Origin of the sequence: Parapedomonas caeni, assembly GCF_041060555.1 — a bacterium.
GTDB lineage: Bacteria > Pseudomonadota > Alphaproteobacteria > Sphingomonadales > Sphingomonadaceae > CAUJIW01.
In genome coordinates this window covers 1-56977 of sequence record NZ_JBEUDS010000006.1, presented here as the reverse complement: position 1 = coordinate 56977, position 56977 = coordinate 1, and the positions used below count along the sequence as shown (strand labels likewise).

Sequence of the window (56977 nt, the reverse complement as noted above, 5' to 3'; positions counted from 1 at the left end):
AGCACCGACGGTTCGGTGCCCGGCGGGCAGCTGTTGATGGTGCCGCCGCAGCAGGTGCAGAGGAAGCCGTCGATGGCGCAGTAACGCCAGTAGGCGCAGTCCTGCGGATTGCGCGGATCACCACCGGCCTGCGGCGCGCCGGAGGCCTGGCCGCGGGCGATCGGCAGCAGCGGCACCGCCGCCGTTCCCAGCGCCAGCGTGCCGAGCTTGCCCAGCACATGACGGCGCGAGGTGGTGTGTGCGAGCCGCCGGGCGGCCTTTTCGGTCAGACGATCAAACCACATGAGGACGTTCCCCCTTTACTCGGCGGCGGCACGCGTGCCGGCCAGATAATCCTGCAGGGTCGCGACGCCGCGACTGCGAGCCTCGACCAGACTTTCGAGATGTTCACGCGAATTGACCAGCCCCTTGGCCGCCAGCTTGCCATCGGCGGTGATGATGACGGCATAGGGCAGCTTGCCGACCGCGTAGGCCTGACCGAGTTCGGTCGACAGCACCAGCGGCATTGCTTCCAGGCCATTGTCACGCACCATGCGCCGCTGCTCGGCGGCGTCGCCATCGCTGGCCAGAACCACATCAAGCTGGCGCCCCTCATCGCGGGCGAACGACTTGAGCGCCGGCAGCAACTCCTTGCAGACCGGACAGGTGGGCGACAGGAAAAACAGCAGCGTGTCACGCGCCGACCGGCCGCCGACCTTGACCAGCGAGCCGGAAAGCGAGGGCAGCTCAAAACCGGGTGCCACGGTGCCGACCGCCGGTCCGCCCGGCAGCGCCAGCGCCCCCATCGGCGCCAGGCGCTGGTGGATGACGCCGATCTGGCGCAGCACCGCCAGCAGCAGCGCCGCCAGACCGACGATGGCCACCCACTGGACGATCACGGCAATGATGAGCGCGGTCTGCATCAGGCATTCTCCGGGGCCGCACCATGCGGCGTATGGGCCAGCTGGGCCATGATGGCGTAGACAAAGGCAGCGGCGACGATGACACCCAGGATGGTCAGCCCGTCGAGCCACACCAGCGGCCGATCGCCGGGACCGGCAAGCAGCGCCAGTGCCACAAGCGCCAGCAGCAGGTTGCGCACCACCAGCGACACGCCGATGCCCTCGCCGGCGCTGCCGAGGCAGCCGCAGTCGATACGGGTCCGGCCACGCGCGAGATTGACGCCGATACCGGCGGCGTACAGCAGGCACAGCCCGGCCAGCGCCAGCGCCCCGACCCCGGCCACGACGGGTGAGGCAAACAGCGCGCCGGCCGCAGCGACCTCGACCAGGCCCAGCCCCAGCGCCGCCGGCCACAGCAGTGGCGATGGCAGCAGGCGATAGTCGGCCAGCGCCTGACGGAAGCGGGCGGGACGCGCCAGCTTGGCCGCACCCGCGGCGAGGAACAACCCCGCCAGGAACAGCTTCAACGCCAGGTCAAGCGCGGGATCGACCATCACGGCTTCGCCTGCTCCGGGGCGCGCACCGTCACCGGCTGGATCAAGGTGATGTACGGACCGACATCCGGGATCGCATGCACATGGGCGCCGGTCGCCGCGTCATAGACATGGGCGTTGGTGCTGACGCCGGGGCCGGTGAAGACCTGCGCCCTGGCATCCTGGCTCACCGCCAGCGTGATGGTGGGTTCGGTGAGTTTGATGGTCTGCACTTTCTGGCGCTTGGCAAGATCATAGACCCAGACCTCGCCCGCCGGATCCTTGCGATTATCACGGGTGCCCTGAAGCATCAGCACGTACAGCCGGTTGCCGGCCTCGTGCACGGCATAGGGCTGGAAGCCACCGGAGCGCCAGCCGGCCTTCGCCTCCTCGGCGGTGGTCAGCGACCACTGGTTGACCACCCTGGGCAGCGGCGCGCCAGCTTTGCGCGACTTGGGCTTGGGCGCCATCTCCACTTCATGGACCTTGCCGTCCATGCTGAAGAAGTACCACAGGCCACCGCGCCGCACCGCCTTGTCGACCACCGGATCCGCCTCGGTGAACAGCGGCTCGGTGCGCCCAACCACCTTGCCGGCACCGGCGTCATCGAGTTCCGCCACCAGCAGCGCGTTGTCGGCACACAGCATGGCGAAGCGCCGGGGCGCAAACGGAAACACCAGCGCACAACCGGGCGTCTCGATCTCGCCGACGAACTTGCGGGTCGTCAGATCGACCACGCCCACCGACTGGGCCGGCGTGAAGAAATAAAGCAGCGCGAACTTGCCGTCGTCGGACAGCGGCATCTGCGCCTCCAGCGACAGGCCGCCATAACGCTTGTTGGGGAGAATCACCTCGCCCACCGGCGCCAGGTTGACGCCATCGTAAATGCTCAGCACGTCGGTGCGCTCGCCGCGCGAGCCACGGGAATAATAGGTCTCCGGCACATAGATCTCGTGCCCGGACGGCGAGGTCTGCAGCAGCGCGTGACCGAAGCCGGCGCTGATCTGCCCCAGCATCTGGCCGGTATCGCCATCGAACAGATAGGCCCGGCCGTCGTTCATCCGGGTGAACGAAATGTCATTGGCCCAGAACCAGTGCGGCCCCGGCGCCGGCAAGGATCGAACCGTGAAGTCCTCCGGCTGCAAATCCTCGGCGAGAACGGGCATCGTCCCCAGTCCAAGCATCGCGATAGCGACAGCCAACAAACTCGCGCGCATTGCCTTCATCCCCCTCAGACCGCGTACCAGATGCTCTTGGGTTCGGTGTGGAGGTTGATCGCCTCCTCGCCATGTTCACGCCCGAGCCCGGACTGCTTGAAACCGCCAAACGGCACCGCCGGGTCGATCGCGTTATGACAATTGACCCAAACCGAGCCGGCCTGCAAGCGCGATGCGATGCGGTGCGCGGTCGACAGACCCTCGCTCCACACCGACGCCCCCAGACCATAGTCGCTGGTGTTGGCGAGCTTCACCGCCTCGTCGATGGTCGCGAACTTCTGCGCGACAACCACGGGGCCGAAAATTTCCTCGCGCACCACCCGCATCGCCGGATTGACGTTGGCGAGAATGGTCGGCTTGACGAAATAGCCCTCGTCGCCCTGGGCCTCGCCGCCCACCAGCAGCTCGCCACCTTCGGCCTTGCCGATCTCGATGTAGCTCAGCACACGCGCCTGCTGCTCGGCGGAGACCAGCGGCCCCATCTGGGTGTCCGGCGCCCAGCCGGGGCCGACCTTGATGCCGCTGGCGAACGCCGCGATGCCGGCCATGAACGGCTCGTAGATTTTGGCGTCGACGTAGAGCCGCGAGCCGGCGGTGCAGACCTGACCGGCATTGAAGAAGATCGCCATGGCGGCGCCGGGAATCGCCTTGTCGAGATCGGCGTCGGCGCACACGATGACCGGCGATTTGCCGCCCAGCTCCAGCGACACCCGCTTCATGGTGTCCATGCAGCCGCGCCCGATGATCTTGCCGACCTCGGTGGAGCCGGTGAAGGCGATTTTCGCCACGTCCGGGTGGGCGACCAGCGCCGCGCCCGCTTCGTGGCCCAGACCCGTGACGACGTTGACCACGCCGGCGGGAAAGCCCGCCTCGGCCACCAGTTCGGCAAGATAGAGCGCGGTCAGCGAGGTCTGCTCGGCGGGCTTCAGCACGCAGGTGCAGCCGGCCGCCAGCGCCGGCGCCAGCTTCCACACCGCCATCAGCAGCGGGAAATTCCACGGCACGATCTGACCGACGACGCCGACCGGATCGCGCACCGCGTTGACGGTGATTTCCGCCCCCGGCAAACCGGCGAACGACGGGTGGATGACACGGCCATGGATCTTGGTCGCCCAGCCGGCCATGTAGCGCAGATATTCGACCGCGCCGTTGACGTCGACCATGCGGGCCAAGCCCACCGGCTTGCCGTTGTCGAGCGATTCCAGCTCGGCGAGAATGTCGGCGTCGCGGGCCACCAGATCGGACAGCCGCCACAGCAGCGCCTCGCGGTCGGCCGGGCGCAGACCGCGCCAGGCCGCGCTCTCGAAGGCGGCCGAAGCAGCCGCCACCGCGCGATCGACATCGGCGGCGACGCCCGCCTGCACGCTGTCGATCTGCCTGCCGGTGGCTGGATCATAAACCTCGATGGCGCGGCCCGACACCGAGTCCACCCAGGTGCCGTCGATCCACAACTGCTTGGGGCGACGCAGAAAGGCCGCCACGGCCGCCGAGGGTTGATGGTTCGATTGCTGCTGCGTCACCGTCGACACTCCCACGGATAATTTCCTCGCCAAACTGGCATCGCGAGGCCGGGGCCGGCGACGCATCACCATCGCCGCGACCCTGATGTCGTCACTATGCTCACGCCGCCGCCCCGGCGTCTTGTCCAGACGTGCCGAGCCCTTGCGCCGGGGTGCCAGCGACGGCATTTCCCGATCAACGGGCTTGCATATCCATGCGCATCTGGCAGCCTGAACCCGGCGCCGGACGGCGACGACACGACTGCGGCGCGCCGGCCGCGCGCACGAGAAAAAACCGGAACGGAAAGAGCGAGACGGCGTTGAAGATGGACCTCCCGCCCGCCCGCGACAGCGGCCAGGACTCCCGGCGCGATTCCCCGCGCGCGAGCACGCCGGCGATTCCGCTCGCGACAGTCACCGACGGCTGGCTGGCAACCAAGTTCTTCCCGCCCGTCAGCATCGGCCAGCTCGTCGAGCGCTCACGCCTGATCGCGCGCCTGACCGCGCCCCAGACGCCGCGGATGATGATCGTCACCGCACCCGCCGGTTACGGCAAGACAACGGTACTCGCCCAGGCCGAGGCCATCCTGCGCGGCAGCGGACAGGCCACCGCCTGGCTATCGCTGGACGAGCGCGATCGCGAGCCCCGCAACCTGCTGCGGGCCTTGTGCGAATCGTTGCGCAGCCGGGGCGTGTTCGTCAGCGAGAAGGTCGACAACCTGCTCACCACGGTCACCGATATCCGTCTGATCGAGGTCATGCAGCAGTTGTGCCTGGACCTCGCGGCAACCAGTCCGTCACTGGTCTGCTTCTTCGACGACTATCACCTGGCCGACAGTACGGCTGCACGCGACCTGTTGCAGGCGCTGATGGTACTGGCACCCCCGACGCTGCGCCTGGTGGTTGCCGGCCGCACGCTTCCCGAACTGCCGCTGCCGCGGCTCAAGCTGCGCGGCGAGATGGCACACATCGGAATCGACGACCTCCAGTTCGACCAGCAGGAAGCCTCGTCCTTCCTGACCCAGCTGCGCGGCGTACAGCTGGATGACGCACAGATGGAGCTGCTGTTCAACCAGACGGAAGGGTGGATCGCCGGCCTGCAGCTGGCGGCGCTGGCGCTGGAGGGCAGCGACGATCACAGCCGCGTGCTGGCCTCGTTCAAGGGCGACATGCGGGATGTCGCCGACTATCTCGCCTCCGACGTGCTCGCCCGGCAAAACGACGAGCTGCAGATATTCCTGCTGAAAACCGCCGTGCTTGAGCGCCTGTGCGCCGGCGCGTGCGAGCATATCACCGGCATGACCGACGCCCAGGCGATGCTGCGGCACGTGGAGAGTCTGAACCTGTTCCTGGTTTCGCTCGATCTCAACGGCCAGTGGTATCGCTACCATCACATGTTCCGCGATTTCCTGCTGGCCCAACTCGACCGCCGCTGGCCCGATGCGCGCCGAGAACTCTACCGGCGCGCCAGCGACTGGTTCGCCGCCAGCGACCGCGCCGAGGAGGCCCTGCACTACGCACTGCTGGGAGAGGATTTCGATGCCGCGGCCGCCATCATCGAACGCCACGCCACCCAGCTGATGTTCGCCGGACGGATGCCGGAACTGGCGCAATGGACCCAGCGCATCCCCTCCTCCGTCGCGGTGCGCAGGCCCCGCCTGCCCATCTATCAGGGCTGGGCCTTGTTCCACATGCGTCAGCCGCGCGAGGCGACCGCCGCGCTGGAGCGCGCCGAGACCATTCTGGAAACGCACGTCGCCACCGGCTTTCTCAGCGACCCGGCCGAAGTGGGCGAGCTCACCGAGGCCCTCGACATCCTGCGTGCCGGTGTCGCGCTGATCTGCGACCAGCAGCAGCGGGCCTACGACATCACCCATCGCCTGCTCTCCACCGCCAGGCATCTGCGGGAGTTCAACCTCGGCACCGTCGCCAACATCCACGGCTACGCCGCTCACATGCTCGGCCGCAACGAGGAAGCCAAGGCGGCACTGCGACGCGCCCGCGCCCATCACGAAGCGTGCTCCAGCTATTTTGGCGCCGTTTACGCCACCGCCTTCATGGCACTGATCGAGATCGCCGCCGGCAACAGCCGCCGTGCCTACGACCTGCTGGAGCGCATCGAGCGCGACACGCTGGCGCGCGAGCAACGGCGCACCACCTCGTCGGCGGCACCGGCGGCATTGCGAGCCTCGATCCTCTATCGCTGGAACCGCATCGACGAGGCCGACGCGCTGCTGGAGGCCTATCTGCCCCTGCTCACGGACTGTGGCCACCCGGACTGCGCCGCCATCGGCTTCGAGACGGCGGCCTGGATCGCTTTTCACCGCGGCGACGACGCGCGGGTGGAATCACGCCTGGTGGAGGCTGCCAGCGACAGCGACAACGATGTTTCGGACCGGCTGTCGTTGCGGCTGGAATATCATCGCATCCGCTTCGCGCTGTTGCGCGACCGCCTGGATATCGCCGAGCGGCGCGCCGAGTGGCTGGGCATCACGGCGGGCGATGAAATGGACAGCCGCGATCGCGCGTTCGATCGCATCGCCTTCCGGCGCGACCTCATCCGCCTGCGTCTGGCCGCCTTCACCGGCGACATCGGCCGCGCCCGCGCCATCGCCGACAAGCTGGCCGATATCGCCGCGCGCGCCAATCACCTGCAACGCCAGATGGAAGTGGCGGCCATCATGGCCGGCGCGGAATGGCAGGCGGGCGAAACCGATCGGGCGATGGTGCACATGGCCGACGCCGTGCGACTGGCCAGCCGCGACGGCGCCATCCGCACCTTGCTCAACGAACCGGCATTGGAGAGCGTTCTCCAGCACCTTCAACGCGATCCGCTGCATGGCGGTGGCCTGACCGCCGAGGCGCAGGTGCATTTGCGTCACCTGCTGTCGGCCGCGGCGGAAACGCCGACACCGGCACCCGCCGCGCTCCCGACGCCCGCCGCGCCGGCACAACCTGTCGGCGATGGACACCACGATCTCAGCCCGCGCGAGGTCGACGTGCTGCGCCTGCTGGCCATCGGCCGCTCCAACCGCGCCATCGGGCATGAACTCAATGTCGCGGAAAATACCATCAAGTGGCACATCAAGAATATTTTCGACAAGCTGGGCGTGAAGAACCGCACGGAAGCCGTGATTCTGGTGAAGGATCGCGGCCTGATCTGACCGCGCGACCCCGCGATAGCCGCCCGCGACGCGCCCACCCACCCGAAAGTTGGGGTGAAAAAAATGGGCCCAGCCCTCCCTTCGGGTCGGGCGCTCGCTGACAATCCCCCCTAGTCTGGCCAACGATAAAACAAACAGGCAGGGGGTGGAGGCAGGGCGCCAGCAGGCGTTCTGACTGAACACCGCCACAGACGCATAACAAAGTTCAGTGGAGGGCTTCATGAAGCAGAGCAGCTTACGCAATCACTACAAGATGGCGACCGCCTCGTCGCTGGTCGTCCTGATGACAACGCTGGCGGCGCCGATGGCGTTTGCCCAGGCAGCCCCTGGGGCCGGCGACGAGTCGGTGGGCCTGGAGGAAATCGTCGTCACCGCGCAGAAGCGGTCGGAAAGCATCAACGACGTCGGCATCACCATCAACGCCTTCACCGCGCAGAGCCTGGAGAATTACGGCGTGCGCTCGATGGAGGACATGGCGGCGCTGACCCCGGGCCTCACCATCACCAGCACCGCCTCGACCGGCGTGCCGGTGTACACCATCCGCGGCGTCGGCTTCACCGACTACTCGACCGCCGCCTCGTCCACCGTGGGCATCTATTTCGACGAAGTGGCGATCCCCTACGCCGTGATGACCCGCGGCATCTTCTTCGACGTCGAGCGCGTCGAGGTGCTGAAAGGCCCGCAGGGCGACCTCTACGGCCGCAACACCACCGCCGGTCAGATCAACTTCATCTCCCGCAAGCCGACCACCGAGTTCGAGGCCGGCGTGTCGGGCGAATATTCCCGCTTCAGCACCTTCGACATCGAAGGCTATGTCAGCGGCCCGATTTCCGACACCGTGCGGGCCCGCCTGGCCGTGAAGGGCACCCAGTCGAGCAAGGGCTGGCAGCAGAGCCTGTCGCGCCCCGGCGACACGCTGGGCGAGAAGGACGTGTGGGCACTGCGCGCCATCGTCGACTGGGACATCACGCCGGACGCCACCCTGTCGGTGAAGGCGCACTGGATGAAGGACCAGTCGGACAACGTGGCGCCGACCGCCTATGACGGCACCATCATCGGCCTCGGCACGGCTGCTCGCCCCAGCGAAGGCACCCCGCCCTACTCGACCGGCGATAATCGCGCCGCCGACTGGTCGCCGGGCGAATACAAGCCGCAGCGCGACAACACCATGAAGGGCGTGTCCGCGCGCCTGAACTGGGATTTCGACACCGTCACGCTGACGTCGCTCACCGCCTACGACAAGTTCGACCGCACGGAGGCCAACGACTGGGACGGCTGGGCGCTCAACGACTCCAACAACATCAATGTCACCGACATCGAGTCGTTCAGCCAGGAACTGCGGCTGTCCTCGCGCGACGATGGCCCGCTGACCTGGATCGTCGGCGCCTATTATTCGTGGGACAAGATGCATGAAGAGTATAACTACTTCATGCAGGAGAGCTTCTTCTCGCTGGCGCTGGGCATCGACACCCTCGACACCCGCTACAAGCAGAAGACCGAGTCGCTGGCGGGCTTCGCCCACGTCGAGTGGAAATTCGCCGACGACTGGAAGCTGACGCTGGGCGCCCGCTACACCGAGGAAGACCGCAAGTGGTCGGGCTGCACCTATGACAGCGGCGATGGCACGCTGGCCAACGCGCTGAACAACATCATCGTGCCGGCGATGATCCTGCCCAACGGCCTGCCCAACCCGGGCCTCGCCGTCGCCGGTGGCTGCGGCACCTACGACGACATCGCGGGTTCGCCAACCTTCGGCACCTATGCCGGCCTCACCGACAAGATTTCCACCAACAAGTGGATGTGGAAGGCGGGCATCGATTACAAGGTCAACGAGGACACGCTGCTCTACCTCACCGTTTCCTCGGGCTTCAAGTCGGGCGGCTTCAACGGCGCCAACTCGAACACCTCGCAGCAGCTCCAGCCCTACGGACCGGAAAAGCTGCTGTCGGTGGAAGGCGGCATCAAGGCGACGCTGCTCGATGGCGCCATGCAGCTCAACCTGTCGACCTTCTGGTACGACTACAAGGACAAGCAGGAGCAGTCGCTGGCCGTCACCTTCGTCGGCAACATCGGCGGCCTGACCAACGTGCCGAAGTCGGAGATCAAGGGCGCCGAGCTCGAGATGCGCTGGCGCGCCACCAAGGAGCTGACGTTCGATTTCGGTGCCGCCTATCTCGACACCAAGATCAAGAAGTGGATGGCTGTCTCCGACACCAGCGACTACCCGACGATCGACTACGAGGACGCCTCCGGCGAATCGCTGTCGAACTCGCCGAAATGGCAGCTCAACGGCACCGCCACCTATGACCGGCCGATCACCGACACTCTGAACCTGCTGGTGGGCGTCGACGGCTCGTTCATGGATGACAAGCCGGACACGGTGTACCCCTACAAGGCGACCGAATCCTACTTCCTCGCCAATGCCCGCATCGGCATCCACGATGCCGACGACAAGTGGGCGGCGACGGTGTGGATGCGCAACGTCTTCGACAAGGACTACTACACCTCGGCGTTCCTCGGCGGTAACGGCCCGTATGTCCGGGTCAACGGCATGCCGCGCACCTGGGGCATCAAGCTCGACTACAAGTTCTAGTTGCCGTGCGTCTCGGGGCTCCCTCCACGGAGGGAGCCCCGCATTCTTCTCCTTTTCTTCCGGCTACCGACACAGGAATTTCGTGATGATTCGAGATCGCGCGCGCCTTGCCCGTTACCGCCTGACCGCCGCCGCCAGCCTTGGCGCGCTGGCCGGAACCCTGGCCATGACGACAGGTGCTGCCGCCGCGCCGGATCTCATCCTCACCAATGGCGCCATCTATACGCTCGACCCGGCAAAGCCCTGGGTCGAGGCGGTGGCGATCGAAAACGGCCACTATGTGGCGCTCGGCAGCAGTGCCGAAGTCGCCAGGCTGGCCGACAAGAATACCCGCGTCATCGATCTGGGCGGCCGCATGGCGATGCCCGGCATCAACGATGCCCACGCCCACCCGGTGCAAGGCGCGGTGGGCCAGCTCTACAGCTGCAATTTCCCGTTCACGGCGACGCCGGACGATATCGCCGCCACCATCGCCAAGTGTGTCGCCGACAACCCGCGGGCCGAGTGGATCATCGGCGGCCAGTGGGACAGCGGCTTCTTCGACCGCTTCAAGATCGACTCGCCACGCGCCTTCCTCGACAAGGTATCGGGCAACAAGGCCGTCTATCTGTCCGACGATTCCGGCCATAACGGCTGGGTGAACAGCCGGGCGCTGGAACTGGCGGGCATCACCGCCCAGACGCCGGACCCGGCCAGCGGCACCATTGTACGCCTGGCCGATGGCAGCCCCAACGGGGTGCTGCTGGAGGCCGCCAATCCGCTGGTGGAAAAAGTCATCCCGCCGCGCCCGCCGGAGCAGCTCGACGCCGCCGTGCGCGAGGCCGCACGGCTTGCCAACGGCTACGGCGTCACCGGCTTCAAGGACGCCATGGTGTCGGAGCCGGTGCTGGCGGCCTTCCAGCGGGTGGACAACAAGGGCCAGCTCACGGTCCATGCCGCCACCGCGCTGCTGACGCCCTACGAACACCGCACCACGCCGCTCGACGTGGCGACGTTCGTCAAGTTGCGCGACACCTACGCCGCGCCGCACGTCCACACCAATTTCGTCAAGGTGTTCATGGACGGCGTGCCGACCGCCTCGCGCACCGCCGCCATGCTGGAACCCTATGTCGATGCCGAGGGCTTCCCCAAGCATTATACCGGCATGCTGCATGTCGACCCCGATGTGCTGAAGCAGGACATGGTGGCGCTGGACAAGGCCGGTTTCACGGTCAAGATCCACACCGCCGGCGACCGCTCGGTGCGGGTGGCGCTGGATGCCATCGCGGCGGCGCGCGCGGCCAACGGCGCGTCCGACCGCCGCCATGAACTGTCCCACGCCGGCTATATTTCGGATGCCGACCTGCCGCGCTTCAAGAGCCTGAACGCGGTCGCCGACCTGTCGCCCTACATCTGGAGCCCGTCGCCGATCATCGATTCGGTGGTCGGCGCGGTGGGCGAGCGCGGCCGGCATTACTTCCCGGTGCGCACGCTGCTCGACATCGGCGCGCCCGTGCTCGCCGGTTCCGACTGGCCGTCGGCGGTGCCCACCATCAGCCCGTGGCCGGGAATCGAATCGATGGTCACCCGCGCCGACCCCACCGCGACAACGCCGGGCACCTTGTGGCCGGAGCAGGCGGTGACGCTGGCGCAAGCCCTGCACATCTTCACGCTCGACGGTGCGCGCGCCCTGCGGCTCGACGACCGCACCGGCTCGATCGTCAAGGGCAAGTCGGCCGATCTGATCGTGCTTGATCGCCATCTGTTCAGGATTTCACCCGCCGACATCAGCGAGACCCAGGTGGTGCTGACGCTTTTCGAAGGCAAGCCGGTGCATCAGGTCGCCGGCGTCCTGAAATAACCAGCGAGTAGGACAGTCATGCATATTGCCGAATATCTCGATCAGGACGCGACAGGCATCGCCGAGCTGGTGCGCAGCGGCGCCGTCAGTCCAACCGAGCCGGCCCAGTGCGCACTGGCGCTGGCGGAAAAACTCAATCCCGTCATCGGCGCCTTCGCCGAATTCTACCCCGAGCGAGCGACCGCCGACTTCATCAACCGCGCGAGCCACGGGCCGTTCTGGGGCGTGCCGTTCGCCATCAAGGACGCGGTCGCCCACGAGGACGGCCAGGTGATGGAAATGGGCAGCCGGCTGTGCGCCGGCTTGCGCGCGCCCGGCGACACCGACCTGGCGCTGCGCTTCAAGACCGCCGGGCTCATCAACCTCGGCCGCACCAAGGTGCCCGAGTTCGCCTTCAACATCTCCACCGAGGCCCTGCTCTATGGTCCGGCGCACAATCCGTGGCGCCAGGGCTATTCCACCGGCGGCTCCAGCGGTGGCGCGGCGGCGGCCGTGGCGGCGCGCATCCTGCCGATCGCCCATGCCAACGATGGCGGTGGCTCGATCCGCATTCCCGCCAGCTGCTGCGGCGTGGTCGGCCTGAAACCCACCCGGGGCCGGGTGCCGATCGGCCCGGAAGCCGGGGAAGGCCTCGGCGGACTGGGCATCGAACATGTGGTGACGCGCTCGGTGCGCGACACGGCGGCCGCGCTCGACTGGGTGGCCGGCCCCGGCGTTGGCGATCCCTACGAGATCGCCCAGCCGGAGGAGCGCTACGCCAACGTCATCACCCGGGATCCGGCACGGCTGAAGATCGCGCTGTGGCAGGTCGCGCCCAATGGCGACGCCATCGACCCGCGTGTCGCCGCCGCGCTGGCCAGGGTCGCGTCGCAGTGCGAGGCGCTGGGCCATGACGTCGAGGTGGTGACGCCGGACATCGGACTGAGCTGGGACGCCTTCATGCTGGCCAACGCGCAGATGTGGTGCGTCCACATCGCTCACTGGGTCGAGGCGCTGGAGGCGGTGACCGGCCGCAAGGCCACGCTCGATACCGTGGAGCGCACCAGCCTCGCCTGCGTCGACTATGGTCGTACCATGAGCGGGCTCGACGTGATGCACGCGGAGGACAGCTTCAACATCGTCAGCCGCGCCATCGGCCGGCTGATGACGGGCTACGACCTGATCCTGAGCCCGACCATGCCGTTCCTGCCGCACGCCCATGGCGTCTATGACGCCAACGCCGAGGGGCTGGACGGCCTGGGCTGGACCGCCAAGATCTTCAAGGGCAGCCCGTTCACGCCGCTGTTCAACGTCACCGGCCTGCCAGCAATCTCGCTGCCGCTGGGCCATGACGAGACGGAGGACCTGCCCATCGGCATCCAGTTCGGCGCCGGCTTCGGCCGCGAGGACCGGCTGCTCGGCATCGCCGCCCAGCTGGAGCGCGCGATGCCGTGGGCCGGGCGCCGCCCCACCCTTCCCTACGGCATCTGATCGAGGTCTTTTCCATGACGCGCAAAACCGGTTTCGTCTGGCACGAGCTTTACATGTGGCACAACACCGGCCGCCATGCCGGGGTGATGCCCGCCGGCCTCACGGTGCAGCCCTATGAGCACGCGGAGAACGCCGAGACCAAGCGGCGGTTCAAGAACCTGATGGACGTCGCCGACCTCACCCGCAAGCTGGTGGCCATCGACCCCCGGCCCGCGACCGAGGCGGACATCCTGCGCGTCCACACGCCGGAGTATCTGGCCCACGTCAAAAAGGTCAGCGAGACCGGCGGCGACGCCGGCCCGTTCACGCCGATGGGCGTCGGCTCCTACGAGATCGCGTTGCTGTCGGCCGGCGGCGTGATGGCGCTGACCGACGCGGTGATCGACGGGCAGGTGGACAACGGCTACGCGCTGGTGCGCCCGCCCGGCCACCACGCCATGCCGGACATGGGCATGGGCTTCTGCATCTTCTGCAACGGCGCCGTCGCCGGCCGCCACGCGCTGGATGCGCGCGGCCTGGACCGCATCGCCTATGTCGACTGGGACGTCCACCACGGCAACGGCACCGAGGCCGCCTTCTGGCGCGAGCCGCGCGCGCTGACCATCTCGATCCACCAGGACCGCTGCTTCCCGCCCGATACCGGCGGCATGGAGCAGATCGGCGAAGGCGCCGGCGAGGGCTACAACATCAACATCCCGCTGCCCCCCGGCTCGGGCTATGGCGCCTACGAGGCCACCTTCGACCGCGTGGTGCTGCCGGCGCTGCGGGCCTACAAGCCGGACATGATCTTCGTGCCGTCGGGCTTCGATGCGGGCGGCCACGATCCGCTGGGCCGGCAGATGATGCACAGCCGCGGCTATCGTGAACTCACCGCCAAGCTGATGGCGGTCGCCGACGAGCTGTGCGGCGGCCGGCTGGTGATGAGCCACGAGGGCGGCTACAACGCGCCGACGGTGCCCTATTACGGCCTGGCGGTGGTGGAACAGCTCTCCGGTATCAAAACCGCCATCGAGGATCCGTTCGGCCCGATGCTGGAGGCGCTGGGTGGCCAGGAACTGCAACCGCACCAGGACGCGCTGATCGCGCGGGCGGAAAAGCTGGTCGACCGCCTGGGATGAGGCGCCTGCCCTGAACGTCCCGGCGGGCACGCTCCGCTCCACACACGCATCACGCACACAAAAAAGCGGCGGGAACCGAAGTTCCCGCCGTCTTTTTTGCTGGCGTCGGTTGCGCTACGCTTAGAAGCGCACGCGCAGACCGCCGATCACCGCATGGGCGGTCTCGCCCTTGCGCAGCTGGGCATCGTAGTCGACGTAGAGGTCCACGTTCTCCGTCGTGTCGATGCTCAGGCCGGCGCCGAGGCTGGCCGCGTCACGCCCCGGATTGGCGCTGACCACGCCGAGGCTGGCGCCGGCAAGCACCGGGGTCAGCATGTCGTTGGCCTTGTTGAAGTCGTGCAGCCAGAAGGCGCGCGCCTCCGCCGTGATCGCCACCGACTTCAGCGCATAGACATGCTGGGCGCGCACGCCCGCCTTGCCCTGCAGCGCGGTGAGCGTCTCCTTGTCGAAGGTGAGGCCGGTGACGGCCGAACCGCCCTCGGTCAGTGCCTTACGGTTGCCGCGGTCCCAGCGCAGGCCGGCCGTCGGCTCGACGGTCAGGCTGCCCAGCGACAGGCGGGCACCGGCCGACAGGTCGGCCGCCCAGCTGTGACCCTTGGCGCTGCTGTCGTTGGCGACGGCGCCATCCGCCAGCACCACGGAACGGCTGGTGGTATAGCGGTCCGAACCGTAGGCGACCACGGCGTCGACGAAGTAGCCCGACTGCGCCCAGCTGGCGTAGGCGAAGAGCTGCGTGCTCTTGGCGTTGCCATGGCCGAGGTCCATCGAGCGGGCATCAACGTCGCCGCTGATCGCCGCCAGACCGGCGCCCAGGCGCCAGCCGCCGCCGAGGGCGACATCGAGACCGGCGGCCACGCCGGCGACGTCGTACTTGTAGCCGAACGCCATCGCGTCGCCGCTGACATGGCCGGTGCGGCCGATGCCCTGCACCCACAGCACTTCACCCGGCTCGACGTTCTCCACCATCGCGGCGGCGTCGCCGGCCTTGCGGCTGCCGGTCGCCTCGCGGGTGGCATCCGAGATCGGCGTCACCGACTTGCGGCCCGAACGCAGGTTGGCCAGATGCTGACCGACGGCGCCACGGGCAAGACGACGACCCTCCAGGCCCGCCGCCAGCAGGTCGGCGTGGATTTCGCCGCCCAGCTGCTGCATCGAGGTGCGCAGTCCGCCCGTGTCAAGGCCGGCGAGGTTGAAACGCAGGCTGGCGCCGGCGTCATCGTCGCGCAGACCGTCGATGGTGGTGGCGACGGCCCCGGCGTTGCCCTTCAGGCCAGCGACATTGGCGAAGGACTCCGGAGTGATCGCCAGCACGATGGTGTTGGCGTTGTAGAAGATGTCGAAGCGGGTGCCATCAGCCAGACCCTCGTCCGGCTGCACCAGCGTATCGAAGCTGCCCTCGACGCCACCATCGGCGGCGACGACGATAAAGGTGTCGCCCACTTCCGGCGTGAAGTCGTTGTTGGCGTCCCCGGTGATGCCGCGCAGCAGCGGTTCGATGCTGCCATCGGCGGTGAAGGTGCCGGAGGCGAGCACGCGGGAATAATTGCCCGCGCCGGTGCCGGTGCCCAGGCCGTCGATGTCGATCTGCAGCGTACCGCTGGCCAGCATGGCGACGTCGCCATCGACCGTCATGGTGCCCGGCGAATTACCCGGCGCGAACCTGCCGGCGACCTCGACGTTGCCGCCGATGAGGCCGGTGCCCCGCAGGGTGCCTGGCTCATAGACCCAGACATTGCCGGTGAACACGGCGTTCTGCGACAGCGTGCCTTCCTCGACACAGGCGCCGATGTCGTTGCTGGCGTCCGCTGCCAGCACCAGGCGGCCGCTGCCCTGCTTGAGCAGGCAGGACGGGCCGGAGGCGCCGCCGGTCAGCGTGACCGTGCTGGCGCCGGTGTCGATGGCGCCGCCGTTGAAGGTCAGCGCGCCGGTGAAGGTGTAGTCACCGTCGGTGGTCAGGGTGCCGCCGCTCAGGCCGATCGGGCCGGTGGCGTCGCCGCCAGCTTCGGTGACAATGGTCAGCGTGCCAGCGGTCAGGTTGATGGCGCCCGTCGCCACGCTGGTCAGCGCAACGTCGTTGCCGCCAACGATGGAGAGGATGCCAGTGCCGCCGAGGCCACCGCCCAGCGTCAGGTTGCCGCCCGAGGTGTCGAGCGTGCCGCTGGTGACGTTCAGCGCGCCGGTGAAGGTGTAGTCGCCGTCGGTGGTCAGGGTGCCGCCGCTCAGGCCGATCGGGCCGGTGGCGTCGCCGCCAGCTTCGGTGACAATGGTCAGCGTGCCAGCGGTCAGGTTGATGGCGCCCGTCGCCACGCTGGTCAGCGCAACGTCGTTGCCGCCAACGATGGAGAGGATGCCAGTGCCGCCGAGGCCGCCACCGATGGTGACGTCGCCACCCGAGGTGTCGAGCGTGCCGTTGGTCGCTTCGACCACCAGACCCTGGTTCAGCGTCACGCCATCGCCGGCGCCCTGGCCGAGCGTCAGGGTGCCGCCGGCAAAGGTGATGTCACCACTGCCCAGCGACGACGCATCGTCGATCTCGATGTCGCCTTCCTCGATGCGGGTGCCGCCCGAGTAGGTGTTGGCCCCCGTGAGGACCAGCGTGCCCGCACCGGTTTTGGTGAACTGGCCGCCGCCGTCGATCACGCCGGTCAGCGTCAGGTCAAAGCCATCCGTGTCGACAGTGCCGCCCGCGCCACCCACGGTGAAGCCGTTGCCGATTTCCTGCGAGGAGGTCACCAGCAGCGTACCGCCGGCGAATGTCGGGTTGACCTCCGAGTTGGCAAGCTCGTCGGTGGTGTAGGCTTCCTGGTCGGTGTCGATGTCCGGCGTCGTGTCGCCGACAGTAACCACGGAAAGGCCCGCCGGCACGCTGTTGAGCTGCACCGTGGAGAAGGTCAGGTAAGCGCCGGCGCCAAAATACTCGCCACGACCATTGGCGATCAGCGTCACCGAGCTGAAGGAGTTGCGGTCGTCGATCGCCGCGACGAAGTGCTCCTCGCCCGCAATCGAGGTGCTGATGCCGCCCACCAGCAGCGGCGTGCCGCCGTTGAACAGCATATAGACTTCCGAGGCGTTGACGGTGCCGCCGTCAGGCGTCGGATTGTTCAGCGTGCAGCAGGTGCCCCAGTTGGTGACGTAGAGGCCGACCGCATTCATCAGATAGGGCGTGGTGTAGCCCGCGTCGGCGAAGAATTCGACGGTGTAACCCAACGCCACCGCGCCGGCCCAGGTGCCGTCGTGGGAGTTGCCCCAGCCGGTGAAGCCGTCGCTCTGTTCGTCGCCGTCGACCGAGTTCATGAACCCGGCGTTCTGCGACTGGCTGGTGCGCACATAGACCGTCTCGGCGCCGCTGGTGACCGTGAAGCTGGCACCGGTATTGTTCATGATGTCGTAGGTGAAGATATTCGACGTCTGGGTGTCGTTGTTCGCCAGATTATAGGCCGCGTCGGCGGCAGTAATGGCGTTGACGAAGGTCGTCTCGCCCGCCACCAGGTCTTCGTTGAAGAAGACAGTGGGAACGGCCTGCGCCGTACCGGCGAGGCTCGCCAGGCCGGCGGCGAGGGCAACGACCGAGGCCGAGCGGTTCAGTGTGGCAAGGGCGGGAAACTTCCGCATGATAGTGCTCCTGTTGCTTGAGCGGGATTCGAGTGATCGCGGATAAACCGATGGCACAGCACTCCGTCTGGCCTCGGGGAACTGCCCGGGCGCCAGCGTGAGAAATGTGTTCGGAGGAGAAGCGGCCTAGCCGGTCGGCGGGTGTCGATGACCGGACGCGGTGCCGACGCACCTTGGCGTCGATACGGGATCGGCGTGGCGTGATGTACTCATGGCTACCTGCGACAATGACGATGCGTCCGGTATGACGAACCAGCCATTAAGCATCCGTTACTGCGGAGGAATATCTCGCGGCGACGGCGAAATTACCCGCAACTTTTCACATTCTGGCGGCCATGATGTGCCATATCCGCCTCGACACCGGGCCGAATCGTCCGATTTGGCGGCAGGATCGCCGCGCGGACGCAAATCAGAAGCGGACACGAATCAGACGCGGGCACGAATTGGACAAGGCTGCGGCATCGGCGCTTGCGGGCCGAGCCCCGCGCCACCACGATCAGATGTAAAGCTGGACGCTCTCGTGCATGGCGTCGCAGTTGACCAGATCGACGCGCTTCTGGCGGATCTTGAACATCGCGCCGTCCCACAGCAGATCGTGGCTGACCTTGCCGCCGAACACGGTCTGCTGGTCGCGGCGATAATAGAGCATCAGCAACCGCGAACTGACGGTGAGCGCGCCGCTGCTGGCGTCCCACGCCCGCAGCATCACGTTGGAGACCAGATGCGAGCTGCGCGGCGGCGGCTGCAACGAGTAGGCCTCCGGGTTGGTGAAGCGGGCGATGCGCACCGCCCGCAGCAGCCGGTTCTCGTGGATGTGCGAGATGTGGTTGACCGCGTCCGGCTGATTGACCGCCGCCGGCAGCCAGTAGACGCCATCGTCGGTGAACAGCGCGTCCCACGCCGCCCATTGCTGGGCATCGAGCAGTTCGGCCTCGTGGTAGAGGAAAGCCTCCAGCTGGTGCTGGGTCGGCGCGTCAAAAGTGGTGGTGTTCACGCTCAATCCTCCGCGCTCATATACTGCGCCCACGCCGCGTACTGGTTGCGGAAGGCAAGGTCGCTCGACCCGATGGCGGTCCGGCCGCCGTGATCCGCCGGCGTCTCCTGCCCCAGGTAGCGGTGCATGCTCACCCAGTCGTTGGCCTCGGTCATCAGGCCGAGCTGCTGCCGGCGATAGGCCTCGGCATCGTCCGGCCCCACCAGGTTGAACGAGGAATTGATCAGGTTGCAGTAGAGGATCGAGCGCTGCAGCAGTTCCTCCGGCGCGCCTTTCAGCCGCAGCACCCAGGATTCCACCAGCGTCTTGTCGACCGCGATCGGCCGCACCACCCGGATGGTCTGGATCGCGCCTTTGAGCGTCAGGCTGGGATAGACCACCGTGTTGTGGCGGTTGACCGAATAAATCTCCTTCATCCGCTCCTCGCCGTAGGCCTCGGTCATCAGCGCGTCGTAGGCGGGGATGCCGGAATAGGCGGAGTGGATGCTCACCTGGCCGCCGGAATAACCGTGACCATAGGGATAGGCATGCAGGCCCATCTCGTCGAAGAAGGAATAGCTGTTGGTGAACGGCGACAGGATTTCGATGGCGGACGGCATCCTGGCATCCTTGCCCAGCGCCTTGTCGGCAACGCGGCGCGCGGTCAGGCTGGAGGAATTATGCGTCACCATCGGGTGCATCATGTCGTTGAGGTTCTCGACGAAGAATTTCCAGTTGGAGTCGTGCAGATAGCGGAACACGCCGCCGGTGACTTCCAGCGCGCCCTCGGGTGAGCGGTCGACCATGTTGTCGATCGACGAGGCGACGCCGCCCAGCCACGCCTCCAGCGCCGGGCCATCCTTGGCCAGGCTGGCGAACACGAAGCCGCGGTAATTGCCCACCCGCGCCACCGCGTCCATGTCGGCACACGGCTTGCCCTTGCCGATGGGCGAGCCGTCATAGCCCTTTTCCAGCGGAATGACCTTGTTGCGCCCTTCGGTGTCGAACACCCAGCCGTGATAGAGGCAGCGGAAGTGGCGGGCGTTGCCGCTGGTGTCGCCCACCAGCTGCGCGCCCTTGTGCGGGCAGCGGTTGTACAGCACCCGCACCTGGCCGTCGGCGCCGCGCACCATGATCACCGACTGCCGGCCGATCGTGGTGTGATAATAATCCCCCGCTTCCGGCACCTGGCTGTCATGGCCGACAAAGATCCAGGCGCGCTCGAAGATGCGCTGCATTTCCAGATCAAAGATCGCCGGATCGGTGTATAGGCGACGGTGCACGCTGTCAGGGCGCACCAAGCTGGCGACGTCGAGGGGTTCGGTCATGACGGGCCTTTCACTGTGTGGCGTCGAGCATAGCGCTATTATTTGAAGTTTCAAGTATTGGATTGGGGAGAGCGGATGGCAAAATCGGGCAAGTCGACCGCCTACCGGGCGCTCAGCGACCCGGCCAGCAGCGCCTTCCGGCTGGCCGACTACCCCTTCTACCTGCTCTACCGGGTGGCCGAGGTGTACAGCGACGTGCTGGAGCGGCTGCTCAAGCCCATCGGCATGGACCGGCCGCGCTGGCGGGTGCTGATGTCGCTGGCCGAGCATAATCCGGCCTCGCTCAGCCTGATCGCCGACATGGCGGCGATGAAGCTGCCCACCTTGCAGAAGGTGGTGCAGCGTATGGCCGCCGACGGGCTGGTGGCGACGGCGCCGCGCGCCACCGATGCCCGGGTGACCGAAGTGACGATGACCGCCGCCGGCCGCCGGGCGCTGGCGGAAATCCGCCAGCAGGCCTCGCGCGCCTTCGCGCTGGGCACCGGCAACCTGTCGGACGCCGAGCTGATGCAGTTCAACGTGCTGCTGCGGCGGATCGAGGCCGATCTGGTGGAGGCCTACAGCGCCAGGGAACCGACGCTGGTGCCGCCGCAGACGAACAAGGTCTGCCCGGTGACGAAGCCGGCGTCGGCGCCAAGGAAGAAGCGCACCGCGCGCGCCACGTCGTCGGGCTGACCCAGCCGGCCGACGGGAATGGATTTGGCCAGCTGATCCTTCTTCGGGCTGTCGGCCGGCACGATCTCGTGGAACATGTCGGAGACGATCGGGCCCGGCGCCACGCAGTTGACGGTGATGCCCAGCGGCCCCAGCTCCAATGCCCAGGTGCGGGTCATGCCCATCATGCCGGCCTTGGTGGCCGAGTAGGCGGTGCGGGTGGCCAGCCCGAGTGCCGCGCGCGAGGCGATCAGCACGATGCGGCCGAAGCCCGCGTCCTTCATCGTCGGCAGCGCCGCCTGCGCCAGCGTGATCGCCGCCGCCAGATGCAGGTTGGCAAGATAGTCGAGGTCGGCCAGCTGCACATCGGGCAGCAGCGCCGGGCGAATGACGCCGGCGTTATGGACGATGCCGGTGACCTGGTGGCGGGCGGTGACATCGCGGGCGGCCTCGGCGGTCGCCGCACGGTCGGCGAGATCGACCTCCACCGTCTCGAAGCACGGATGCGAGATGGCGCCCGACCGGCGGGCCAGCGACACCACCCGGTGGCCGGTCGCCAGCAGGTCGCGGCAGATCGCTTCACCAATGCCGGTGCTGCCGCCGGTGACAACGATGGTTCCGTGGGTCATGGCTGTTCCTGTCCTGTCTGGGCCTGCATCAGGCTGTCGAGATGGGCATCCGCCGGCAGCGCCGCGCCCGGCGTCCAGGCCAGCAGCACGCGCCGGCCGCTGGCGTCGGCCACGGCATGGACGTCAACCGCAGCCCCGGTCGCGCACAGCCGCGCGGGCAGGTGCACCAGCGCGCGCGGTCCGGCGTCGAGCTGCACCATGCCCACCGTCCACGGCAGGCGGCTGTGGAAATAACCCAGCGCGGACGCATGACCGCGCGTCCAGCTCAGCACCCGCCCGCCGGTCGCTACCGGCTGCCAGGCAAGGTCACCGCCGAGGCAAGACGAACAGACCTCGCGCGGCGGATATTGGGTGGCGCCACAGGATGCGCACACCTGCAGGCGCAGCCGGCCATCGGCGCACGCCTCGCTCATCGCCGCACCGGGGCCGGAGCGGGCAAAGGGGGGAAGCTCACTCATCGCCAGCCGGCCTCCAGAATGGTCGCCGCCGTGCACAGGCAGCGGTCGTGGATCACCATGCCGTAACCCGACACCAGCGCCCGGCGTGCGCCAGCCACCGGATTGCCCAGCGCCTGGCCGGTGAGCTGGCGCAGCGCCTCCACCAGCCCGAGGAAGCCGCCGGCGGCACCGGCCTGACCGGCGGACAACTGCCCGCCGCTGGTGTTGTGCGGCAGGCCGCCGCCATCCCAGGTGGTCGGCCGCTCGGCGATCAGCCGCGCCGCCTCGCCCTTGGCGCAGAAGCCGAGGTCCTCCAGCTGCAGGAAGGCAATTACCGGATAGTCGTCATAGGTCTCGACGAGATCGACATCCGCCGGGCCGACGCCGGCCTGGGCATAGAGCTGATCGGCATCCATCGCCCAGCCGCCGCGCCAGGCGACCGGATCGTCGGCGTAGGCGTTGTGGCGCTCGATGGCGCCGGCGACCGTTGCATAGGGCAGGCCGAGGTGGCGGGCGCGGTCCTCGCTCATCACCAGAAAAGCGTCGGCGCCGGCGCACGGCATCACGCAGTCGAACAGGTGGATCGGCTCGGCGACCGGGCGGGCGGCGAGATAATCCTCCAGGTTCAGCGGCTTTTTCAGCAAGGCGTGCGCGAAGTTGCTGGCGTTGTGGCGCTGGGCGACGCACAGGCGGCCGAAATCCGCCCGCGTGGCGCCGAAGCGTTCCATATAGTGGCGGGTAATCATGGCGAACACGCCATTGGGGCCGAGTCCGCCATAGGGATAGACCGCGTCCATCGAGGCGTTGCTGAACCGCTCGATCAGCGCCGTGAAGGCGCCCGGCTGGTTGGTGTCACCGGCGATGCAGGCGATAACTTCGGCATCGCCGCACTGGATGGCGCGTGCCGCCCGGCGCAGCGCCATCACGCCGCTGGCGCCACCGGTGGGCAGCCACTCCAGCCAGCGCGGGCTCATCCCGAACTGTTCGGTCAGCGCGACGCTGGTATCCGGCGCCAGCGTGAAACTGGAAACGGCCAGCCCGTCGATGTCCGCCTTGGCGATGCCGGCGCCCTCGATCAGCCGGGCCAGCGCCTGACCGATGAACCAGGCCGCCCCGTGCGGGCTGGTCTTCTGGTAGGGCACTGTCACCGGCACGGCGACGGCAACGCCCTCATAGCCGCGCGGCAACCCGGCAGCAGGGGTGCTCAATGCCCGGCTCCCGGCGTTTTCGGCCGCTTTTTCAGCGCGCACAGATCGATCATGTCGCGGGCCTCCAGCCGGTCGAGCGCCAGCTTCTTGATGGCGCCGCGCGCCAGCTTCTGCGAGGCGGTCTGCGGCAGGGTCTCGACAAAGGCGATATAGCCCGGCGCCTTGAAGTAGACGAGCTTTTCCATCGCCGCGTCGAAGATCGCCCGCGCCGTCGCCGCGTCCGCCGCGTGGTCCGGCCTGACCACGACGCAGGCGAACACCTCCTCGCCGCGGATTTCGTCGGGCACCGGCACCACCGCGCACGCCGCCACCGCCGGGTGCTGCATCAGGATGCTCTCCACCTCCACCGCGGCGATGTTCTCGCCGCTGCGCCGCACCACGTTCTTCAGCCGGTCAACGAAGTAGAAGCTGCCCGCGTCGTCCACCTTCACCACGTCGCCGGTGTGGAACCAGCCGCCCTCCCAGGCGGTCGCGGTGGCCTCGGGGTCCTTGTAGTAGGCGGTGAAGAAGCCGGCGCGCGGGTCGCCCTCGGCGCGGCGCACCAGCAGCTCGCCCGGCGTGCCCACCGGCGCGTCGGCGCCAGCCTCGTCGACGATGCGCCAGGCCAGCCCCGCCGGCGCCTTGCCGAAGCAGCGCTGGCCGCGATGGCGCGGCTCGACGTTGGCGGTGATCCAGGCGGCACCGCCGGTTTCGGTCATCGCCCAGGCCTCGACCAGCGGGAAGCCGAAGCGATCCTCGAAGCGGACATGGTGGCGCGGGTCGACGCCGGCGCCGAAGCCGAAGCGGATCTGACCGCTCATGTCGTCCTCCGGGCTTTCCGGCGCGCCCAGCAGCATCGCCGGCATGACGCCGAGATAGTGCAGGCAGGTCGCCCGGCTCTCGCGCACCGAGCGCCACCAGGACGAGGGGTGGAAGCGGTCAAGCTGGATGACGCAGCCGCCGACCATCATCATCGCCATGAACGAGCAGGCCAGCGCGTTCATGTGCGTTACCGGCAGCGGCGTGATCAGCCGCTCGACGCCGGGGCGGAAAGCGCAGTAGCCGCCGAGGCTGACATACAGTCCGCCGGCGGCGAGGAAATAGGCGTTGGAGAGAATGCAGCCCTTGGGGCTGCCGGTGGTGCCCGAGGTGTAGAGCAGTGCGGCCTCGCGCGCCGGCGCGTCGTCGGTCAGCGCCGCCGCCGGTGCACGGGCCGGCGTGGCGACAGCCGCCCCGACGGCGCAGACCGGCAGCGCAAGGCCCACCGCGTCGCGGGCGGCCTCCACCTTGCCGACATGGTCCGCCAGACAGACTGCGGCCGCGGCATCGGAGTGCTTGAGGATATAGCCCAGTTCGGCGGCGGCCATTTCAGCGTTGAGCGGCACGACGCTCGCGCCAAGCCCGTTGAGCGCCAGCACATGCAGGAAGAAATCCGCCCGGTTGTCCATCGCCAGCGCCACCCGGTGGCCGGCGACGAAGCCCGCCGCGCGGTAAGCCCCCGCCAGTGCCGCCACCGCCGCGTCCGCTTGCGTGTAGGTCCAGTCGACCGGCCCCTCGGCATAGCGCGCCGTTGCCTCGGGCGGGATATGGATGAAAGCGTGGGGGCCAAAACCGGCGACGGCCTGGCGGAAGGTCTCGAAAATCGTCTGGGCGCGCGACATGGCCGGGTCCGTCTCCAGAGCCGGGCCGTCGCGGATGGTCCCGGACAGGGACATGCATCGCCAACGGGCGCAGGCTCGCTTCAAGGTCTGGCGCCGGCGACAGCGCCGGTCATCGGTTCCGCAGGTTAGTCGCCATTACTTGATGTTTCAAATAATATCGCGACCCACCCGGTCGAATATGTCGATACTCACGCCGCCAGCGCGCCCGCCTGCTCCAGCGTCGCCAGTGCGTCGGCCAGCGCCCGGCCGTCCTCGTCCGCCAGCGCCGCCTCGCGCAGCCGGGCAACGATGCCGGCGGCATCAGCATGACCGGCCAGCCGGTCGAGAACGCCCAGCACCAGGCCGAAATTGCGCAGGCCGCGTTCGTGGGTGTCGCTGTAGCCCTTCACCAGCCGCTGGCAGCGGGCGATCTCCAGCGCCAGTGCCGGATCGCGCGGTGCGTGGGTGGCGATGAGGTCGAGCCAGGCGGTGATGCGCCCCTGCTCCAGCTCGTAGCGCAGCGTCGCGCGGCGGAAGCGGCGCAGCCGGCCGAGCAGCCACAGCATGACAAACCAGCCGGTGCGGCTGGTGGTGACATGACGGCCGGCGCGGAAATAGGGCTCCAGCCAGTTGACCAGCGACGGTGAATTGAGGATCCGCCGCCCCCACGCCGCCGGCAGCGTCTCGCACACCTCCACCAGACGCGGATGCATGAACTCGGTGACGTCGATGATCTGGTCGGCGGCCGCCTTCACTTCCTGACGGACGCGCGCGAAGCGGCTGTCGCGGGTCTTGAGGTCGGCGACCCGGATGGTGTCCTCATAGGCCATCCACAGCGCCAGGCCGCGCGCCGTCTCGCGGGTCAGCGCCCAATCCTGCTCCGCGCTGTCGAGCGCCGCCACCGCCTTCAGGCGATCGAGGTAGAGGTCGGCATAGGCCGCATCCTGATAGTCCATCAGCTTGCGCACGCCCTCGACCGCGAAATAGCGCGCCGGCGCCGGCAGCTCCGCCATCACCCGATCATACAACCGGCGACCTGCCGCACTGCTCGGCTGGGCCGGCGTCTCGTCCGGCGTCGCCGGTTGCGGCACGCAGGCCGTCTGGGCTTCCGTGAAGCCGGCGGCGAACCCCTTGAGGTTGGAGGCGACCGCGACACCGGCCTTGCGGATCGCATGCTCGAACGCCTCGCGCGGGAACGGCAGGGCGCCGCTGCCGGCCAGCGCGCCGAACATCACCGAACTGATCACCGAGCCGGAGCGGTCGGTCGCGGCCTCCATGTCGAAGGCCACCAGCTGGCGGGCCTTTTTCGCCGCCGCCTCGATGATCTTGTCGGCGTTGCCGAGCCCGTTGCCCATCGCCGCCTTTTCCGACACCGCATAGACACGGTGGGTGGAGGTGATCAGCAGCGTGCGCGCCGGGCTGACCAGCCCGCGCAGCACCGCGCGGCCGCCTTCCATCAGTTCCGAGGCAATGACCACGTCGACGTCGCCGGGCACCGGCATCATCGCCAGCACCGGCTCGCGGCTCTCCGGCGCGGCGGCCTCGGGGAAGAGTTCGAGATAATAGACGGTGGCGCCGGTGCGCTGGGCGACGCCCGGCACCGAGGTCGACTGCACGAAGTAGCCGTTGTCGGTCGCCAGATCGACGATCCAGTCGGCCAGCACGCCGCCGCCCTGACCGCCCAGCGCCAGCAGGGCCAGGGTGATCGGGCGCGGTGTGGTGGCGGGCGTCTCGGCGGACGGGGCGGCGGGCGTGAGGGCGGTGGTGTCGCTCATGGTCCGGTTCCCTCTCAATATGCCCGCGCCTGACGCGCGCGTGTTGCCCTGTTCTGCAGGAAGCCGATCACCACGTCGCGCACCCGCGCCTTGAAGCGGTCCCAGCCTGTCGGGTTGAACAGCAGTTGCGCCCGGTAGAAGGACGGGCAGAGCACCGCCGCGTGGGCGACCTCGCCGCACAGGCCGCAGCCGACGCAGCTGTTTTCCACATGCGCCACCGGGTCCTGGCGCAACGGATCGGGGTTCGGCTTCACCGTCAGCGACGGGCAGCCGGACAGGCGGATGCAGCTGTGGTCGCCGGTGCAGGTATCGGGATCGACGCCGAAGCGTTCGCGCACCAGCCGCTGGCCGTTCTTCACCGCCTTGTTGAACAGCGGTTTCACCCGGCGCTGCTTGTTCAGCATGCATTCCGACTGGGCGACGATCACCTTGGGCCCGGGCTCGCGGGTGGTCAGCGCCTCGCGCAGCACGTCACGCATGGCGGCGATGTTGTAGGTGCGCGTCAGCGTGCGCACCCAGTTGACGCCGACGCCGCGCACGGCGGCCTCGATCGGGTGCTTGGTCGAGCGGATCTCGTTTTCCGCGCCGGAGGAGAGAATATCCTGGCCGCCGGTGGCCGCCGAATAGCCGTTGTCGACGATCACCGTAACGTTGTCGTCCTGGTTGAACACCGCGTTGCCGATACCGCTGGTCAGGCCGTTGTGCCAGAAGCCGCCATCGCCCATCACCGCGATGGCCCGGCGCGAGCCGCTGTCCGGCCGCAGCGCCGAGGCACCGGCCAGACCGAGCCCGTAGCCCATGGTGGTGTTGCCGATGTTGAACGGCGGCAGAATCGAGAAGAGGTGGCAGCCGATGTCGCAGCTGACGTGCACCTGACCCAGCTCGCGCTGCACCAGCTTCATGGCGGTGAAGATCGGCCGCTCCGGGCAGCCGGTGCAGAAGCCGGCCGGGCGCGGCGGAATTTCCTTGGCGACCGTCGCCGGCAGCGTCTCGACCGGCGTCGCCTCCGGCATCACCAGATCCGGCGCCCAGGCCTGGAGGAACCTGGCCAGCCCCTCCCTCACCACCTGGCCGGTATATTCGCCGGCGCGCGGCAGCACATCCTTGCCGATGACGCGGGTCTGCAGGTCTGCCTTGCGCAGGATGGTGTTGAGCTCATGCTCGATGAATTCCGGCTGGCCTTCCTCGACCATCAGCACCGCCGACTTGCCGGCGCAGAAGTCCACCAGCTCGTCCGGGATCAGCGGGTAGGTGACATTGAGCACATAGATCGGCAGCCGGGCATCGCCGAACACATCCGACAGGCCGAGCAGCTCCAGCGCGCGATTGAGCGTGTTGTAGAGGCCGCCCTGGACGATGATGCCCACCGGGCCATCGCTGGCACCCAGCCGCTCGTTCAGCTTGTGCTCGCGGATGAAGTTGATCGCCGCCGGCCAGCGCTGCTCGATCTTCTCCACCTCATGCAGGAAGTTCGCCGGCGGCAGCACGATACGGCTGGTGTCGCGCACCGGATTGTTCAGCGCGTCGCGCACGGTGAAGGCCGGCCGCCGGTTGTCCTTGGCGACGAAGCGGCCGTGGACGTGGCAGGCGCGGATGCGCAGCTCCAGCATCACCGGCGTGTTGGAGGCCTCCGACAGCTCGAAGCCCTTCTCCACCATGTCGACGATGGTGGTGAGGTTGGGGCGCGGATCGATCAGCCACATCTGCGACTTCATGGCGAAGGCGTGGGTGCGCTCCTGCATGATCGAGGAGCCTTCGCCGTAATCCTCGCCGACGATCACCAGCGCGCCACCGGTGACGCCGCCGGAGGCGACGTTGGACAGCGCGTCGGAAGCGACATTGGTGCCGACCACCGACTTCCAGGCGACCGCGCCGCGCAGCGGGTAATTGACCGAGGCCGCCAGCATGGCGCCGGCGGCGGCTTCCGAGGCGCTCGACTCGAAATGCACGTCGAGTTCCGCCAGCAGATCGGCGGCGTCGGCGAACACGTCCATCAGGTGGGAGATGGGCGAGCCCTGGTAGCCGCCGATATAGGCGACGCCCGATTGCAGCAGCGCCTTGGTGACGGCGAGAATGCCTTCGCCATGGAACACCTCGCCGGCGCCCATCTTCAGCGTTTCGACCTCGGCCTTGAATGAACGTTCCGCCACGCCCGTCTCCCTGCCCGTCCCCGCGGCCGGCCGGCGCCCTTGTTGTGTGCGCTCCCGGCACTTGCCGCTTGAATTATCGCCCCCAACCGCCCCACAACGGCGGTCCATCACAGCTTATCGCCATTATTTGCAAATGCAAGTATCAACAAGGGACCACCATGGCGCAGGATACCTCCAGCCCGCCGACCGACCCCCGCCTGCGCGGCAACCCCGGCACGTCCGATTTCCAGGTCGACTACTACCCCTTCTACCTGCTCAACCGCACCGTCGGCCGCTACAACGGCATCATCGAAGCCGCCCTGCGCGCCATCGGCGTCGACCTGCCGAGCTGGCGGGTGCTGATGATTCTCGGTGAATCGAGCCCGCGCAGCATCGGCCAGGTGGCGGAGACCGCCGTCATCGCGATCTCGACCATGACCCGGATGATCCAGCGCATGGAAGCCGCCGGCCTGGTGCGCTGCCAGCCGCGCCCCAATGATAACCGGGTCACCGAGGTCTATCTGACCGACCAGGGCGCCGACATGCTGGCGCGCACCCGCGCCATCGCCGCGCCCGTGTTCGAGCAGGCGATCGACGGGTTCAGCGCCGGCGAGTTCCAGCAACTGGTCGACCTGCTGAACCGGCTGTACCGCAACCTCACCAAACCGGCGCGCTGACCCTTTATTCGGGCGGCAAATCTATTTAGACTTGAACGATCAACCAGAGCGAGAAGGTGCACAACCTTGAGCAATATATCCGCCCAGAGTCTGGCAGCCGCGCCGCCCCCCGTGGAGAAGCTGGGCGGCGGGCCGCACAGCAAGAACTCGCTGCGGGTCTGGCTCAAGCTGCTGAGCTGTACGGCGACACTGGAGAAGAGCCTGCGGTCGCGCTTCCAGACCCAGTTCGATACAACCCTGCCGCGATTTGATGTGATGTCCGCGCTCGACCGCCACCCCGACGGACTGACCATGAGCGAGCTATCGGCGATGCTGATGGTCTCCAACGGCAACTCCACCGGCATCGTCAAGCGGCTGGAGGAGGAAGGGCTGGTGCAGCGGGCGTCGCTGGAGCATGACCGCCGGACCTCGGTGGTGCGCCTGACCGACAAGGGCACCCAGGCCTTCCGCGACATGGCCAAGCATCATGAGAGCTGGATCGACGCGCTGTTCGGCGACCTGTCGACCGCGGAAATCGAGGCGCTGATGGCGCTGATCGACAAGGTTCGGGCCTCGGCCGCCCATCATCTGGACTGACGCCCCATCCGGCTGCCCTTGCCGGCATCTGATCGGTCCCCGCCGGCTTTTGCCGGCATCTTATTGTCCCTGCACCCAGGCGCCGCGTTTCCGGTCATCCTGTCGCCGGCCGACACGCCCTGTCCGCGCGCCGCCGGCAGCGTTATAGTCAGCGTGCCTCCGGCAGCCCCGGACTCAGCGTGCCTCCGGCAGCCGTGGACTCAGCGTGCCTCCGGCACGACGGCCGTCACTTCGATCTCGATCTTGGCTTCCAGCTCCATCAGCGCGCTGACCTCGACCACCGCCATCGCCGGGTAGTTGCGCCCCATCAGCCGGCGGTAGGCCGCGCCGATCTCGGCGAGGCTGTCGTGATATTCCTCACGGCTGGTGACGTACCAGGTCATCCGCACCACATGCTGCGGGCCGGCGCCGGCTTCCGCCAGAATGGCGAGAATGTTCTCCAGCGTCTTGGTGAACTGGCTGGCCATGTCCGCGCCGGCGAAGCGGCCGTGCTCGTCCCAGCCGACGATGCCGCCGGTCACCACCAGCCGGCCGGAGGCGGCGATGCCGTTGGCGTAGCCCTTGGGCCGCGGCCAGCCGGCCGGCAGCAGCGTCTGATGCGGCGACACCGGGGCGGCGACAGGGGTGGACTCACTCATACTCTTGACCTCTTCAACGTTCCGGCACGCAACGCACCAGTGACTTTTCCGTAACGCGACAACCGCCTCAGGCGCCTTTGGGCGCCGCCGCCTCGGCGAGCAGCTGCTTGGCGATGACGATTTTCTGCACCTCCGACGCGCCTTCGTAGATGCGCAGCGCGCGGATCTCGCGGTACAGCGTTTCCACCGGCACGCCGTGGACCACGCCCAGGCCGCCGAACATCTGCACCGCCTTGTCGATGACCTGCTGCGCGCTCTCGGTGGCGTGCAGCTTGGCCATCGCCGCCTCGCGGGTGTTGCGCCGGCCCAGCACGTCACGGGTCCAGGCGGCGCGGTAGATCAGCAGCGCGCTGGCGTCGATATCCAGCGCCATCTCGGCGAGTTTGCTCTGGGTGATGAGGTTGTCGGCCAGCGTGGCGCCGAACAGCCGGCGGGTGGTGGTGCGGTCGATCGCCTCATCCAGCGCCCTGCGGGCAAAGCCCAGCGAGGCCGCACCCACCGTCGAGCGGAAAATGTCCAGCGTCGCCATCGAGGCCTTGAAGCCCTCGCCCGCCTTGCCGAGCAGGCGGCGCTTGTCGACCTTCATGTTGTTGAACTTCAGCGTCGCCAGCGGATGCGGCGCGATCACCTCGATCCGCTCGGCGATCTCCAGCCCCGGCGTGTCGGCATCCACCACGAAAGCTGAGATGCCCCTGGCTCCCGGCGCCTCGCCGGTCCGCACGAACAGCACGTAATAGTCGGCGATGCCGCCGTTGGAGATGTAGGTCTTGGCGCCGTTGACGACATAATGGTCGCCCCGGTCCTCGGCGGTGGAGTCCATGTTGGCGACGTCCGACCCCGAGGCCAGCTCGGTGAGCGCGAAGGCGGCGGTCTTGGTGCCATTGCGCACGCCGGTGAGATATTCCTGCTTGATCGCGTCGGAACCGAACAGGGTGATAGTGCCCGAGCCCAGACCCTGCATGGCGAACACGAAGTCGGCGAGCCCGGAGGTACGGCCCAGCGTCTCGCGGATCAGGCACAGCGAGCGCACGTCCAGCTCGTCGAACTTGCCGCCATAGGCGCGCGGCACCGCGTAGTCGAGCCAGCCGCCCTGGGCGAGCTTGGTCAGGATCACCTTGCACTGGCCGTCGATGTCGTGCTCGCTGTGGCCCAGCGGCGCGATCTCGGCCGCCACCCAGGCGTCCAGCTCGGCGGCCAGCGTGCGGTGGTGGTCGTCGAAGAACGGCCAGTCGAGAAACGTCTTGTCGCTCATGATCTTCCCCGTCTTTTAATCTCAGTCGCCCTCGAACACCGGCTTCTGCTTGGCAACGAAGGCATGGTAGGCGCGCTCGAAATCGCGGGTCTGCATGCAGATCGCCTGCGCCTGGGCCTCCGCCTCGATGGCCATGTCGATGCTCATGCTCCATTCCATGTTCAGCTGGTTCTTGGTGAAGCCGTTGGCGAAGGTCGGCCCCGCCACCAGCCGTGCGGCCCAGTCGCGCGCTTCCACGTCCAGCGCCTCGGCGGCGACCAGCTTGTTGAAAAAGCCCCAGCGCTCGCCTTCCTCGGCACTCATCGAGCGGCCGTAGAACAGCAGTTCCGACGCGCGGCCCTGACCGATGATGCGCGGCAGGATGGCGCACGCGCCCATGTCGCAACCGGCCAGGCCGACGCGGTTGAACAGGAAGGCGGTCTTGGCCGCCGGCGTGGCCAGCCGGATGTCGGAGGCCATGGCGATGATGGCGCCGGCACCGGCGCACACACCGTCGACCGCCGCGATGATCGGCTGCGGGCAGCCACGCATCGCCTTGACCAGATCGCCGGTCATGCGGGTGAAATTGATCAGCCCCACCATGTCCATGCCGACCAGCGGACCGATGATCTCGTGCACGTCGCCGCCGGAGCAGAAGTTGCCACCGGCGCCGGTGACGATGACGGCATGAACGTCGCGGACATAGACGAGGTTGCGGAACATGTCGCGCAGCTCGGCATAGGACTCGAAGGTGAGCGGGTTCTTGCGCTCCGGCCGGTTGAGCGTCACCGTGGCAATGCCGTCGGCGAACGCCCACTTGAAATGCGTCGGCGAAAAGCTGGTCGGATCAAACATCGTGGCGTCCCCAAAGAATCACATGATTTCGCCGCCGGCCACCACCAGCGACTGGCCGGTGATGGAGCGGGCCTGTTCGGAACACAGGTACAACACCGCCGCGGCGACTTCCGCCGGGTCGATCAGCCGCGCTTGCGGGTTGTGCTTCACCAGCTCGGCCAGCGCCTCGTCGCGGCCGCGGCCGGTCTTGGCGACGATATTGTCGAGCGAGCGCTCCACCAGTTCGGTGTCGGTGAAGCCCGGGCACACCGCGTTGGCGGTGACGCCGGTGCGCGCCAGCTCCAGCGCCAGCGTGCGGGTGAGCCCGATGACGCCATGCTTCGAGGCGCAATAGGCGCCGGTATAGGCATAGCCCTTCAGCCCCGAGGTGCTGGCGACGGTGATGATGCGGCCATAGTCGCGCCTGGTCATCGCCGGCAGCACCGCGCGGGTGCACAGGAACGGCCCGAGCAGGTTGACATCCAGCATGGCGCGGAACTGGTCGAGGCTGGTTCTGGCGACCGGCGCCGTCACCGCGGCCCCGGCGTTGTTGACCAGAATATCGACCGGCGCCAGCGCCTCGGCTTCGGCGAACGCCTGGGCGACGCTGGCCTCGTCGGCGACGTCGACCGCGATGCCCGCCGCGCCCGGCAGGCTGTCGAGCACGCCCCGCAGCCGCTCCACCGAGCGGCCCATCAGGGTCACCCGGGCGCCGGCGTCATGGAGCGCACGGGCGATCGCTAGGCCGATGCCCGATCCGCCGCCCGTCACCACCGCGTGTCTGCCGTCAACACTCATGCGCCTCTCCCGTCCGCAATTCTTTTAATCTTAAAACAGTTGCCCGGTCAATCGGCACAGCTGCCAGGGCCGACCGCAACGGCAGGCGTCTGTCCGGGGGGTCAGGACCAGTCCCAGCCGCGCACGGCGTCGGCGTCATCCTCCGACTCGACGAACGGCAGCATCCGCGCCCGCACGGCCTCCGGCCACGGCAGGCTGCCCGGCGGCACCCGGCGCATGTCGGTATGCACCAGCGTCGGCGTCACCGAGAAGCGCAGCTCGTCGCCGCAGCGGGCGTGAATGCGCACCCGCACGCTGCTGTTGCCGAGGTCGGCGACGGTCAGCCAGAAGGTCAGCATGTCGCCGATCATCGACGGCCGCTTGAACAGCACTTCCAGATGGACGGTCGGCGTCCCCAGCTTCAGCTCGACATGGATATGATGAAAGTCATAGCCGAGCGCCTCGCGGAACCAGTCCTCGACGACGTCGTTCACCATCTCGAAGTAGCGGGGATAAAAGACGATTCCCGCCGGATCGCAGTCCCGGAACCGTACCAGCCGCTCCACCTTGAAACTCTTGGTCGTCATCAGGCCTGTCCTCGCCGTCGTTCGGGGTGCGACATCGCATCTCACCGGGGGCGTGTCAAAAGCTCTGGCATTTATTTTATGCTTAAAGTATATCGAGTGCCATAGCCTAGTGAGGGAGACGGTCGATGAAGATCACGGTGGTGGGCGGCGGACCCGGCGGACTCTATTTCGCGATCCTGACCAAGAAGGCACGCCCGGACTGGGAGATCGCGGTCTACGAGCAGAACCGGCCCGACGACACCTTCGGTTTCGGCGTGGTGTTCTCCGACGAGACGCTGGAGGAATTCCTCAGCCGCGACCCCGACTCCTACGAGATGATTCGCTCCTCCTTCGCCTACTGGGACGACATCCTGATTCGCTACAAGGGCCACGAGATGCGCTGCGGCGGCAACGGCTTCGCCGGCTGCTCGCGCATCCAGCTGCTGCAGATCCTGCATGAGCGCTGCCGCCAGGTCGGCGTCGAGCTGATCTTCTCCGAAGTCATCGACCCCGAGACGCTGGAAACCCGCTTCGCCGACTCCGACATGATTCTCGCCAGCGACGGCATCAACAGCCGCATCCGCGAGTACTACAAGGAGTCGTTCCAGCCGGAACTGACCATCAAGACCAACAAGTTCACCTGGATGGGCTCGACCCGCCAGCTGCCGGACTTCACCTACTTCTTCAAGGAAACCGCCCACGGCATCATCGTCGCCCATACCTACCAGTATGAGCCGGGCTATTCGACCTGGGTCATCGAGATGCCGGGCGAGTGCTGGGACGGCCATGGCTTCGCCGCCATGAGCGAGGCGGAAAGCGCCAAGTACCTCGAAGGCGTGTTCGCCGAGGAGCTGGAAGGCCATCCGCTGCTCATCAACCGCTCGGTGTGGCGCAACTTCCCGAAGATCTACTGCCGCAACTGGTGGCACAAGAACATCGTCATCCTCGGTGACGCCAAGGCCAGCGCCCACTATTCCATCGGCTCCGGCTCCAAGCTGGCGATGGAATGCGCCATCGCGCTCGCCGACGCCGTGCTGGCCCATGGCGAGACCTCCATCGAGACCGCCTTCCAGGCCTATTACGACGCCCGCAAGGACGCGGTGCAGATCACCCAGCACAATGCGGAAGTGTCGCTGAGCTGGTTCGAGCATGTGGCGCGCAGCTGGGACATGAAGCCCTGGCAGTTCGCCATGGTGGTGATGTCGCGCGCCAAGTCGATCACCTATGACAATCTGGTGCTGCGCGATCCGGGCTTCGTCGAGAAGGTCGAGACCGAGTTCTACGAGACACTGCTGGAGGAAACCGGCGTCGATTGCCGCGCCACCCGGCCAACGCCGATGTTCACCCCGGTGCAGCTGCGCGAGATGGTGGTGCCCAACCGCGTCGTCGTCTCGCCGATGGCGCAATATTGTGCCGTCGACGGCGTGCCGACCGACTGGCATCTGGTGCATTATGCCAGCCGCGCCATTGGCGGCGCCGGTCTGGTCTATACCGAGATGACCTGCCCGTCGGCGGACGCCCGCATCACCGAGGGCTGCCCCGGCCTGTGGAACGACGAGCAGGAAGCCGCGTGGCGGCGCATCGTCGAGTTCGCCCACGCCAATTCCGCCGCCAAGCTGTGCCTGCAGCTCGGCCATGCCGGCCGCAAGGGCTCGACCCAGCTCGGCTGGCAGAAGATGGACCGGCCGATCGCCGAGGCCAGCCACAACTGGCCACTGGTCTCCGCCTCCCCCCTGCCCTACCTCGACGGCATCTCGCAGACGCCGGCCGAGCTGGACGAGGCGGGCATGGCGCGCATCACCGCCGACTTCGTGGCGGCGACCCAGCGGGCCAACCGCGCCGGCTTCGACATGCTGGAGCTGCACTGCGCGCACGGCTATCTGCTGGCGAGCTTCCTGTCGCCGCTGACCAACCAGCGCACCGACGCCTACGGCGGCTCGGTGGAAAACCGCATGCGCTTCCCGCTGGCGGTGTTCACCGCGATGCGCGCCGCCTGGCCGGCGGCCAAGCCGATGTCGATGCGTATTTCCGCCGAGGACTGGGCGGAAGGCGGCATTTCGGAAGAGGATGTGCTGGCCATCGCGCGCGCCTTCGCGGCCGCCGGCTGCGACCTCATCGACGTTTCCACCGGCCAGACGGTGCCGTTCCAGAAGCCGGTCTATGGCCGCATGTACCAGGTGCCGTTCGCCGAGGCCGTGCGCAACATCACCGGGCTGAAGACCATGTGCGTCGGCGCCATCACCGAGCCGGGCCAGATCAACACCATCGTCGCCTGCCGGCGGGCTGATCTGGTGGCGGTCGGCCGGCCGCATCTGGTCGACCCGGCCTTCACCAACAAGGCGGCGGCCTGGTACGGCACCAAGCTCGACAGCTGGCAGCCGCAGTATCTCTCCGGTGCCGCCCAGCTCTACCGCGAGCAGGAAAAGACCCGCGAGAAGCAGCTCGAACTCCAGCGCAAGGCCAAGCCGAAGCGCCACCACACCGAGCAGACGCTGCAACGGCGCGCCGCCGAATAACCGGCACCACGATGGGGGGCGCGCTCAGGCCACCTTCCCGTCGCCGCCGGCTTCCCTTCCCTGTTGTCCCCGTGGTGTTGCGTTTGTCGCGGGGCGTGAAAAAGCGGACCTTCCCCAAGGTCCGCTTTTTTATGTGACGCGACGACTGGCGCCCCGGTCTGCGGCGCACACGAAAAAGGCGGACCCCGCAAGGCCCGCCTTTCGCGTCGGTCGCTGAACGTCAGGCTCAGGCGCCGGGCTCAGGCGAACGCCTGCAGCCCGGTCTGGGCACGGCCCAGGATCAGCGCGTGCACGTCGTGGGTGCCCTCGTAGGTGTTGACCGCCTCCAGGTTCATGGCGTGCCGGATGACGTGGAACTCGTCCGAGATGCCGTTGCCGCCGTGCATGTCGCGGGCTTCCCGGGCGATCGCCAGCGCCTTGCCGCAGTTGTTGCGCTTGAGCAGGCTGATCGCCTCCGGCGCCAGCTTGCCGGCGTCCATCAGACGACCGGCCTGCAGGCAGGAGACCAGGCCCAGCGTGATCTCGGTCTGCATGTCGGCCAGCTTCTTCTGGTAAAGCTGGGTCGCCGCCAGCGGCCGGTTGAACTGCTTGCGGTCAAGACCGTACTGGCGCGCGGCGTGCCAGCAGAACTCGGCGGCGCCCAGGGCGCCCCAGGCGATGCCGTAGCGGGCGTTGTTGAGGCAGCCGAACGGGCCGCCGAGACCCTTGATCTCCGGGAAGATGCGATCTTCCGGGATGAACACGTCCTTCATCACGATCTCGCCGGTAAGGCCGGCGCGCAGCGAGAACTTGCCCTCGATCTTCGGCGTCGACAGGCCGGCGTCGCCGCGCTCCAGCACGAAGCCGCGGATCTCGTCCTTGCCGGTGTCGGGGTTGGCGAGTTTCGCCCACACCACGAACACCGAGGCGATCGGCGAGTTGGTGATCCACATCTTGGCGCCGTTGATGATGAAGCCGCCATCGACGCGGGTGGCGCGGGTCTTCATCGAGCCCGGGTCGGAACCGGCGTCCGGTTCGGTGAGGCCGAAGCTGCCGACCCACTCGCCGGAGGCCAGCTTGGGCAGATACTTCTCGCGGTGGGCCTCGGTGCCGTAGGCGTAGATCGGCCACATCACCAGCGAGGACTGCACCGACAGCGTCGAGCGGTAGGCGGAGTCGACGCGCTCGATCTCGCGGGCGATCAGGCCATAGGCGACATAGGAGACGCCGGGGCAGCCATAGCCCTTGATGGTGGGGCCGAGCAGGCCAAGCTCGCCGGCTTCCTGCATCATCTCGGGGAAGAACTTCTCGTGGCGATTACCTTCCAGCACCCGCGGCATCAGCTTGTCGTCGCAATAGGCGCGGGTGGCGTCGCGGATCAGGCGCTCGTCCTCGGTCAGGCTCTCGTCCAGCAGCAGCGGGTCTTCCCACTTGAAGGCGGGCCAGGTGATCTTCTTGGGTGCCATGTCGTCTGCCTCACTCTCTCGAAAGTCTGACCTTCATTTATTTTAAGTCTAAAATGTTGTCCAGTCCCGACGGCGGATTCTCGACGTCCATCGGTCTAGAGCAGCGGCAGCAACGCCGCCGCCACGCGCCGCGCTTCCGCCACCAGTACATTGTAGGTCCGCGCCGCCGCCCGGCTGTCCATGAAGTCGACCGCCAGCCCCTGCGCCTTGAGCGCCGTCAGCAGCGTCTTGTCCGGCCGGCGCATGGTGCCGCCGGTGCCGATGAGCAGGATCTCGATGGCAGGATCGGCCGTGGCGAGCGGCGCGAACTGGTCCAGCCTCACCGCCTCCAGCGTCGTCACCGGCCAGTCATGCACCGCCTCGGGCAGGATGAGCAGCCCTTGCGCGAAGGTCCGGCCGCCAGCCCGGAAGCCGCCGCCCGGCGTGTAGCCCTGGATGCCGAGCGCGCCGCCCTTGGGCGCCACACGCTCGAAGCCGCCGGTCACGACGCCACCTTCTCCGCCTTGCTCTCGTCGTCCTTGCCGATGAAGGTGGCCGGGCCGACCCGCATCCACACCAGCATCGGCGCGGCGATATAGATCGACGAGTAGGTGCCGATCAGCACGCCCAGCAGCATGGCGGCGGTGAAGCCGCGAATCACCTCGCCACCCCAGATCAGCAGCGCCACCAGCGACAGCGCCATGGTCACCGAGGTCATGATGGTGCGCGCCAGCGTCTCGTTGACGCTGAGGTTGAGCAACGGCTCGATGTCCATCTTGCGGTATTTGCGCAGGTTCTCGCGGATGCGGTCATAGACGACGATGGTGTCGTTGAGCGAATAGCCGACGATGGTCAGCACCGCCGCCACCGACGACAGGCTGAATTCCATCTGGGTCAGGGCGAAGAAGCCCATGGTCAGCGCCACGTCGTGGACAAGACTGAGCAGGGCGCCGACGCCGAACTGCCATTCGAAGCGGAACCAGATGTAGATGGCGATGCCGAGCATGGCCAGCCCGATGGCGAGCCCCGCCTGCTGGATCAGTTCGCCCGACACCTTCCCGCCGACGGTTTCCACCCGGCGGAAGCTGACGTCGTCGCCGTAGGTCTTGCGCAGTGTGTCCTGCACCGCCACCACGGCCTTCTGCTGGCCGGCCTCGCCACCGGGCTGCTGGGCCAGCCGCACGGCGATCTGCTGCTTCGAGCCGAACTCCTGCAACGATACGTCGCCCAGCCCCAGCCGGTTGAGATCCTCGCGCATGTCGTCGAGGTCCGGCGTCACGGACTGCGAGAAGCCGACCTCCATCATGATGCCGCCGGCGAAGTCGATGCCGAAATTGAGGCCACGCAGGGCGACCAGCAGGATCGAGCCCACCACCAGCGCCACCGACAGGGCGGTGGCCAGGTACTTGAGCCGCAGGAAGTCGATGTTGGTGTTGTCGGGGACGAGTTTCAGCAACATGGCCCGTCTCCTAGAGCGAAATCTTGTCCGGCCGCGCATGGCGCAACCAGAGCACATTGAACAGGCGGCAGACGGTGACGCCGGTGAACACCGAGGTGATGATGCCGATAGTCAGCACCACGGCAAAGCCCTTCACCGGGCCCGAGCCGAACCACATCATCAGCGCGGCGGCGATGACGTTGGTGATGTTGGCGTCCCAGATCGCCCGGCTGGCCTCGCGGTAGCCGGCGTCGACGGCGTTGAGCACCGAGCGACCGGCCCGCAGTTCCTCGCGGATACGCTCGAAGATCAGCACGTTGGCGTCCACCGCCGTGCCGATGGTGAGCACCAGGCCGGCGATGCCGGGCAGCGTCAGCGTCGCGCCGAACACCGACATGATACCGAGAATCATCACCACGTTGAGGATCAGCGCCAGGTTGGCGAACAGGCCGAAGCGGCCGTAGGTCACCATCATGAACACCACCACGGCGACGGTGCCGATGATCGAGGCGATCATGCCGGCGCGGATCGAGTCAGCGCCCAGATCGGGACCGACGGTGCGTTCCTCAAGGATTTCCAGCTTCGCCGGCAGCTGGCCGGCGCGCAACAGAATCGCCAGTTCATTGGCGCTGGCGGTGGTGAAATTGCCGCTGATGATGCCCGAACCGCCGAGAATGGGCTCGTTGATGCGCGGCGCCGAGATCACCTCGCCGTCGAGCACGATGGCGAACGGCTTGCCGACATTCTCGGTGGTCACCTGGCCGAAGCGGCGACCGCCGGCGGCGTTGAACTTGAACGAGACGACCGCCTGGCCCTCGTTGTAGCTGGGGCCGGCGTCGGTGAGGTCGTTGCCCGTGATGATGGCACGACGCCGCACCGCGATCTTCTGGGCCGGATCATCGAGGAACGGCAGCACTTCCGAACCCGGCGGCACCCGGCCACGCTCGATGTCCTCGGCGGAAACCTCGGTGTTGACCAGCTTGAACTCCAGCTTGGCGGTCTTGCCCAGCAGGGTCTTGAGCTGGCCGGGGTCTTGCAGGCCCGGCACCTGGACGACAATGCGGTCGGCGCCCTGGCGGATGATGGTGGGCTCGCGGGTACCGAGCTCGTCGATACGCCGGCGAACCTTCTCGATCGACTGGTCGACGATCATCCGCTTGCGCTCGGCGATGCCCGCCGGCGTCAGCGTCACCGTTACCCGGGTACCGTCGGTCACCGCCACCTCGCGGTCGCGCTGGCCGGAGAAGCTGCCGCCCACCGGCTGGGTCAGCGTGCGCAGCGCCTCGACAACCGCATCCACGTCCGCCGCCGAGCGCACCAGCAGGCTGACCGCGTTCTTGCCGACCTGGAAATCGCCATAGCCGACCCGGCCGCCCTGGGCGTCCTTGAGGTCCCGCAACTCGTTACGAATGTCGTCCTGCAGCACGTCGAGCTGCTGGCGAATCACTTCATCGGTATCCACCTGCAACAGCAGATGGGAGCCACCGCGCAGGTCGAGCCCGAGGTTGAGCTGCCGCTTGGGCGCCCAGCTCGGCCAGCCGGCGACCTGGCCTTCCGGGAACAGGTTGGGCAGCGCGAGCACGCAGCCTGCGAGCAGGACCAGGCAGATCCCCCAGATCTTCCAGCGCGGAAAGTCGAGCATGGGAAACGCTTACTTGTCGTCGGTGTCGTTGGCGACCGGCTCGCCCTTGGCCCGCACGTCGGACAGCGTGCCCTTGACCACGCGCACCCGCACGCCGTCGGCCACTTCCACCTGCACCTCGTCGTCGGCGACACGCACCACCTTGCCGATCATGCCGCCGGCGGTGACCACGGTGTCGCCGCGCTTGACCGCGCCGATCATCTCCTTGTGCTGCTTCATCCGCTTCTGCTGCGGCCGGATGAGCAGGAAGTAGAAGATCACGAAGATCGCCAGCAGCGGCAGCAGCTGCATGAAGGCGCCGCCGGCGCCACCAGCGGCGCCGGTCGCGGTCTGGGCATAGGCTGTGGAAATGAGCATGTGTGAGATTCCGATTTTGACCCTGGATTTGGCGGGCGACTATACAGACGGCGCCTCATTTCGCAACGCCGTAAGCCCGGCGGGGCGGAAGGTGGCGGATTTGTCATCTTGTCTCCAAGACTGAAGCCACATGGGAACGCCATGACCGACCTGCAAGGCCACGCCCGCCCGCAAGACCTGACCGCCACCGATCCGCAGCTGGCGCCCCTGCTTGCCCGCATCGCCGACGCGCTGGAGCGGCTGGCCCCGCCGCCGGCCCCGGTCGACGACCTGCGCGCCGCCGACGGCTTCATCTGGGAGGGAGAGACCGGCCGCTTCACCCCGGTGCCGCGCATCGCCCGGGTGCCGCTGGCCCTGCTGCACGGCATCGACCTGCAAAAGCAGCTGATCGTCGAGAACACCCGCCGTTTCGCGCGCGGCCTGCCGGCCAACAACGCGCTGCTGTGGGGCTCGCGCGGCATGGGCAAGAGCTCCATCGTCAAGGCGGTGCACGGCCATCTGGTGGCTGAGGAAGGCGCCGATCTCGCCCTGGTCGAGATCCACCGCGAGGACATCGAGACCCTGCCGCGGCTGATGCGCCGGGTGGCGGCCTCCGACCGCCGCTTCGTGCTGTTCTGCGACGACCTGTCGTTCGACGCCGGCGACAGCCGCTACAAGGCGCTCAAAGCCGTGCTGGAAGGCGGGCTGGAGGGCCGGCCTGCCAACACCCTGTTCTACGCAACCTCCAACCGCCGTCACCTGATGCCGCGCGAGATCATGGAGAACGAGAGCCGCGACGCCATCAACCCGCGCGACGTGGTCGAGGACAAGGTTTCGCTGTCCGACCGCTTCGGCCTTTGGATCGGCTTCCACGCCTGCAGCCAGGACCAGTATCTCACCATGATCGCCGGCTATATCGAACATCTCGGCCTGCCGACGACGTTCGAGGCGATTCGCCCCCAGGCCATCGAATGGGCGGCGACCCGCGGCGCGCGCTCCGGCCGCGTCGCCTGGCAGTTCACCCAGGATCTCGCCGGCCAGCTTGGCGTGGTGATCTGAGGCGAGCCCGAATCGTCATGCCCGGACTTGTGTCACGGGTATCCACGAGGAAGGCTTCCACCCCGCCTTGCTGTCCGGCAAGGCCGGTGTTCGCGTGGAGGACCGGGACACGTCCGGGCCCTAAAGGGGGGCATCGCCCTGCAGGTCGGTGGCGGAGACGGCGGTCCAGGCGTCGAAGAAGCGCTGCATGGTCTCGCGCGGGATGTTGCGGGTGACGAACACCAGCCGGGTGCGGCGGTCGTCGTCGGGCCAGCGCTCCAGCGTCACCGGCTCGTGCAGCAGATGCTGGACGCCGTGGATGACCAGCGGCCGCTCCGGCTGTTCGGCCAGCGCGACGATGCCCTTCACCCGCAGCAGATCCTCGCCCTGGTTGGCCGTCAGCAACTCCATCGCCATGGCGAAGGCGAAGCGGCTGATCGGCGCCTCCAGCGTCAGGCAGTAGGCGCGGATCGCCTCGGAGTGGCGGTTGACGTCATGGCGGTGCGCGGCGTCGCCCGCCCCGTGCGCGTGGCCCGCGTGAGGATGGTCCCCGTGATGATGGGCATCGTGAGTGTGGTCATGATGACCATGGTGATGCCCGTGCGGCGCCGCCTCGGCCGCCGCCACCGCTTCCGCCGCCAGCCACTCCCGCACCGCCGGGCCCTTGGCGGCCGGATCGAAGCCGCCGACATCGGTGACCAGCCGCCGCAGGTCGAAATCGGCGGCGTTGGCATCGTCCACCGCCGCGCCGGGGTTGAGCGCCTGCAGCTGGCGATGCAGACCGGCCGGACCTGCGCCGCCGGCACCCCCAACGACCGGAGCGGGGCCGGCCAGATCGGTTTTCGTCAGCACCAGCCGGTCGGCCACCGCCACCTGCTTCACCGCCTCGGGATGCGCCGCCAGCGTCGCCGGCCCGTTCACCGCATCGACCACCGTCACCACCTGGGCCAGCCGGAAGCGGCGGGCCAGCCGGGGGTCGACCATCAGCGTGTGGATCACCGGCGCCGGGTCGGCGAGCCCGGTGGTCTCCACCACCAGGCGGGAGAACAGCGGAATCTCCCCGGCTTCCGAGCGCGCCAGCAACATCAGCAGCGTCTGGCGGATGTCGCCGCGCACCGTGCAGCACAGGCAGCCCGAGGTCATCTCGACGATCGCCTCGGGGGCCGCCTCGACCAGCAGATGGTCAAGCCCGACCTCGCCGAACTCGTTGATGACGACGGCGGTGTCGGCAAAGCGCGGATCGGCGAGCAGACGGCGCAGCAGCGTGGTCTTGCCGGCGCCGAGAAAACCGGTGAGCAGGGTGACGGGAATCTTGTCCATACCCATGAGATAATATTACATCAGCATCTTGGCTAGAGCGGAACGGGCGGCGGCACATCACGCCGACAGCTACCATCCGCGGGCGCCCCCGAGCCCCGCCCCTATCCGAACAGCGGTCAGACTCGCGCCACCAGCCAGCCCCTTAACCAACTGGTAAGCGGGCGGGGCGTATTCGGTTTCTAATAGCAAGCTAATCTACCCTGGAGGCATTCCATGCTCGTCCGGCGCTTCACCGACCTGCGCATCCGCACCAAGATCGGGGCCCTCGTCGCCTTCCTCGGCATTGTTTCCGGCGCCATCGCCTGGACCGGCATCGATGCCATGCTGGCCTATGGCCAGAAAGTCGAGGAAATCGACCGCGCGGCCCAGCGCGCCATTCTCGGCGAGCAGTTCAACGGCCTCGTCTATGCCGTGGTGATGGACTCACGCGGCGTCTACATGGCCAAGGACACCGAGGGTGCCGCCAAGTTCGCCGCCGGCATGCGGGAAAATCTCGCCGCCATGCGCAAGATCATGGATGCGTGGCGCCCGCTCATCCGCCCCGACCAGGCCGAACGCTTCAAGGCGATGGAAGCCAACGCCAACGCCTTCTTCGAGAAGCGCGAGGAACTGGCGCGCCTGGGCACCGAGGTCAGCCCGGCGGAAGCCCGGGTGTGGGGCGACAACGACTCCAACCGGGCCAACCGCAAGGCGTTCGGCGAGCAGGTCGACGCCTTCGCCGCCTCCAACGCCGCCGACATCAAGACGGTGCGCGCCGAACTGCAGGAATTCCACCGCCAGCGCATCGAGCTGATGATCGGCATCGCCGCGGCGGGGCTGCTGATCGGCCTGTCGCTGGCGCTGGTGATCGGTCAGCGCTTCATCGGCCGCCCGCTGGGCCGGCTCGCCGAACTGGTGGGCGCGCTCGCCGGTGGCCGTCTCGACATCACCGTCGAGGGCACCGAACGCGGCGACGAGGTGGGCGGCATCGCCCGCGCGCTGGCGGTGTTCCGCGACCAGGCGGAAAAGAACGCCGAGTTGCAGTCGCAGATCGAACTCAACCGTCAGGCCGCTCAGGCGCAGCTGCAGGCGCGCATCGCCGAGGTCAACGAGCAGAACGCCCAGCTGATGGCGACCGCCGAGGAAGAACAGCGCCGCGCCGCCGAACGCCAGCGCCAGGCCCTGCTCGACATGGCCGCCGCCCTGGAGGCCAACGTCGCCGGCATCGTCAACCGCCTGTCGGCCGCCGCCGGCACCATGCAGGCCGCCGCCGGCCAGATGGTGAGCAGCGCCGACGCCACGCGGCACCAGGTCGACGTGGCCTCCTCGGCCACTGACGAGGCCCGCGTCGGCGTCGATACCGTCGCCGCCGCCACCGAGGAGCTGACAGCGTCGATCGGCGAGATCACCGCCCGCGTCAACGAGGCCTCGGCCATCGCCACCGGTGCTACCGTCAAGGCCACCGATGCCGGTCGCCGCGTCCAGCACCTGGCCGAAACCAGCCGCCGTATCGGCGAGGTGGTGACGCTGATCAACCAGATCGCCAACCAGACCAACCTGCTGGCGCTCAACGCCACCATCGAGGCCGCCCGCGCCGGCGAGGCCGGCAAGGGCTTCGCCGTGGTCGCCGCCGAGGTGAAGAACCTCGCCAACCAGACCGCCCAGGCGACCGACGAGATCACCACCCAGATCGCCGCCATCCAGGCCGCCACCGATGACACCGTCAGCGTCATCGGCGAGATCGCCGAGGTGGTGACCGAGGTCAGCGAGATTTCCACCACCATCGCCTCGGCGGTGGAGGAACAGTCCGCGGCGACCCAGGAGATCAGCCGGACGGTGCAACAGGTGTCGTCCGAGGCCACCCGCGCCGGCAGCAGCATCGCCGAGGTAAAGGGCGTGGCGCAGGAGAACGCCGCGGCCGCCGGCAATGTCCAGAACGCTTCGGCGGGCGTGGCCAGCGACGCCTCGATGCTGCAACAGGCAATGGGCGACTTCCTGCGTCAGCTGCGAGCCGCCTGAGCGCAAAAGTCGGGCCGGCCGGTTGACCGGCCCGCGCACGGCACCTAGCTTCGGGGTGTTGTCGACCGTCGGTCGCGCCCCCCAAGCCGGAAGCCGCCATGCCAGAACAACAGGCCGCCGAGGCGGCCTCCCCCGCCTTCGACCTTGCCCTGGACATCCAGCACTGGATCGACCGTATCGGCGACCTGTCGCCCACCGAGCTGGCGACCCGGTTCGGCATCAGCCTGGCGCTGGTCGCCCTGTTGTGGCTGGCGCGGCGACTGATCGTCCGGCTGGTCACCGGCTTTGTCGAGCGGCGGGTGGCCGACAGCGGCGACGATCCCCACCAGCGCGACCTCCTGCTGCGGCTGGCCCAGCTGGAATCGTCGGTGCGCAAGCTCGTCATGCTGGTGGCGATCACCGCCGGCCTGCTCGGGCTGGCCGAAATCTGGGCGCTGCTGCCCTCGGCGGGCACGCTCGACGCCACGGTGCTGCTGGAAACGCTGGTCAGTGTCCTGCTGGTGCTGGCGCTTGCCCTGATCGCCTGGCGACTGGTGCCGGTCGTGATCTCCTTCCTGCTGCTGCCACGCACGGTGACCGGCACCCTCACGGTATCGCCACGGGCGCGCACCCTGATTCCACTGCTCAGCGGCGTCGGCCGCACCATTGTCGGCGTCCTCGCGGTGCTGCTGCTGCTGGCCGAACTGGGCCTCAACATCACGCCGCTGCTGGCCTCCGCCGGCATTGCCGGACTGGCGATCGGCTTCGGCGCGCAGTCGCTGGTCAAGGACTTCCTCACCGGCCTGATGATCGTCATCGAGGACAGCATGGGCGTTGGCGACGTGGTGCGGGTGGCCGGCCATGCCGGCCATGTCGAGCACATGGGCGTGCGTTGCGTGCGCCTGCGCGACCAGGCCGGCGTGCAGCACGTCGTGCCCTACAGCGCCATCGACGTCGTCGAGAACATGACCAAGGACTTCGCCTATGCAGTGTTCGATGTCGGCGTCTCCTACAAGGCAAGCATCGACGCGGTGGTCACCGCGCTGCGCGATATCGCCGCCGACCTCGCCGCCGACGAGCAGTATCGCGCGCGGCTGCTGGAGCCCATCGACATCCTGGGACTGGACCGCTTCGACGACTCGGCGGTGGTGATCCGCGCCCGGATCAAGACCCTGCCCACCGAGCGCTGGGCGGTGCAGCGCGAGTTCAACCGCCGGCTCAAGCTGGCGTTCGACGCGCGCGGCATCGAGATTCCCTTCCCCCATCGAACGCTGGTATTCGGCGACGTGCCGCCGCCGCTGCCGACCGGCAGGCCTCCGGTCAGCCGTGAGCCCGACCTCGACGACGAGCCGGCCGGCACGAGAGAGGATGACGACAACGACGCGACGTCCTAAATCAGGGAGCAACCCTCAGCCGGCCATCGAAGGACGTCGCCCGCCATGGAATATAATGAACCCAAGCGCATCGTGATCTACTGCGTGGTCGTCGCCGTCCTGATCGCGGCGATCGTCACCTGGTGGCGCTGGGATAACCGGCAAATCCCGCCCGAGCCCGATCTGCCGGGCGAATTCTTCGCCGCCAAGGTGTTCACCTACAAGGCGGACTGGGAACCGGGCAGCCCGATTGTCCCCTTCCCCGCCGGCGCGTTGTTCTTCACCGAACCGGCGGCGGTCGCCATGGGCGAGGCCCGCCGCGACGGTGCCGGTTTCGTGGTCACGCCAACCTATGTGGTGAAGGCCGACGTCAAACTTCCGCCCAGCTGGACGCTGAGCGCGCCACCCGCAGGACCGCTGCCGGACGACGACGTCATCCCGGTGCTGGTGCGCTGGAGTGGCGAGGGTGCGCCGGAGGCCTATGTGCTGAACCCGTCGCTCGCCAACAGCGCCTACTTCTACAAGCGCCAGCTCGCCGCCGACCCGCTCAAGCACACGCGCCTCAACCTGCTGCTGCTGGAACATCGCTGGGACAAGAATTCGGGCCGCGACGTCGTCGTCGGCCTGTTCAACGAGGTGGTGAGCCCACATCTGGGCAAGCATGTGGAGATCATCGTCACCGAGGACTCCGCACTGGACGATGCCATCACCGGCCTGCCGGTGGTCTCCACCCGCTTCCGTGACGAGAAGGAGCAACGGGCGGTTTCCTGTCCGTCCTACGGCGCCTGGCGGCTGCTGCGGCTGCTGGAACAGGCGACCGGCGTGCCCGAAGGCGACGCCGCCAAGCGGGTGGAGGGCGAAGTAATCGTGCAGCGCCTGAACTGGATGCGCGCCGCCATCGCCAGCTGTGCGGCACTGCCCAATGACGAGGACCAGGCCTACCGGCGCTACGTCCTCGACCGCGCCGAACGCCTGAAGGCCGCGACCGTGTCGCCCTACGAGGTGCAGCGGGAGCGCGAGGGCAAGCTGACCGCCGTCCCGGGCGCCATCGCCACCCCCAACCCCTGAGGGGTACGCCCCTGGACCGACGCCATATCGCGGAGACGCCCATGGCTTACTGGCTACTGAAAAGCGAACCCGAGAGCTGGAGCTGGCAACAGCAGGTGGAGCGCGGCACCACCGCCTGGGACGGCGTGCGCAACGCCCAGGCGCTGAACAACATGCGGGCGATGGCGGAAGGCGACCGGGCCTTCTTCTACCATAGCGGTGCCGAACGGGCGGTTGTGGGCATCGTCTCGATCACCGGCACCTTCCGGCCCGACCCGGCCGACCCGGCGTCCGGGGTGGTCGACGTCACCGCCGACCAGGCCCTGCCCGCCCCGGTGACGCTGGCCGCCATCAAGGCCGAGCCCCGGCTGGCCCATCTGGCGCTGGTGCGCCAGCCTCGCCTGTCAGTGATGCCGGTCGACCCCGAGGCCTGGTCGCTGATCGGCGGCCTCGGCGGCCTGATCTGACCACGATCTGACCTGACTGTGAGCGGGGCGGGCAGCGGCAGGTGGCGACCACCTTCCTCGCCACGCATCACTTGCCGACATTGCTCTCGCTCGCGGCCTTTACCGCGCGCTGGTTGGCAATGATGGTGCTCACGCCGAGGCGGCCGCAGGTGCCGGACAGATGGGCGGCAACACCGTCCGGTGACGTCACCGTGCCATCCATCAGCAGCGAAAAGGTCGAGGCGCCGGCGGCCTCGCTGAGCAACGAAAACTGGTCGCTTGGCATCCGGCTGATCGCCACCAGATCCTCACCGGAAAATGCCTTGAGCAGATACTCGGTGAACTGGCCCAGCAGCCTGTCGTTGCGGCCATTGAGCATGGCAATGGCGTCCTGGAACGTCAGCGGCAGCATGAAGCGGGCCACCGCCGCCCCCGTACGGCCATAGATTTCGCATACCCGGTCCTGCTGCGCTTGGACGGTCGCGGTACCCGCCGTCGCACTGGGCGCCGCCCCGGCCGGCAGAGCGCCCGTCATGACACCGACGCTCAGCAGCGCCGCCGCCAGCAGCCTCGCGGCCGGCACATGCCGCCTGACCAGCATACACCCCCGGACCAGCGTGCCCCGCTGGCCGCGTTCCTCCGTTCGCGCCATCTCGCCCCCTTCCTCACCGGCGGGACGGCCCCGCTCAGTGCCGGCTCTCGCCCGATATCTTGTCCATCCATGCCAGCATAACACCGGACACCACGAACACCACATGGATGATGACCATCCACATCAGCGACCGGTCGTCAGTCTTGCCGACGTTCATGAAAGCCTTGAGCAGATGGATGCCTGAAATGGCGACGATGGACGCGATCAGCTTGAGCTTGAGCGCCGAGAAATCGACGGTGCCCATCCAGTCCGGCCGGTCGACGTGATCGGCGATGTCGAGCTTGGAGATGAAGTTCTCGTAGCCGGAGAAGATGACGATCAGCAGCAGGTTGCCGGCCAGCGACAGGTCGATCAGCGTCAGCGCCATCAGGATGACATCGGTGTCCTTCACCGCCGGCACGATGGCGATGAAGTGCACCAGTTCCATCACGAACTTGTAGAGCAGCAGCACCAGCGTCACCACCAGGCCGATGTAGAACGGCGCCATCAGCCAGCGGCTGGCGAACAGGGCCTTCTCAATCGGGACTTCAAGGCGGTGGAGAGGCATGGATCGACTCCTGAGGCATGACGCGGCGCCCCCTTGAGCGGGGCCAGCCCTAGCTAAGGTTCAGGGCGCCAACGTCAAGGCCCGGTGTCAGCCGATGGTGGCCGAGGCGATGATCTGCTCCACCTCGGCGATGCGCCGATCGAAATAGACCGGGGAGACCGCCTCGAAGAGGATGAGGAACAGCTGGCCGCCCTTGATGGTCGCCGCCACGCGCCCGCGCCGTTGCACTTCCGATTCGTCGACAAAAGTGAAATCGCACTGCACGCCCGACTGGCCGGCAAAGGTCACAGGCTTGATTTCGCCCATCTGCACCGTCGTGTTGGCCGAACGCAGCCGCAGCGAACTCTCGACCCATTCCGGCAGGTCGGCCAGCGTCATGTCGGCCTTGAACGGTGGCATCGGCCGTTCCTGCTTGGAAACCGGGCGAAACAAGGTCTCGCCGGGAGCCACGCCGCCGTGGAAACTGAGCAGGTTGAGCAGATTGCCGTCCGCCGTCCAGTACTCCGACTGCGCGGTCTTGCCCTGCATGTACGGCGCCATGGTGGTCAGCACACGGTTCCACGATTGCCCCGGCGACACATGCAGCGCGGACTTGGCCACGCCCAATGACGTACTGGGCGGCACCAGCGAGTAGCTGGCGCAGCCGGCCAGCGCCACCAAGACGCAGAGCGTGACGGCACGGCCGGTACGACGGAAAAACTGGTTCACGGATACGACCTCATTGCAGTGAAAATTCCACCATGGCGCGATCAGTCGCGTCCGGTGTCAGGGCGAGATACTGGCGCAACGCCTGACGACCGGCCTCCTTGTCGCCAGTCTTGATCAGCGCGTACCCCAGCGAGCGATGCGTGACCGCCGGCGCATCGGGGAAGGCCAGCGCGGTACGATAATGGCTGATCGCTTGTTGCAGATCGCCCGGATCGCCGCGACGACGGTAGACTTCCCCGCGATAATAACCCAGCTCTCCCGGCCAGCCGTCATCCTTCAGGCTGTCGATGAGATACAGGGTGCCGCCAAAATCATTGAGCTTCACCTGATCTTCCAGGAACGCGCCGCGATGCGGTTTCATCACTGCCGCGAAGCGATCCGGCCCGGCACTGTACTGGCGCCCCGGCTTGGTGATGCCGGCGGCGGCCGCCGCCAGTGTTTCCATACGCTCGGCCGACTGCGGGTGGGTGGCGAAGATCAGCGGCTCGGAGGGCGTTTTCTTGCCACGCGCGGCGAAACTCGCATCCCGCTCGGCGACCAGTTGGCGCCAGATCGCGCTGGCCTCCGACGGCTGATAGCCGCGCTCTTCCAGCAACTGCAGCCCGAACTGGTCCGCCTCGCGTTCATGCTCCCGGCTGTAGGAAAACATGGTGGCGATCATTGCCAGCTGGCCAAGCTGGACCGCCGCCGAGCCTCCGACCACCGCCAGCGGCAAGGCCAGCACGTTCATCAGGGCAGTCTTGCTCTTGATGCTGCGGAACTGTTGCAGGCCATGCTGGCGCAGAAAATGCCCGGCCTCGTGCCCGATCACGGCGGCCAGCTGGGCCTCGTTACGACACCGCAGCAGCAGGCCCGACCAGATCTGCATCATGCCGTTGGGCGCCATGCTGGCGTTGAAATAAGGCGTGCGCACCACATACACGCGCACATCCGGGCAGTAGTTGCCAACGATCTCGCACGTCAGGTCGGTGAGATACTTGTTCAGCGCCGGATCATGAATGCGCAGGTTGGAATTCCGCAGATCCTGCTCCGCCTTCTCCATCTGCATCCATAGCCCGCGCTCGTCGGAGTCCGACGGGCGGTAGGCCGGCGCCAGCAGCGATGGCAGCGATCCACCGCCCGCCCACGCCAGACCCCCGCTGCCGCACAGGACACCGCAGCCACACAGGCCGGTCAGGAAATGCCGACGCGACTGACGCATGTCATTGCCCGCCCGGACCCGCCGGCAGGGTCTTGAACAGGGATTCGATCAGCTTGTGCGCGCCATCGCCGTCACGAATGTCGCCAAACTGGCTGTAATTCGCGTCCAGCCAGACAATGTCGCCCGTGCGCGCGTTCACCAGTGTCGCAAAGGCATGCTGCGTGCCCCCCGGCAACCCGAGCAGCAGGGTCATCGCCACCCGCCCGCCGCTGGAGAAACTGTCCCGGGCGAACAGGAACAGCGCGTAATCGACGCCATGGGTATCCGCGAGATAGGTGGCGGCCGAACCCAGCGTCCAGTCGAAGGCGTCCTTCTTGGTGGGCAGGGCCAACACGCCCTTGCGCCGGTGCCAGAGCGCCGCCTCGCCGACCACGGCATGAAGGTGCTGCAACGACGCCGTCGCGGACGCATCAATCGCGGAAGACTCCACGATGGCAACCCCGCGCGCCTTCAGGCCATCCGTCAACGCCAGGTTCAGCTGCTGGCGGGCATTGGCCGTCCATTCCTGGTTGGGTTCCAGCAGGCCGCCCGCCGTCAGCAGGCTGACCTCCACATCCGGCGCCATGATGGCGACCTTTTCCTTACCCGTGAAGCCAACCCAGACCGGATCTCCCGGCTTGGCCACTGCCGCGGTGCCCAGACACAACATCACCACACCGGCGCACACGCCAGCCAACAGCCTGATTGTCACAAAAGCCCCCGATTCAATTCATAGGCGAATCGTTACACCATCGGGATAATTGGTCAATAGGCCACTCTCGCCCCGAGAGAAGCTGACGCGCCGGATCACGGAAATGACCGTCCCCCGTTGCCGGTAACCATCGAGTCGGCAATCTTTCCGGGCCGCTCCGGCCGTTAACCTTTTTTTCAAAGCAACCATGTCAGCGTGGTCATGGGCCACAAGAACTGCGGCCCGTGTTGGTAGCGTTTGTACCCGTTCTGTCAGGAGAAGCCTGGAGAGGACCAATGGCGCATAGCGAGTTTTACAGTTCCGACCCGTCCGCCCACCAGTTGATCGAGGCGGCCCGTTCCGGTCAGGCCGATGCCTATTACGAGCTCGGCATTCTTTATTCCGTCGGTCGTGGCGTCGATATCGACTACATCGAGGCCCACAAATGGTTCAACCTCGCGGCAATGCGCGGCATCAAGCGGGCGCAGGCCGACCGCGCCGAGCTGGCCGCCGAGATGAGCAGCTGCGAAATCGCCGAGGCCCAGCGCATGGCCCGCGAGTGGCTGGGCACCACCACCCACTGAGCCGCCCGAGGGCGATGACGGCGCGCCGGGGCTACACCGGCCAGGCGCGCGTCACGCTGAAATCCGCCGCTCCGCGCTGGCCCACCGGCACCTGCGGATTGGCGGCAAGGAACCCGTCGGTGGCCGGGTCGTTGCGCGCCCAGTCGACCACCTCGTAGCGCTTGAGAATACGCCAGTCGCCGTCGCGGCAGGCATATTCGTCGATATAGCGCCCGGCGATCAACAGGTCGCGCATCTCGCCATTCTCGATCACCCGGTGAAAGGCGAAGAAATAGACCTCGCCGCTCGCCCGGTCGCCATCGACCGCGATATGCGTCTGGCCGATGATGTGCTGGCTGGAAATCAGGTCGGCCAGAAACCCTTGCGCGAAGGCGACGAATTCGTCCGCCGTGCCGCGCATCAGCCCGCAATCGACATAGGCATCATCATGAAAGGCGCTGCGATGCAGCTCCGGCAACAGCCGGTCCTGCCCGCGCATGTACCGGCACAGCGCGTCGTGAATGTCGCGCCGTGCGGCCAGATCGCGCACCTCCGCTTCCAGATCGAACGGCCGGCCCATCGCATTCCCTCCCCTAGGCTTTTCGCGAATTGTTCCGCGCCGTGCCTCAGCGCGCCGCCCAGTGGGCGTAGACCGGATCATTGGCGCCATAGCAGCCGCGCGTGGTCAGCGCCGCATACATGCCGTCGCTCTGGAAACTGGCGGGCTGGCTCGACGACCAGTCCATCACGAAGGTGCGGCTGGTGAATTTCCACACGCCGGCACGGCGTTCAAAGGCATCGACATAGCGGCCGCCGGTCATCACGTCCTGGTCGCCGGCGGTGATGCTGGCAATGACGTAGCTTTCCGCCACGGCCTTGTCGCCGGCGACCTCGATCCATTCGTTGGCGACCGAGTGAAAACTGCGCGCGAGGTTGGCCCGCACGAAGGCGGTGATGCCGGCGGCGAATTCCGCGCCGCTGCCGTTGACGACGCCGGAGATGACCGTGGCGTCGTCGTGGAAGATCGACGCCAGCAATTCCGCATCGGCGCGATCGACGCCGCGGGCATAGGCCATCATCAGATCATGGATCGCCTGGCGCGACAGTGCCGCGTCCAGCGCGTCGGCGGTGGGGTGGGCCGTCATGGCATGCTCTCCCTGATGTGAAAAACGGGCGGCACCGGCCGCCAGCAGCGCCCGCCCGGCGTCCGCCGCGCCCTGGCCGCCGCGCGGCACGAAGTGGCCGAGGTCGACCGGCGGTTCGGGCCAGGCGGCGGTGCTCGGCCGGTTGGTGTTCCAGTCCATGACGTAACGGCGATGGTCGAGCCGCCACACGCCGTCACGGCAGCTGTGCCGATCGAGGTAGCGCCCGCCGATCAGCCGTTGCACCGCACCGGCCTCGGTGGCGTGCTCGGCGTAGGCAATGACATAGCTCTCCGACCAGGCCCGCTCGCCGACGACCTTGATCCAGATGTTCGAGGTGCGGTGCAGGCTGACCGGGGTCCCTTTCTGGGCGTCGGCGAGGATGCGGGCGAATTCGTGCGCGGCACCGTTGAAGAAGCCGTAATCGACCGTGGCGTCCGGATGATAGGCGCTGGCGAGCAGCGGAAAATCCGCCCGGTCGACGCCACGACTGTGGGTCGCCAGCACCTGGGCGATCTGCTGGCGGGCCACCAAGGCGTGCAGCTGGTGCGCATCAGGGGTCGTGGTCATCGGCCTGCCTCGTGCAAATGGATCGCCAGCATCAACGCGCCAGATACGCGTCAATGGTGCGGTTGAAGTGGCGGATGCGCACCTCCTGATAATTGCCCAGCGTCTCGCCGCGCTTGCGGCTGGCCCGGAAGCCCTGCTGCTGGGCGCGCAAATTGTCGGTGTCCTGGTCGTAGACGTGGCCCATGGCGGGGTCCATGCCCGGCACCGAGGCATAGCTCTCGTGCTCGCCGACATGCACCACGTCGGCGGGTTCAGGCCGTGGCCCGTCGTCGGGCACCGGGCGCAGGAACAGGATCTCGAACAGCGTGCGGTTGGGATCGAGCCCGAGCGGCCGGAAGCGATAGACCATCGGCAGCGACAGGCCGGGAAACAGCACCATGTTGGGGAACACGTGATACTCGATGGTGTCGATCATCTCGGAGTCGGAGAAGCGCGAGAGATCGACGCGGTATTTCTCGCCCAGCACCTTGCGCAGGAAACGCGCCATGACGATGCGCGCCGTCTCGCCCTCCTTCACGGTCAGATCGTCGGTCAGGACCGAGCGATCGCCCACCAGCATCCGGTTGACCAGTTCCTGCTCGTCGAGCGGCTCCAGCAGGTGCGGGCTGTTGACGCCCAGCGCGGCGTAGAAGCGCGAGACGTGATCGCCGTAGAGGTCGTACTGCACGTTGGCGTCGCCCACGCCGTACATCAGCTGCGGGTGGGTCTCGATGACATGGTAGGATTCGAGGAAGGCTTCCTGCGCCGTTTTCCAGTTGCAGGGCAGTTCCTTGGCCATGTGCAACTCGACAAAGCGCTGGTCCATGTCCCAGTGGGCGAAGTGCTCGGGCAGGACGCCGAGATAGTCCTCCAGCGATGGCGCGCTGTCATCGGGGTTGATGAAGATGAAGCCGCCCCACTGGCCGACGCGCACCCGCGGCAGGCTGTAACGCGCCGGATCAACGTGGGGGAAATCCCACGCGCACGGCACTTTCCGCAACTGGCCGTCCAGGCTCCAGGTCCAGCCGTGGTACGGACAGCGCAGTTCCGGCGCGCTGCCGACGCCTTCGCTGGCGCGCAGCTTGGTGCCGCGATGCAGGCAGCTGTTGTAGAAGGCGTTGACGGTGCCGTCCGGCGCCCGCACGACGATGAACGACAGGGCGCCGACCTCGTAGACATAATAATCACCCGGCGCGGGGATATGCTCCTCGCGGCAGACCCACTGCCAGGTGCGGCCCCACACCTTGTCCATCTCGCGGTCGAAAAAGGCCTGGTCGTAGTAGCGGGCGTAATCGATGTCGTCGCTGCCCAGATACGCGTAATGCTCGTGCGCCAGTACCGCCGGCGCCGGCCGGGCGTCGCCGCGAATGATCTCCTGCACGCTCGGCGCGGGGCAGCGCGCCGCCCCCAGGGGCTGGCCATCCGGCCGGGGCAATGTCGTCAGTCGGGTCGTCACGATGAACCTCCACCTCGGGCCGCGCGCCTCTCGTTGTCGGCTGGATGTCGCCATGGCCTCGAACTGGACGATCGTCCAGTTGTGCGTGGATTGCACCTGCCGAAAATGCGAGCCCGGTATCGCGGCCCCGGCTCAGCCGCGCTGGCGGGTCGCCGCGAAGCCGCCGGCGAGAAACGGCACCAGCGAGTCGAGCAGCGTGTCGAGGTCACCGGCGTGGTGATGGTCGCGCGACAGATTGTCGAGGAAACCAGGATCCTGCACCAGGAAGCTCATCACCGCTTCGACGGCGTAGAGGGCGGCATAGAAGTCGCGGTCGGCCATGTCGGGCACCAGCGGCCGCACCCGCGCCACGAACAGGGCGCTGATGCCGGTCAGGTCCTGCAACGGATCGCGCAGCTCCGGCAGGTCATAGAGGGTGAGGCCGTGGGAGATCATCCGCACATAATGCCTCCAGCCTGGCTCGTCGGCGCGCAGCAGATCGACGAACGGCTGGATGAAGGCGCGAATCAATGCCGGCAAGGCGGGCGTGCCGCCCTCGGCGGCGACCACCGCCCGTTCCAGACTGTCGGCGACGCGCGCGTGCAGGTCATCGATGCGGCGGGTCACCACATGGCGGAACAGCTCTTCCTTGGTGCGGAAGTAATGCGTCACCAGCCCCGGATTGACCGCCGCCGCCGCCGCGATGTCGCGCACCGAGGCGCCGAAGAAGCCGCGCCGGCTGAACAGCTGCTCGGCGGCATCGGCGATGGCGTCACGCCGCGACGGCCGCGCGGATACCGAAGAAGCAAGGCGGGGAATGTCATTCATCGGGTGTCCCGCGCAAACCGGCCACGCATGCTCTATGCGCGCGCTGGGCCGCCCTGGTCAATTGGGGGTCGCGGGCATTGTATGTCTGTGAGTTTTTTTGGGTTGGTTGCGGGGGCCAGATTTGAACTGACGACCTTCAGGTTATGA

At 67.5% G+C, this 56977-nt stretch carries 49 protein-coding genes (1 of these 49 cut by a window edge); 15 read left to right on the top strand and 34 right to left on the bottom strand.

Annotation, left to right across the window (positions count from 1 at the left end; genetic code table 11):
* From ABU113_RS06075 to ABU113_RS06055, 5 genes are all read right to left on the bottom strand, one after another.
* A protein-coding gene (locus tag ABU113_RS06075; protein ID WP_454558603.1) for a methylamine dehydrogenase light chain crosses the window boundary here: on the bottom strand, positions 1 to 284 show its 5' portion. 232 nt of this gene lie to the left of the window's left edge; 284 of the gene's 516 nt are visible here — the first part of the coding sequence; it begins with the start codon at positions 282 to 284; its stop codon lies beyond the left edge, outside the window.
* A gap of 15 nt (positions 285 to 299) precedes the next feature.
* Positions 300 to 902: a methylamine dehydrogenase accessory protein MauD gene (mauD, locus tag ABU113_RS06070; protein WP_454558602.1), complete on the bottom strand. Its 603-nt coding sequence runs from the start codon at positions 900 to 902 to the stop codon at positions 300 to 302.
* Complete coding sequence (locus ABU113_RS06065; RefSeq protein WP_454558601.1) at positions 902 to 1435, bottom strand: MauE/DoxX family redox-associated membrane protein; 534 nt, start codon at positions 1433 to 1435, stop codon at positions 902 to 904. The genes mauD and ABU113_RS06065 overlap by 1 nt, the downstream gene beginning before the upstream one ends.
* The gene (locus ABU113_RS06060) at positions 1435 to 2580 is read right to left on the bottom strand and encodes an amine dehydrogenase large subunit (protein WP_454558600.1); all 1146 of its coding nucleotides are present in this window, start codon (positions 2578 to 2580) and stop codon (positions 1435 to 1437) included. The genes ABU113_RS06065 and ABU113_RS06060 overlap by 1 nt, the downstream gene beginning before the upstream one ends.
* A 65-nt stretch (positions 2581 to 2645) precedes the next feature.
* Complete coding sequence (locus tag ABU113_RS06055; protein WP_454558599.1) at positions 2646 to 4151, bottom strand: aldehyde dehydrogenase family protein; 1506 nt, start codon at positions 4149 to 4151, stop codon at positions 2646 to 2648.
* 305 nt (positions 4152 to 4456) lie between these two features.
* On the opposite strand from ABU113_RS06055, the gene ABU113_RS06050 reads away from it, so the two are divergent.
* The 5 genes from ABU113_RS06050 (at position 4457) to ABU113_RS06030 (ending at position 14315) form a co-directional block, all read left to right on the top strand.
* Positions 4457 to 7294, top strand: coding sequence for a LuxR C-terminal-related transcriptional regulator (locus tag ABU113_RS06050; protein ID WP_454558690.1), 2838 nt, complete (start codon positions 4457 to 4459; stop codon positions 7292 to 7294).
* 220 nt (positions 7295 to 7514) lie between these two features.
* Positions 7515 to 9887 carry a TonB-dependent receptor gene (locus ABU113_RS06045; RefSeq protein WP_454558598.1) on the top strand — a complete coding sequence of 791 codons (2373 nt, stop codon included), beginning with the start codon at positions 7515 to 7517 and terminating at the stop codon, positions 9885 to 9887.
* 85 nt (positions 9888 to 9972) lie between these two features.
* On the top strand, positions 9973 to 11727 hold the full coding sequence (locus ABU113_RS06040; protein WP_454558597.1) for an amidohydrolase: 1755 nt from the start codon (positions 9973 to 9975) through the stop codon (positions 11725 to 11727).
* A gap of 18 nt (positions 11728 to 11745) precedes the next feature.
* A complete protein-coding gene (locus ABU113_RS06035) occupies positions 11746 to 13197 on the top strand; it encodes an amidase (RefSeq protein WP_454558596.1) in 1452 nt (483 codons plus the stop codon).
* Between the two features lie 14 nt (positions 13198 to 13211).
* Entirely contained in the window at positions 13212 to 14315 is a 1104-nt protein-coding gene (locus ABU113_RS06030; RefSeq protein WP_454558595.1) for a class II histone deacetylase, read from the top strand.
* A 120-nt stretch (positions 14316 to 14435) separates the two neighbouring features.
* On the opposite strand, the gene ABU113_RS06025 is transcribed toward ABU113_RS06030, so the two are convergent.
* The 3 genes from ABU113_RS06025 to ABU113_RS06015 form a co-directional block, all read right to left on the bottom strand.
* Positions 14436 to 17927, bottom strand: coding sequence for an autotransporter domain-containing protein (locus ABU113_RS06025; RefSeq protein WP_454558594.1), 3492 nt, complete (start codon positions 17925 to 17927; stop codon positions 14436 to 14438).
* A 496-nt stretch (positions 17928 to 18423) separates the two neighbouring features.
* Entirely contained in the window at positions 18424 to 18921 is a 498-nt protein-coding gene (locus ABU113_RS06020; protein ID WP_454558593.1) for an aromatic-ring-hydroxylating dioxygenase subunit beta, read from the bottom strand.
* A 2-nt stretch (positions 18922 to 18923) separates the two neighbouring features.
* Entirely contained in the window at positions 18924 to 20228 is a 1305-nt protein-coding gene (locus ABU113_RS06015; RefSeq protein ID WP_454558592.1) for an aromatic ring-hydroxylating dioxygenase subunit alpha, read from the bottom strand.
* Between the two features lie 75 nt (positions 20229 to 20303).
* Here ABU113_RS06015 and ABU113_RS06010 point away from each other — a divergent pair, with 75 nt between their 5' ends.
* Complete coding sequence (locus ABU113_RS06010) at positions 20304 to 20903, top strand: MarR family winged helix-turn-helix transcriptional regulator (RefSeq protein WP_454558591.1); 600 nt, start codon at positions 20304 to 20306, stop codon at positions 20901 to 20903.
* Here ABU113_RS06010 and ABU113_RS06005 read toward each other — a convergent pair.
* From ABU113_RS06005 to ABU113_RS05980, 6 genes are all read right to left on the bottom strand, one after another.
* The gene (locus tag ABU113_RS06005; protein ID WP_454558590.1) at positions 20786 to 21511 is read right to left on the bottom strand and encodes an SDR family oxidoreductase; all 726 of its coding nucleotides are present in this window, start codon (positions 21509 to 21511) and stop codon (positions 20786 to 20788) included. The genes ABU113_RS06010 and ABU113_RS06005 overlap by 118 nt on opposite strands.
* Positions 21508 to 21969, bottom strand: coding sequence for a Zn-ribbon domain-containing OB-fold protein (locus ABU113_RS06000; protein WP_454558589.1), 462 nt, complete (start codon positions 21967 to 21969; stop codon positions 21508 to 21510). The genes ABU113_RS06005 and ABU113_RS06000 overlap by 4 nt, the downstream gene beginning before the upstream one ends.
* Positions 21966 to 23156 carry a thiolase family protein gene (locus ABU113_RS05995; protein WP_454558588.1) on the bottom strand — a complete coding sequence of 397 codons (1191 nt, stop codon included), beginning with the start codon at positions 23154 to 23156 and terminating at the stop codon, positions 21966 to 21968. Before ABU113_RS05995 ends, ABU113_RS06000 begins: the two co-directional genes overlap by 4 nt.
* Complete coding sequence (locus tag ABU113_RS05990) at positions 23153 to 24850, bottom strand: AMP-binding protein (protein WP_454558587.1); 1698 nt, start codon at positions 24848 to 24850, stop codon at positions 23153 to 23155. Before ABU113_RS05990 ends, ABU113_RS05995 begins: the two co-directional genes overlap by 4 nt.
* A 134-nt stretch (positions 24851 to 24984) precedes the next feature.
* On the bottom strand, positions 24985 to 26550 hold the full coding sequence (locus ABU113_RS05985) for an indolepyruvate oxidoreductase subunit beta family protein (protein ID WP_454558586.1): 1566 nt from the start codon (positions 26548 to 26550) through the stop codon (positions 24985 to 24987).
* A gap of 14 nt (positions 26551 to 26564) precedes the next feature.
* Positions 26565 to 28700 (bottom strand): thiamine pyrophosphate-dependent enzyme, encoded by a 2136-nt coding sequence (locus ABU113_RS05980; protein ID WP_454558585.1) that lies wholly within the window; start codon positions 28698 to 28700, stop codon positions 26565 to 26567.
* Positions 28701 to 28858: 158 nt separating this feature from the next.
* Between ABU113_RS05980 and ABU113_RS05975 the strand changes: the two genes are divergently transcribed.
* Positions 28859 to 29356, top strand: coding sequence for a MarR family winged helix-turn-helix transcriptional regulator (locus tag ABU113_RS05975; RefSeq protein ID WP_454558584.1), 498 nt, complete (start codon positions 28859 to 28861; stop codon positions 29354 to 29356).
* A gap of 66 nt (positions 29357 to 29422) precedes the next feature.
* On the top strand, positions 29423 to 29932 hold the full coding sequence (locus ABU113_RS05970; protein ID WP_454558583.1) for a MarR family winged helix-turn-helix transcriptional regulator: 510 nt from the start codon (positions 29423 to 29425) through the stop codon (positions 29930 to 29932).
* Positions 29933 to 30132: 200 nt separating this feature from the next.
* Here the strand turns inward: ABU113_RS05970 and ABU113_RS05965 are convergent, their stop codons facing one another.
* From ABU113_RS05965 to ABU113_RS05945, 5 genes are all read right to left on the bottom strand, one after another.
* Positions 30133 to 30570 carry a RidA family protein gene (locus tag ABU113_RS05965; protein ID WP_454558582.1) on the bottom strand — a complete coding sequence of 146 codons (438 nt, stop codon included), beginning with the start codon at positions 30568 to 30570 and terminating at the stop codon, positions 30133 to 30135.
* A 67-nt stretch (positions 30571 to 30637) separates the two neighbouring features.
* Positions 30638 to 31822, bottom strand: a complete 1185-nt coding sequence (locus tag ABU113_RS05960; protein ID WP_454558581.1) for an acyl-CoA dehydrogenase family protein — start codon at positions 31820 to 31822, stop codon at positions 30638 to 30640.
* Between the two features lie 21 nt (positions 31823 to 31843).
* Positions 31844 to 32656 (bottom strand): enoyl-CoA hydratase family protein, encoded by an 813-nt coding sequence (locus ABU113_RS05955; RefSeq protein WP_454558580.1) that lies wholly within the window; start codon positions 32654 to 32656, stop codon positions 31844 to 31846.
* An 18-nt stretch (positions 32657 to 32674) separates the two neighbouring features.
* Positions 32675 to 33433 (bottom strand): SDR family NAD(P)-dependent oxidoreductase, encoded by a 759-nt coding sequence (locus ABU113_RS05950; RefSeq protein WP_454558579.1) that lies wholly within the window; start codon positions 33431 to 33433, stop codon positions 32675 to 32677.
* 101 nt (positions 33434 to 33534) lie between these two features.
* A complete protein-coding gene (locus tag ABU113_RS05945; RefSeq protein WP_454558578.1) occupies positions 33535 to 33999 on the bottom strand; it encodes an acyl-CoA thioesterase in 465 nt (154 codons plus the stop codon).
* A gap of 125 nt (positions 34000 to 34124) precedes the next feature.
* Between ABU113_RS05945 and ABU113_RS05940 the strand changes: the two genes are divergently transcribed.
* Positions 34125 to 36494 (top strand): oxidoreductase, encoded by a 2370-nt coding sequence (locus ABU113_RS05940; RefSeq protein WP_454558577.1) that lies wholly within the window; start codon positions 34125 to 34127, stop codon positions 36492 to 36494.
* Between the two features lie 239 nt (positions 36495 to 36733).
* On the opposite strand, the gene ABU113_RS05935 is transcribed toward ABU113_RS05940, so the two are convergent.
* The 5 genes from ABU113_RS05935 to yajC form a co-directional block, all read right to left on the bottom strand.
* The gene (locus tag ABU113_RS05935; protein WP_454558576.1) at positions 36734 to 37939 is read right to left on the bottom strand and encodes an acyl-CoA dehydrogenase; all 1206 of its coding nucleotides are present in this window, start codon (positions 37937 to 37939) and stop codon (positions 36734 to 36736) included.
* 95 nt (positions 37940 to 38034) lie between these two features.
* Positions 38035 to 38424, bottom strand: coding sequence for an Mth938-like domain-containing protein (locus tag ABU113_RS05930; RefSeq protein ID WP_454558575.1), 390 nt, complete (start codon positions 38422 to 38424; stop codon positions 38035 to 38037).
* Positions 38421 to 39377, bottom strand: a complete 957-nt coding sequence (secF, locus tag ABU113_RS05925) for a protein translocase subunit SecF (protein ID WP_454558574.1) — start codon at positions 39375 to 39377, stop codon at positions 38421 to 38423. The genes ABU113_RS05930 and secF overlap by 4 nt, the downstream gene beginning before the upstream one ends.
* A 10-nt stretch (positions 39378 to 39387) precedes the next feature.
* On the bottom strand, positions 39388 to 40998 hold the full coding sequence (gene secD, locus ABU113_RS05920) for a protein translocase subunit SecD (RefSeq protein WP_454558573.1): 1611 nt from the start codon (positions 40996 to 40998) through the stop codon (positions 39388 to 39390).
* 9 nt (positions 40999 to 41007) lie between these two features.
* A complete protein-coding gene (gene yajC, locus ABU113_RS05915; protein WP_454558572.1) occupies positions 41008 to 41355 on the bottom strand; it encodes a preprotein translocase subunit YajC in 348 nt (115 codons plus the stop codon).
* 141 nt (positions 41356 to 41496) lie between these two features.
* Here yajC and ABU113_RS05910 point away from each other — a divergent pair, with 141 nt between their 5' ends.
* Positions 41497 to 42393, top strand: coding sequence for an ATP-binding protein (locus ABU113_RS05910; RefSeq protein WP_454558571.1), 897 nt, complete (start codon positions 41497 to 41499; stop codon positions 42391 to 42393).
* A gap of 120 nt (positions 42394 to 42513) precedes the next feature.
* On the opposite strand, the gene ABU113_RS05905 is transcribed toward ABU113_RS05910, so the two are convergent.
* Positions 42514 to 43698 carry a CobW family GTP-binding protein gene (locus ABU113_RS05905; protein ID WP_454558570.1) on the bottom strand — a complete coding sequence of 395 codons (1185 nt, stop codon included), beginning with the start codon at positions 43696 to 43698 and terminating at the stop codon, positions 42514 to 42516.
* A 207-nt stretch (positions 43699 to 43905) separates the two neighbouring features.
* Between ABU113_RS05905 and ABU113_RS05900 the strand changes: the two genes are divergently transcribed.
* From ABU113_RS05900 to ABU113_RS05885, 4 genes are all read left to right on the top strand, one after another.
* Positions 43906 to 45690, top strand: a complete 1785-nt coding sequence (locus tag ABU113_RS05900; RefSeq protein ID WP_454558569.1) for a methyl-accepting chemotaxis protein — start codon at positions 43906 to 43908, stop codon at positions 45688 to 45690.
* A gap of 98 nt (positions 45691 to 45788) precedes the next feature.
* The gene (locus tag ABU113_RS05895) at positions 45789 to 47063 is read left to right on the top strand and encodes a mechanosensitive ion channel family protein (RefSeq protein WP_454558568.1); all 1275 of its coding nucleotides are present in this window, start codon (positions 45789 to 45791) and stop codon (positions 47061 to 47063) included.
* A 45-nt stretch (positions 47064 to 47108) separates the two neighbouring features.
* Positions 47109 to 48110: a hypothetical protein gene (locus tag ABU113_RS05890; protein WP_454558567.1), complete on the top strand. Its 1002-nt coding sequence runs from the start codon at positions 47109 to 47111 to the stop codon at positions 48108 to 48110.
* Positions 48111 to 48151: 41 nt separating this feature from the next.
* Positions 48152 to 48556 (top strand): EVE domain-containing protein, encoded by a 405-nt coding sequence (locus tag ABU113_RS05885; protein ID WP_454558566.1) that lies wholly within the window; start codon positions 48152 to 48154, stop codon positions 48554 to 48556.
* Between the two features lie 67 nt (positions 48557 to 48623).
* On the opposite strand, the gene ABU113_RS05880 is transcribed toward ABU113_RS05885, so the two are convergent.
* The 5 genes from ABU113_RS05880 to ABU113_RS05860 form a co-directional block, all read right to left on the bottom strand.
* Positions 48624 to 49187 (bottom strand): hypothetical protein, encoded by a 564-nt coding sequence (locus tag ABU113_RS05880; protein WP_454558565.1) that lies wholly within the window; start codon positions 49185 to 49187, stop codon positions 48624 to 48626.
* A 34-nt stretch (positions 49188 to 49221) separates the two neighbouring features.
* Positions 49222 to 49734 carry a TIGR00645 family protein gene (locus ABU113_RS05875; RefSeq protein ID WP_454558564.1) on the bottom strand — a complete coding sequence of 171 codons (513 nt, stop codon included), beginning with the start codon at positions 49732 to 49734 and terminating at the stop codon, positions 49222 to 49224.
* An 87-nt stretch (positions 49735 to 49821) separates the two neighbouring features.
* Complete coding sequence (locus ABU113_RS05870; RefSeq protein ID WP_454558563.1) at positions 49822 to 50442, bottom strand: hypothetical protein; 621 nt, start codon at positions 50440 to 50442, stop codon at positions 49822 to 49824.
* A gap of 10 nt (positions 50443 to 50452) precedes the next feature.
* The gene (locus tag ABU113_RS05865) at positions 50453 to 51643 is read right to left on the bottom strand and encodes a M48 family metalloprotease (protein WP_454558562.1); all 1191 of its coding nucleotides are present in this window, start codon (positions 51641 to 51643) and stop codon (positions 50453 to 50455) included.
* Between the two features lies 1 nt (position 51644).
* Positions 51645 to 52334 carry a hypothetical protein gene (locus ABU113_RS05860; protein WP_454558561.1) on the bottom strand — a complete coding sequence of 230 codons (690 nt, stop codon included), beginning with the start codon at positions 52332 to 52334 and terminating at the stop codon, positions 51645 to 51647.
* A gap of 275 nt (positions 52335 to 52609) precedes the next feature.
* On the opposite strand from ABU113_RS05860, the gene ABU113_RS05855 reads away from it, so the two are divergent.
* Positions 52610 to 52897 (top strand): hypothetical protein, encoded by a 288-nt coding sequence (locus ABU113_RS05855; RefSeq protein WP_454558560.1) that lies wholly within the window; start codon positions 52610 to 52612, stop codon positions 52895 to 52897.
* A 31-nt stretch (positions 52898 to 52928) separates the two neighbouring features.
* On the opposite strand, the gene ABU113_RS05850 is transcribed toward ABU113_RS05855, so the two are convergent.
* The 4 genes from ABU113_RS05850 to ABU113_RS05835 all read right to left on the bottom strand — a co-directional run bounded on the left by ABU113_RS05850 (position 52929) and on the right by ABU113_RS05835 (position 56830).
* Positions 52929 to 53456 (bottom strand): nuclear transport factor 2 family protein, encoded by a 528-nt coding sequence (locus ABU113_RS05850; protein WP_454558559.1) that lies wholly within the window; start codon positions 53454 to 53456, stop codon positions 52929 to 52931.
* A gap of 46 nt (positions 53457 to 53502) precedes the next feature.
* Positions 53503 to 54588: a nuclear transport factor 2 family protein gene (locus tag ABU113_RS05845; protein ID WP_454558558.1), complete on the bottom strand. Its 1086-nt coding sequence runs from the start codon at positions 54586 to 54588 to the stop codon at positions 53503 to 53505.
* Positions 54589 to 54619: 31 nt separating this feature from the next.
* Entirely contained in the window at positions 54620 to 56023 is a 1404-nt protein-coding gene (locus ABU113_RS05840; protein ID WP_454558557.1) for an aromatic ring-hydroxylating oxygenase subunit alpha, read from the bottom strand.
* A gap of 132 nt (positions 56024 to 56155) precedes the next feature.
* Positions 56156 to 56830 (bottom strand): TetR/AcrR family transcriptional regulator, encoded by a 675-nt coding sequence (locus ABU113_RS05835; RefSeq protein WP_454558556.1) that lies wholly within the window; start codon positions 56828 to 56830, stop codon positions 56156 to 56158.
* Positions 56831 to 56977: the final 147 nt, after the last annotated feature.

What these genes read in the sequence shown, in the direction of transcription:
- ABU113_RS05875 (WP_454558564.1), bottom strand. Translation starts at nt 49,734, where the DNA reads ATGCCTCTCCACCGCCTTGAAGTCCCGATTGAGAAGGCCCTGTTCGCC.
- ABU113_RS05845 (WP_454558558.1), bottom strand. Translation starts at nt 54,588, where the DNA reads ATGACCACGACCCCTGATGCGCACCAGCTGCACGCCTTGGTGGCCCGC.
- ABU113_RS05910 (WP_454558571.1), top strand. Translation starts at nt 41,497, where the DNA reads ATGACCGACCTGCAAGGCCACGCCCGCCCGCAAGACCTGACCGCCACC.
- secD (WP_454558573.1), bottom strand. Translation starts at nt 40,998, where the DNA reads ATGCTCGACTTTCCGCGCTGGAAGATCTGGGGGATCTGCCTGGTCCTG.
- ABU113_RS05855 (WP_454558560.1), top strand. Translation starts at nt 52,610, where the DNA reads ATGGCGCATAGCGAGTTTTACAGTTCCGACCCGTCCGCCCACCAGTTG.
- ABU113_RS06005 (WP_454558590.1), bottom strand. Translation starts at nt 21,511, where the DNA reads ATGACCCACGGAACCATCGTTGTCACCGGCGGCAGCACCGGCATTGGT.
- ABU113_RS05885 (WP_454558566.1), top strand. Translation starts at nt 48,152, where the DNA reads ATGGCTTACTGGCTACTGAAAAGCGAACCCGAGAGCTGGAGCTGGCAA.
- yajC (WP_454558572.1), bottom strand. Translation starts at nt 41,355, where the DNA reads ATGCTCATTTCCACAGCCTATGCCCAGACCGCGACCGGCGCCGCTGGT.
- ABU113_RS05890 (WP_454558567.1), top strand. Translation starts at nt 47,109, where the DNA reads ATGGAATATAATGAACCCAAGCGCATCGTGATCTACTGCGTGGTCGTC.
- mauD (WP_454558602.1), bottom strand. Translation starts at nt 902, where the DNA reads ATGCAGACCGCGCTCATCATTGCCGTGATCGTCCAGTGGGTGGCCATC.
- ABU113_RS05975 (WP_454558584.1), top strand. Translation starts at nt 28,859, where the DNA reads ATGGCGCAGGATACCTCCAGCCCGCCGACCGACCCCCGCCTGCGCGGC.
- ABU113_RS06045 (WP_454558598.1), top strand. Translation starts at nt 7,515, where the DNA reads ATGAAGCAGAGCAGCTTACGCAATCACTACAAGATGGCGACCGCCTCG.
- ABU113_RS05990 (WP_454558587.1), bottom strand. Translation starts at nt 24,850, where the DNA reads ATGTCCCTGTCCGGGACCATCCGCGACGGCCCGGCTCTGGAGACGGAC.
- ABU113_RS05895 (WP_454558568.1), top strand. Translation starts at nt 45,789, where the DNA reads ATGCCAGAACAACAGGCCGCCGAGGCGGCCTCCCCCGCCTTCGACCTT.
- ABU113_RS05865 (WP_454558562.1), bottom strand. Translation starts at nt 51,643, where the DNA reads ATGCGTCAGTCGCGTCGGCATTTCCTGACCGGCCTGTGTGGCTGCGGT.
- ABU113_RS06050 (WP_454558690.1), top strand. Translation starts at nt 4,457, where the DNA reads ATGGACCTCCCGCCCGCCCGCGACAGCGGCCAGGACTCCCGGCGCGAT.
- ABU113_RS06025 (WP_454558594.1), bottom strand. Translation starts at nt 17,927, where the DNA reads ATGCGGAAGTTTCCCGCCCTTGCCACACTGAACCGCTCGGCCTCGGTC.
- ABU113_RS06015 (WP_454558592.1), bottom strand. Translation starts at nt 20,228, where the DNA reads ATGACCGAACCCCTCGACGTCGCCAGCTTGGTGCGCCCTGACAGCGTG.
- ABU113_RS06040 (WP_454558597.1), top strand. Translation starts at nt 9,973, where the DNA reads ATGATTCGAGATCGCGCGCGCCTTGCCCGTTACCGCCTGACCGCCGCC.
- ABU113_RS05940 (WP_454558577.1), top strand. Translation starts at nt 34,125, where the DNA reads ATGAAGATCACGGTGGTGGGCGGCGGACCCGGCGGACTCTATTTCGCG.
- ABU113_RS06030 (WP_454558595.1), top strand. Translation starts at nt 13,212, where the DNA reads ATGACGCGCAAAACCGGTTTCGTCTGGCACGAGCTTTACATGTGGCAC.
- ABU113_RS05905 (WP_454558570.1), bottom strand. Translation starts at nt 43,698, where the DNA reads ATGGGTATGGACAAGATTCCCGTCACCCTGCTCACCGGTTTTCTCGGC.
- ABU113_RS05965 (WP_454558582.1), bottom strand. Translation starts at nt 30,570, where the DNA reads ATGAGTGAGTCCACCCCTGTCGCCGCCCCGGTGTCGCCGCATCAGACG.
- ABU113_RS05960 (WP_454558581.1), bottom strand. Translation starts at nt 31,822, where the DNA reads ATGAGCGACAAGACGTTTCTCGACTGGCCGTTCTTCGACGACCACCAC.
- ABU113_RS06065 (WP_454558601.1), bottom strand. Translation starts at nt 1,435, where the DNA reads ATGGTCGATCCCGCGCTTGACCTGGCGTTGAAGCTGTTCCTGGCGGGG.
- ABU113_RS05985 (WP_454558586.1), bottom strand. Translation starts at nt 26,550, where the DNA reads ATGAGCGACACCACCGCCCTCACGCCCGCCGCCCCGTCCGCCGAGACG.
- ABU113_RS05835 (WP_454558556.1), bottom strand. Translation starts at nt 56,830, where the DNA reads ATGAATGACATTCCCCGCCTTGCTTCTTCGGTATCCGCGCGGCCGTCG.
- ABU113_RS05900 (WP_454558569.1), top strand. Translation starts at nt 43,906, where the DNA reads ATGCTCGTCCGGCGCTTCACCGACCTGCGCATCCGCACCAAGATCGGG.
- secF (WP_454558574.1), bottom strand. Translation starts at nt 39,377, where the DNA reads ATGTTGCTGAAACTCGTCCCCGACAACACCAACATCGACTTCCTGCGG.
- ABU113_RS05850 (WP_454558559.1), bottom strand. Translation starts at nt 53,456, where the DNA reads ATGGGCCGGCCGTTCGATCTGGAAGCGGAGGTGCGCGATCTGGCCGCA.
- ABU113_RS05935 (WP_454558576.1), bottom strand. Translation starts at nt 37,939, where the DNA reads ATGGCACCCAAGAAGATCACCTGGCCCGCCTTCAAGTGGGAAGACCCG.
- ABU113_RS06035 (WP_454558596.1), top strand. Translation starts at nt 11,746, where the DNA reads ATGCATATTGCCGAATATCTCGATCAGGACGCGACAGGCATCGCCGAG.
- ABU113_RS05945 (WP_454558578.1), bottom strand. Translation starts at nt 33,999, where the DNA reads ATGACGACCAAGAGTTTCAAGGTGGAGCGGCTGGTACGGTTCCGGGAC.
- ABU113_RS06010 (WP_454558591.1), top strand. Translation starts at nt 20,304, where the DNA reads ATGGCAAAATCGGGCAAGTCGACCGCCTACCGGGCGCTCAGCGACCCG.
- ABU113_RS05950 (WP_454558579.1), bottom strand. Translation starts at nt 33,433, where the DNA reads ATGAGTGTTGACGGCAGACACGCGGTGGTGACGGGCGGCGGATCGGGC.
- ABU113_RS06060 (WP_454558600.1), bottom strand. Translation starts at nt 2,580, where the DNA reads ATGCCCGTTCTCGCCGAGGATTTGCAGCCGGAGGACTTCACGGTTCGA.
- ABU113_RS05880 (WP_454558565.1), bottom strand. Translation starts at nt 49,187, where the DNA reads ATGGCGCGAACGGAGGAACGCGGCCAGCGGGGCACGCTGGTCCGGGGG.
- ABU113_RS06000 (WP_454558589.1), bottom strand. Translation starts at nt 21,969, where the DNA reads ATGAGTGAGCTTCCCCCCTTTGCCCGCTCCGGCCCCGGTGCGGCGATG.
- ABU113_RS05955 (WP_454558580.1), bottom strand. Translation starts at nt 32,656, where the DNA reads ATGTTTGATCCGACCAGCTTTTCGCCGACGCATTTCAAGTGGGCGTTC.